This window comes from Streptomyces sp. SUK 48 (assembly GCF_009650765.1).
In the GTDB taxonomy this organism is placed as follows: Bacteria; Actinomycetota; Actinomycetes; order Streptomycetales; family Streptomycetaceae; genus Streptomyces.
This window is the reverse complement of sequence record NZ_CP045740.1, coordinates 5301089-5357685: the sequence shown is the minus strand read 5'-3', so window position 1 is coordinate 5357685 and position 56597 is coordinate 5301089. Positions and strand designations below refer to the sequence as shown.

The following is a 56597-nucleotide window of genomic DNA, read 5'->3' as shown; positions in this document are numbered from 1 at the left end:
TCTCTGTATCTCTCGGGCCCCGAAGACATTCGCGGCGGTTGCGACATGACTCGCCCCACTCTGGGAGCCCATCGGGTGGCCGGTCCATGGCAGATGCGGCTCATCTCCCTGCACTGCAGGGAGATGAGGGCCGCGGCGCTGGAGTTGTTGAACGGTGATCAGTGATGCTCGCAACCGGGCCGCCGAGCCTGTACTACCCGGAAATACCAGTTCCAACTGGGAGCACCAGAAAGCAGGAGGCCGAGATGTCCTCGCTCACGTGTGACATGTTCTCTCTCGAGCGTTGCGGGCAGAATCCCGACATTCGTTGGGACTGATTCCCGGCCTGCGTGCCGAATTCGGCTCACCTGACAGTGGATCCCACTGGTGGACAGCGGGTGTGCGGCGGTCGCGGGTCTCCTGGTGATCATTCCTGGAGCCGGCACGCTCGTCGTGGTGCGCAACATGCTGTGAGCCCACTTCAGGAGCGCGGTTCCGCACCGCCGTCGGTGTGTGCGGGGCTGGTCGCCCGAGCCCTGACGCGCCCATCGAGGGGGCGGTCCGGTCGGACCACGGCAAGCCCCGCGTCTTCTCCCTTTTCGGCCTTGGTCTCCGCGCGCCGGCAGAAGCGAACCACCTCTCCGACGACGCGAAGGACTGTCATGCCGCTCGGCGCCGAAGGTTTCTCCCTGATGGAACTTCCCTCCGTCTCGCCGGAATTGCTGGCGACGTACGACGAGTTGCCGATCGACCTCTACATGGGGCAAGGAAGCCGGTACAAGAAGTTCTCGCAGTACCGGCTGACGGCGTCGGCCGACGGCGGGTGGAGCTTTGGGCTGCTGCCGCACCGGGACTACACCGCGTTCAAGAAGTTCAACCCGGTCGGCGGCGGCATGCGCCGCATGTATCCGCCCCTCGACGCGGACTTCACCTCCCTCGTCGCCGCGGGTGCCCGGGAGATGGGGCTGGACCGCGACGAGGACTGGCAGATCAACGTGCACCAGAACCGCAGCCGTGCGGAGCGGGGCCGGCCAGGTCCGCTCACGTCGGAGGGTGTGCACCACGACGGGCACGAGTTCGTCATGATCGGCGTCCTGCGCCGGGAAGGGGGCACGGGCGGTGAGACGCGGCTGTGGCACTCCGGGGACGTGAAGCCCTTCTGGACCGGCACGTTGGAGCCCGGTCAGGCGGTTCTCCTCGACGATCGGCGGCTCGCCCACGACGTGACGGACCTCGTGTCCACCGGGGAGCGGTCCGGACACCGCGACATCTTCATCGCCGCCTTCTCGCGCTGGAGCGAGAAGTGGTACGGGGACGAGCATGATGCCGCAGCGCTCTCGGATGACGAGAACCGCCCGGACGAGAACTGACAGGACAGGGCGGCATTCCACATGTACACGGCATCGCACCACAGTTGTACCGACGGCAAGAACGTGCTCGCCGAGGGCGTGTCGGCGGTCCTGCGCGACCTGGAGCACCGCTCGGCCGACGAGCTGCTCCGGATGTCCGACGACTACGGCTTCCGTGGTGACCTCGCCGCGGCGTGCCGCGCGCTGGCGAGTCGCGCCTACGGCGACGGCGACCGGGCGGCTCTGGAGGAGATCCACGGCGCGCTGTCCCTGATCTACGACCGAGAATTCTCCGTCCGCCCCGCCCGGGAGCCGGACCATGAACGCGAGCCGGGGCGAGTGCGGGATCGACGGCCTGGACCCTGAGAAGGCGGCGCCGATCAGGGAGCGGGAGCAGCGCGAGAGCGCCGCGGTCGCCGGCGTGAAGCAGGTGGACTTCCTCGACCACCCCGACGGGCTGATCGAATACGGCCTCGCACTGCGCCGGGATCTCACGCACGCGGTGCGCCGGCACCGCCCGAAGCTGGTCTTGACGCTCAATCACCACGACCACTGGCGCGGTGTCTCATGGAACACCCCGGACCACCGCAACGTCGGCCGGGCCGCCCTCGACGCGGCGGCCGACGCCGCCAACCGGTACCTGTTTCCCGAGGAGGGCCTGGAGCCCTGGGAGGGGGTGCGCTGGCAGGCGGTGGCGGGGTCCCCGTACCCCACGCACGCCGTGGACGTCACCTGGGCGGTGGAGCGCGGCGTCCAGGCGGTGCTGGAGCACGCCACCTACCTGGAGACGCTGACCGACGAGGAGCCGGAGGCATACGTCCGGGGCTTCCTCGGCCGTAACCTCGCCGCCGCCGGAGCGCGATTCGGCGGCCGGCCGGCGGTGTCCTTCGAGGTCTTCCACCGCGACCCGTACCGGGTGCGCGCCGGCGAGGTCCACTACCGCTGAGCCCCGGCCGGCCCGCTGCCCACCCCTCCCGCCCCGCCATGGGACCGACCGTAGGGACACCGCTCGTGCACATCGCCATCGTCGACGTCAATCCGCCCGCGGTACAGGCCGTACGGCTCGCCAAGGAGGCGGGCCACCGCGTGACGTTCGTGCAGCCCGCGCTGACGCAGTACGCGCTCACCGGCGAGACCCTGAAGGCCGTCCGGGCGGTGGACCGGCTGATCGACGGGATCGACACGACGGACCCCGTCGCGGTGCTCGAAGCTCTGGAAAAACGCCACGCCGAGTCACCGATCGACGTGGCGGTGACGTTCCAGGAGCCGGCCGCCGAAGCGGTGGCCGTCGCCTGCCGGAGCCTCGGGCTGCGCGGTACGGCGCCCGACGCGGTGATCACCGCCCGGCGCAAGGACCGCTGCCGGGCGGCGCTCGAGGACGCGGGGCTGGCGTCCGCTCGCTGGGCCCGCGCGCTCGACATCGACGAGGCGCTGGCCGCTGCCGGGCGGATCGGCTACCCCGTCGTGATCAAGCCGCCGTCCGGCAGCGCCAGTCTGCTCTCGCATGTGGCCGACGGCCCGCAGCAGGCGGCGGCCGCCTGCCGGAACGTGCTGACCGGCACCGACGAGGTTCCGGCGCACTGGCGGGTTCAGTTCTCACGGGGCGTCCTGGTGGAGGAGAAGCTGACGGGCAGGCTGGTCTCGGTGGAGATCGGAGTCCGGCGGGGCGAGTTCTTCCCGTTCTGCGTCACCGGCCGGTTCCGCGCGCCGGAGAACGAGGTGGTCGAACTGGGCTCGTGCGTTCCCTCGGGACTCTCGCCGCGGGAGAGCGCCGACTGTGTCGCCTACGCCGAGGAGGTCTGCCGGGCCATCGGAGCCGACCAGGGGATCTTCCACCTGGAGGTGTTGGTGACCGAACGCGGGCCGGTGCTGGTGGAGTTCAACCCGCGGGTCATGGGGGGCGGCCTGCCGCACGCCTACCGGCACGCCACCGGGCAGGACATCTACCGATCCTGGTTGCAGCTCATGAGCGGAGAACCGGTCGACGTCCCCCTCGAGTTCACCGGCTGTACCGCCGTGTTCGCGGTCGTCCCCCGGGACGGCGGACGGCTGTCCGACACGGCCTGCCTCACGCCGCTCGACGGGCAGGCCGAGGTCCTGGAGGTCATCGGGTTCGACGCCTACCGGACCGGCCCGGGCGAGACGGTCGCCCCCGGCCAGGCCGTCGCCCGCTTCATCCTGCGTGCCGGGAATCGCCGGGCTGCGGTGGGCAGGGCCGAGGAGCTGCTGGGCCGGCTGGAGGAGACGCTCGGCGTCCGGCTGATGACCGGTGACCTGGATGCCTGAGCCGCCGGCCCTCGTCCGGCCGTCGGAGTTCAGAGCAGGCCGTGCGCGCGGAACTCGTGCTCCACCATCGGGTCGTCCAGCACGTCCAGCGCGACGAAGTAGGAGATCGTCCGCTTGGCCGTGGCCCGGGTGTACGCGGCGACGGTCTTCTTGTCGTACACCTCGGCGAGAACCTGTTCGGCGTCGTCGCGCGTGAGCCCGTAGCCCAGCAGCTCGGCGCGCACAGCGTCGGCGTCGGGTTGCAGGAAGGCCGCGATCAGCCGGGGCACCAGCAGCGCCGCCTCCCGTCGGGCCGCGGGGTCGAGGGCGGCCCACAGGTAGCGCAAGAAGGCGGCGAAGTAGACGTGGTGGCGCCCCTCGTCCGCGGCGTGGTCGCGGATCGTCTCCCGCACGGCCGGCACGATCTCGCTGTCGACCGGCAGTTCGGCGAGGCTGGCCGATATCAGCGTTTCCGAGACGGTCACGAAGAGCAGTTCGGCCAGGGCCCGGGTGTGCTGGGGCAACGCCTGCTGGATCTCCTCCAGCCGCCTCAGGAAGTAGGGCTGGGCCGGCAGAACCGGGACGATACCGGTGGTGTCGCGGACCTGGCGCATCAAGTCCACCGAGAAGAGGGCGTGGTATGCCTCGTCGCAGTAGATCTTGTAGGCGTCGAAGCGCATCTCCTCGGGGAGTTCGACGCCGACGCTGCCCTGGGCGATGCCGAGCGCGGTGCGGTTGACCACCAGCGTCTCCAGCTTGGCGGTGAAGTCCAGGTAGCGGTAGAGGTGCTGCACGAGCACGGTGTCGAACAGTTCGGGGCGCAACTCGGCGATGAGCGGGTGGCGCGCGACCGGCACCAGTTCGGGGGAGAAGTAGCGGGGGGTTTCGGCGGACGGCGCGCTCAGCTCACGCCGGGGCGCCCGGCGGACGGTCGCCCGCTCCGACCAGCGAGTGAAGGGGGAGCTGTACGAGAGCTCGGCCTGCTCCCCGTCCGTCCCGGCCCCGCGTGCGGGGCCGGACGCGGGATCTGCGCCGGCGAGTCGCCCGGATTCGGCACCAGCGACCGTCGCGGCGCCGGCCGGGGCGAGTGCCTTGCGGGGGCAGTAGGCCAGGGCGGAGCACCCCACGAAGAGCCCGACAATCCCGCACATCGCATGGTTCCCAATCGTTGGTGGAGGTGATGGAGAGGTCAGGCGTTCGGCAGGTCCAGGACCCTGCACTCGACGAGCTGGCCGATCAGGTCCGCGACATCCGCGACCGCCTCGTCGACATCGATGCCGTACTCCTCGGCGAGCATGGCCCCGATGCCGGCCACCGAGCGCTGCCCGTCGACGCAGGCCAGGATGAAGGCCGCGGAGTCGGACAGCTCCATGGCGTTCGGCCCGACGGCGATGAGCGTCTTGTCACGGAACCTGCGGAAGCGTGCCGCCAGACCGAGCTGGGGCACGGCGTCGGCCGCTGAGGCGGTCAGGGACATCAGATCTCCACCCTCATGGAAAGGAGCTTGCACAGGGACATCACGTCACGGACCCAGGTGGCCGGGTCGTCCGGATCGAAGTCGCGCATCGTCTCGACCGCCCAGTAGCGCTCGTACGAGAGGGCCTGCGGAGCGGCCGCCTTCATGCGCCGGGCCCGCCACTTCACCAGTCGGCCGCACTCCCCCTGTGCGGCGACAAGGGCGTCCACCGCGTGTCCGAACGCCTGGCGGACCGACAGCACGGCGCTCGCCTCGTCGCCCGTGGCCAGCTGCCCGAGGGCGTCCTCGGCGAAGTCGTCGGCGTTGGTCAGGCAGTGGGTCACCACGGCCGCCTGGAACGCCGACTCCTCGATCAGCCGCTGCTGCCGGCGCACCCACTCCGCGCCGTTCAGCGGGCGGCAGACCAGCAGCCGCTCCAGCAGCTGCTCCTCGTCTCGGGTGAGCATCTGGCCGACGGTCCGGCCCTGGTCGAACTCCGCCCAGGACACCTTCGCGAGGATCTCCTCCACCTGGGCGGAGGTCCAGTACTTGACCTCCCAGCGCCGTTCCTCGGTGTAGAAGTGCTCCGTGGGCACGTCGGGATGGCTCAGCGGGACGCGGATCGTGCCGGAGGAGGCGCCGGTCCACGGCTTCTCGCTCACCAGGTAGATGTCGAGGTCGCTCAGGTCGTTGCCCCAGCCGCGGGCGAGGGAGCCGACGACGAACGCGGAGTCGTGGCTGTCGGGCAGCAGGTCGCGCCCGGCCAGTTCGTTCAAACAGCGGGTGAAGTCGAAACTCATGCGGGCGTTGGCCTTCCGGGGCGAGGGCGAGAGAGGGCTGGACATGGCTGGTGGCCTGCCACCGCACGCGCCGGTGGCAGGCCGGTGGCCCGGCTATTCGCCCGTCGCCGGGCCGGAGAGGGTGAGCAGTCCGAACTCGGTGGACTGGAACAGCAGTTCCTCGACGTCGGAGAGTTCGCACTCGGCGGCCGCCAGGAGCTGTCCGAGGGTGCGCTGTCCGTCGATGCCGTCGAGCAGCCGCTGCCACTGCGGCATCTCCTCGCCGTCGATGACGAACTGGATCTCGCCGTCGGTGACCAGGTAGCGCAGGAACGGTTCCTTCTGGTCGGTGAGCAGCAGGATCGAGTCGTCGAGCGCGGGTACGAGCGCCTCGTGCAGCTCGGGCCGCTGTAGTACCCGTGCCTCGATGCCGGCGCGCTCCGCGTCCCACTCCTCGACGATCAGTTCGACCGGGACGGGAGCGGGCAGGGCCTCCACCGGTGGCGTGGGCGGCTGCTGGAGCATCACGTCCAGCAGCCCGAGGTTGACCGCGCGCAGCAGGAACTCCACATGCCCGGAAGAGGGGTCCTGTTGCAGGGCGCGAAGGGTGGCACGCGCGTTGTCGGCGTCGAGGTACTCCTTGGCGTGCGGGCCGGAGAGGGCCTCTTCGAGCAGGGCGTCGCCGTCCGCCGCGAGCATGCCCGCGAAGGCGCGGTAGGTGTGGCGGATGCCGTCGCCGTAGAAGAACCCGACCTTGGTCCGCTCGGCGAACTCGGACGGGAGCACCCCGTCGAGGCCGTCGCGCAGCAGACGCTTGTCCCAGGTGAGCCGGGAGCGCAGCGACGGCGGGACACAGGCGGAGAGTTCCACCAGGCGGTGGTCCAGGAAGGGGACCCGGGCCTCGATGCCGCTGCCGGCGGCCGTGCGGTCCTCGTGCCAGCAGTTGTACTGCTGGACGTCGCGGTACTTCCAGCGGAGGTAGCGCTCGTAGGGGTCCTCGCCGGGCGTCCCGCGGCGCAGCACCTCGGCCCGCACGAGCGGCTGCGGGGACTGCTCCCACCAGGCCGCCAGGCCGCGGTGGCGGTGGCGGTCGTCGCGCAGCGCCATGCCGTCGATGCCGGACGCGAACTGCTCCCAGTCGTCGCCGAAGCCGGCGGTGTAGCCGCCGTTGAACTCGTCGCTGCCTCCGCCCAGCAGCATGCCCTTGATCTCCGGGAACCGGGCCTTGACGAAGCGGTACAGCTCCCGTTTGTAGAAGACCTCGGGACCGCACTGGGGGCTCTCCAGCAGCCACAGGAGGTTCTTCCACTCCTGCGCGGCAGGCACCCGGGAGACGTCGAAGAGGACCTGGTGGTTGTCGAGTCCGTAGTGCCGGGCGACGCGATGCCCGTACATGGCGTCCTCGTTGGCGAGGGTGCTGCCGTTGAGGGCGGTGAAGGTGCGGGGGCGGATGGTGCTGAGGGCGGCGATCGACGCGGAGTCGACGCCACCGCTGAGGAAGAGGCCCACCTCGGTGTCCGAGGTCTCGCACTCGCGCACCGAGTCGGCGAGTGCCTGCGCGTACCGCTCGGTGAATTCGGCGGGAGAGAGCTCGCCATGCAGATCCCCGGGGCGGGGGAAAGACCAATAGCGGTGATTCTTGGTACTTCCGTCACTCAGGTCGATCGTGACGATGGTCGCGGCCGGCACCAGTTCGACACCGCGGAACCAGGTATTGGGCGCGCCTTCCACGAAATCCGGCGCTCCGGTGAGCGCCTGGTCGGAAAGGGCGCTGTCCCAGTCGAGTTCGCGCGGGCAGGCCGGGTCCTCGAAGAGCGTCTTTATTTCGGATCCGAAGACAATGCGCTCGCTGTTCCGGTGGTGGAACAGCGGCTTGATGCCGAACCGGTCGCGGGCGAAAAGGAGGCGGTTCTGCTTGCGGTCGTAGAGGACGATCGCGAACATGCCCCGGACGTCGTCCAGGAACCGGAGGCCCTTTTGCTGGTAGAGATGGACCAGCACTTCGCAGTCGCCGGAGGTGCGAAGGCGGACGCCGGAAGGCAGGGTCGCGGCCAGCTCGCGGTGGTTGTAGACCTCGCCGTTGGCGATGAGGATCACGTCGCCGTCGGGGCTGTGGATCGGCTGGCCGCCGTTGGCGGGGTCCACGAGGGACAGTCGCGTGAAGGCCAGGCCGACCGGCCCGGTACGCAACAGCTCCTGATCGTCGGGGCCTCGATGGGCCACGGCCCGCGCCATGCGACGCAGAAGGCCGTCAGTGGCCGGCGAGAGCACCTGCCCATCGGTGCGGGCCAGACCTGCAAGGCCGCACATATTCACCTCACTCGATCTCGGAGTACCGCAGAAAAAAGATTTGCGCCGGGGCGCCGTGATCCAGAGGAACTCGGCGCCCCGGCGCTTACATCACACGACCGTGATCAGGACGGTCCCGAAGGCAACCTTCTTGGTGGCCGGCTTGGTGTACTTCTGCATGTGGAATCACCTCCTTTTCCTGGGGAATAGGCGAGCCATCAGGTTCCGGTGACCAGAGCCCGTCGGCTTCGCTGGAACGACACTATGCCGCCGGAGTCGATCAGCGCACCTTCAGCATCCTGCAATGCATGATGCTGAGCTCGATGCGGACTGGTAGCAGCAGAGTACGGTGAACGACAATCACTTAGGTCAACTTATTGGATTGGGAGTTCTCTCGTGGAATCCACTGCAGCGAGCGGGTCTAGGTCGCCTATGGCGAATCCATGGAGTGGGCTGCCGCCCGTGGAGGTCCATTGCCATGGGTTCGGTGACGTCGATTTCTCGGACTTCACCAAGGTCGACCTTGCGCGCCTCGACGCCTGGTGCGCGAGCGAGGGCGTCCTGAGCCTGCCCACGATGTACCTCCACCGGGAGCAGCTCGCGGAGTTCGAGACCTTCGTGCACGAGTACCACCGCATGCGGGGCGAGGGACTGCTGCCGCACGTCGCCGGCATCGCCCTGGAGGGGCCGCTCCTGGCCAGCCACGGCGGCACGCCCGCGGCGACCGTCTGGGCCCCGAGCAGGCACGAGTGGGAGCGCCTCGCGGCCCTCGGACCGTACGGACTCGTGTACACCGTCCTGTCGCCCGACGCGTTCTCGCCCGCTTCCGAACTCCACGACGAGCCCACCGCCCGCGACACCGGCTTCGACTGGCTCATCCCGCTCCTGATGGCCCACGGAATCCGTCCCGCGCTCGGCCACTTCACCCGTGCCGACCCGCTGCGCAGCGCGGAACAGGTCGACGAGATCGTCGAGACGGCCTGGCGGAGCGAGTGGTCGGGCAACGGCGTCCGCGTCGTCACCGACCACCTGTTCAACGACATGCCGTTGCTGATCCGGCACGCCTTCCGCAGCACCCGGGCGCGCGCCGAGCGGGACGCCGTCATCGCCTCCTACGACCTGCCCGCCTGGACCCTCGACCAGATGGCACGGATCGTCGGACCGGTCCCGGCGGCCATCATGCGCCAGGCGGCGGCCGGCCGTATCGGCGCCTGCGTCAACTTCGACGGGGAGCACGTCGACCTGGCCATCGCGGCCCGTGCCGTCCAGCTGATGGGCGTGGAGAACTCGATGATGATGACCGACCGTTGCGACTCCGCACGGCTCGGCGGCCAGGACCTGCACCACCGCGTGGACAACGCGCTCTGGTACCAGCAGGACGGGATCGTGGCGGCCGGTTCGGTGCCGCTGGCCCGTCAGATGGCGAACGCGCAGTCGCAGGGCCTGTCTCCCGAGGACGTCCGCACCCTCGCCGCGGGCACGGCGCACCGGGTGTTCGGACTGCCCGTCCGGTCGGAAGCCCGTCTCCCCGTCGCGTAATCCGAAGAAGGAGCCCCACATGCTTGACGCACTCGACCGGCTGGTCGTCGACTGGTCCGATCTCCCCAAGGCCCGCGCGCAGACCAAGGAGATCCTCACCGCGCTCTCCGAGGACAAGGCAGCTCTGACGCAGCTGCTGGAGCGGGCGCGTGAGGAGGAGGACCTCTTCGACAAGTGCGAGCACCACCGGCTGCTCGACAAGCTCGTCATCTACGACGCCCTGGACCGCGGTTTCCGTATCCGTGTGCACGTCTCGACCGAGGACCACCGGGACCGGCCGCATGACCACAGGTTCACCTTCACCTCGCTGATCATGCGCGGCCAGTACAAGCACGTGCGGCACGAACTGACCGGGCGCCTCTCGGAGGAGGACATTCCGCGCAGCGCCCAGGACGACTTCGATGCCGTTCCGACCGATCTGCGCGTGGTGCCGCGGTTCGTCACCCACGAGCAGGCGGGCAACTGCTACACGCTCCACCACAGCGAGATCCACACCACGTACACCACCCCGGACACCGTCTCGCTCTTCCTGCGTGGCCCCGCCGAGAAGGAGCGCTCGATCATCACCGAACGCGAGACGGGCCGCGTCTGGTGGCGCTTCGGCGAAGAGAAGGAAAAGGCCGAGCGCCGCGGCAGCAAGCGCATCAGCAAGGACTACTTCGACGAACTCACCGGCCGGCTGCGGGCCATGGAGGTGCTGTGATGGTGACCCGCCCCGGCGACGACCTGCTGGATCTCACCCCCTCGATCCTGCTGACCGCGCCCTCCGAGCAGGACATCGCCAAGGCCGAGGCGCTCATGGCCTCGCTTCCCAGGGTGCGCTGGGACGACCTGGAGGCGGCGGCGGAGATCACCGAGGCGATCGCCCGCCGGCTCGGCGACGACCGGGCGCTGCTGCGCACCCTCGTGGGCCGCGCGCTGCGCACCCCGGAGCTGCGCGAGAAGTTCGAGTGCCACGCGCTCGACGACAAGATCGTGATCTGGGACGACCAGGACAAGGGCCTGCGCATCCGTCTCCGGCTCGCCAACACCGACCAGTACGAGCGGGTCCACAACCACCGCTACAGCTTCACCGCCTACATCCTGCACGGCGCGTACCAGCACACTCTGTACGCGACCGACCAGCCGCTCGACGAGAGCGCCGACGTCTCCCGCTTCTGGCCGTACTTCGTGCGTGAGGAGCCGGCCGGCCGGTGCATCACCCTCGACCACGAGCAGTTGCACACCACCATCACCGAGCCCGAGACGATCTCGCTGATGATCCAGAGCCCCGCTCGCAAGCAGCGCGCCTTCATGATCCGCCGCGACGACGGGACCGTCTGGTACCGCCTGGGCGCCGCCGAGGAGTCCGCCGAGCGCCGGGCCGAGGTGCGTATGTCCGACGAGCGCATGCACCACTGGGTGTCGCGTCTCGAAACGTTCGGTCTCCTGTGAGCACGGCCTTCGGCCACCTCCGGTACGGCCCCTCCGCGTGGCAGCGCATCGACCTGTACGGGCCGGCGGAACCGGAGGACGGCACCGCGCCCGTCGCCGAGCCTTCGCAGGCCGCACCGGTGGTGCTGGTGCACGGCGGTTTCTGGCGGCACGACCGCACGGCGCAGGATCTGGAACCGCTGGCGTTCGCCCTGACCGAACGCGGCCACCGGGTCGCCGTCCTGGAGTACCGGCCGAGCTGGGACGGCGGGGCGTGGCCGGGCGCCGCGGAGGATTGCCAGGCCGCACTGCGCCTGCTCGGGCAGAAGGACGGCGCCTGGGACGGCGCGGTGCTCGTGGGCCACTCCGCGGGCGCCCATCTGTTGCTCGCCGCCCTCCAGGGGCAGGCCGGAGGGGCCCGCGTCGTGCTGCTCGCCCCGGTGACCGACCTCGCCGAAGCGGCCCGGCTCGGGGTGGGCGAGGGAGCGGTGGACGTCTTCCTGGCCGAGCACCTCGCCGCAGGCGGCGCCCACCAGGAGGCGACGCCCGTACTCGCGCCGGCCGACGCGTCCTCCGTCACGGTGGTGAGCGCGCGGGAGGACCAGGCCGTACCGGAGGAACTCACCCGCCACCAGCTGGGCCGGTGGGCCAAGGACGGACTGCGGCTGACGACGGTGTCCGTGCCCGGCGCGCGCCACATGCATCTGGTGAACCCGCAGCGCCCCGCCTGCCGGACCGTGCTGGAGCTCATCGGCGGCGGTGCCGCCACCGCCAGGAAAGAGGACAGGTGACCACGACGACCACCGCCGACCCGGTGCCGGCGGACCTCCACGCGCCGGGCACGGCCCGCTCGGCCGTGCTGCCGCGGGCGTTCGACTCCCTGACCGCGGATCCGCGCAAGCGGGACCTGTACCGCCTGGACACCTACGCGCGGGAGGGGCTGGAGCTGTTCGGCTCCCCCAGCGAGCGGGCCTGGCTGCACGCGAACACCTTCGTGGTCCTCAAGCCGGACGCCCTGGCCGGCCGGCGCGGCACGAGGGTGCTGGAGATCCTCGAGGAAGAAGGCTGGAAGCCCTTGGCGGCCCGGCCCTTTCACTTCGACCCGGTCCTGACCAGGGAGATCTGGCGCTACCAGTTCAACGCCGCCTCGCAGCAGCGGATCGCGGTGGTCGACCACCTGCTGGACTCCGGCCCGTCCGCGCTCGTCCTGCTGCGGGACACGCGCAGAGCGGGATCCGGCCTCCCCGCGAGCGTCCGGCTGACCGCCGCCAAGGGCGCGGCCGATCCCGCCTCCGCCCACGGCCGTGACCTGCGTACCCGGTTCGGCCGGGTCAATGGGCTGTTCAACTTCGTCCACACCCCGGACGAACCGGCCGATCTGGTCCGGGAGCTGCGGCTGTTCACCTACCGTACGGGGACCGCGTGGCTGCGCGGCGCGCTCACGCAGAGCCCGCCCGTCGAGGGGCAGCCGTGCCCGGCCCGGAGCCTGGTCGCCGAACTGGAGCGGGACGTGCCGCTGCACGACCTGGCGGCGCAGCCGAGCCTCGGCCGGCTCGCCGGGCGTACGGACCGGTGGGGCGCGCTCGCCCGCGAACACCGCACACGCGACGCGGTCCGGCACTGGCTGACGGCCCTGAGCGATACGGAGCTGCCCCCGGGCGCTGCCCGCTGGGACGTCCTGTCGGTGCTGACAGAGTGGATCGACTGCAACGAACCGGGTGTCGCGCCGCTGCTCGCCACCGTCGCGGCCGCCGCTTGGAGGAACAAAGAGTGAGCGCCCTTCCCCCCGCCCCGCAGGCCGTGGTCTTCGACTGTGACGGACTGTTGGTCGACACCGAGGTCTGCTGGACCAGGGCCGAGACCAAGATCTTCGCCGCACATGGCCACGACTTCGGTTCGGAGCAGAAGGCCCTGGTCATCGGCCGTACGTTGCAGGGTGCGGGCGAGGCGATGGCCGAGTACTTCGGCCGGCCCGGAGCCGGTCGCGAGCTCGCCGCCGAACTGCTCGGCCTGGTGCGCGAGGAACTGGCGCAGGGGGCCGACGCCCTGCCCGGCGCCGCCGGACTCGTCGAGCGCTGCGCCGCGGCCCTTCCGGTGGCGGTGGCCAGCAACTCCCCCCGGGAACTGCTCGACACCGCGCTCATCTCGTCCGGTCTCGCCGAGTACTTCCCGGTGTCCTTCGCGGCCGACGAGGTGACCACGGCCAAGCCGGCCCCCGACCTCTATCTGGTGGCGTGCGAGACACTGGGCGCCCTCCCGGGCCGTTCGGTCGCCTTCGAGGACTCCGCCACCGGCATCGCGTCGGCCCGGGCGGCGGGCCTCTACGTCGTCACCGTGCCCTCCCTGCCGGGCGCCGTGCTGGACCACGACTGGCTGGTGTCCTCACTCGCCGACGCCGAACTCGTCCGCTGGGCGGAAGGTCTGGGCGACGGTGTCCGGCAGTGATGACCCGCTGATCTGCCTGTGCGCGCGGGTGCCCGAGAGCGAGATCATGGCGGCGATCGGGGCGGGCTACCGCGACGCGGCGGCGGTATGTGACGAGACGGGCGCCGGATCCGGCTGCGGGGGCTGCGTGGCGGAGGTCGAGGACCTCATCGCCTGGACGGATTCCGCCACGCGCGCCTGACCCGCCGGGCCGGTCCCACAGACCCTCACCGGCAGAATTCAGCCGCCCTGACCTGCACTGTGTCTCAAAACCGTACTGCCTACCGCCTGGTAGGAAACATACGCTTACTCCTCCTTGCTCAATTCGGCGGTGGCCGAATGCGGCAGGTGCGGCGACGACAATTCGCGGGGCAGAGCGCGGATTCTGTGATGTGGCCAGGTTCGTCGTCCGCAATATCCTCGTGTGGAAACAGGGATCAGACCGCCGAAGGCCACGACGGCTGATCTGCTTACGCGTGTCAGCGCGGAGGGGGCAGTGTGAGCAACACAACACTGAAGCAAATAGAAGTTGCTGACGTCAAACCAGAAGACGCGGACCCAGAGCGTGTGTACGCTCTGGCCGCCCGTCAAAGGCACGTTCAGCTGAGCGGCTTGAGCCAAACGCTCGGCTGGAACGGGGAACGCACAGCCGCCGCCGTCGAGAAGCTGTGCCGCTACAACCTGCTGGTGCCGGTCCATCAGGACGGAGAGACTTTCAGCGTCTCCACTCCGCGCCATGCGGCATCGAGACTTCTCGCACCGCTCGACCGGCAGATCGAGAACCTGGAACGCGAGGCGTTCCGGCTCCGCGCCGACCTCGGCAAGTACCAGGACGCCTACACCGAGGCGGTCGCCGGCTCCGACCGGAACCTGGAGTTCGTCACCCTGGTCGGCCACGACGCCATAAACGCCGAGCTGGAGCGGGCTGCCGCACGGTGCGAGGAGGAGGTCCTCACGGCCCAGCCGGGCGGAGGCCGGAGCGCGGAGAGCCTGAAATCGGCCTGGACGGCCACCAAAGACATGCTGGACCGCGGCATCCGCATGCGCACGGTCTATCAGCATTCCGCCCGTTTCAGTCCGGCCACCAGGCGCTACGTCAACCAGGTGACCGAGTACGGCGGTCAGGTCCGAAGCCTCGAGCAGATCACCGAGCGCCTCATCATCTTCGACCGCAAGGTCGCTTTCATCCCGGCCCGCAGCGATCGCAAGGCCGCCCTCGCCGTCTATCAGCCGGCCGTAGTGGAATTCCTGGTCGGCATCTTCGAGCGGGCCTGGATCCTGGGAACTCCCTTCCCCTCCCGAAACCGCGCCCCAGATGTACAGGTCCTGCTCTCGGATGTCCGCCTGTCCATCATCAAGCTGCTCGCCGACGGTGAGACGGACGAGACCATCGCCCGTCGCATGGGATTGAGCGTGCGGACCTGTCGCAGCCATATCTCCAAGATGTACGAGACATTCGGAGTGCGCAGCCGCTGCCAGTTGGGCGTCTTCATCGCCAACTCGGGTCTGCTCGACGCGGGGACCGTCGACATGGTCGGCGAAGACGCGAGCTGACAGTGACCATGCAATATCCGCAATTCCCGAAGCGTAAAAAGTCAGCGATATCGGCAAGCCGTGCAAGACCTGTGACTGCCGCGATCGCTGCCATTCTCATGGAGGTGGGGGACCGGTGACGGCCGACCAGACGATCAGACCTGATGACTCAGCGGCCATCAGCCGGGCGGCGAAAGGGGCATCCCTCTTCTGGCGGTTCTGGACCGCATCGACGATCAGCGGGGCCGGCGACGCGGTCACCACAGTCGCCCTGCCCCTCCTCGCCGTCAGTGTTCTGCACGCGTCGAATTTCGAGGTGAGTCTCCTCCCGGCGGCCCAGTACGCCGCCTGGATCGCGATCGGTCTGCCCGCAGGTGTCATCGTGCAGCGCCTGCCGCTGCGCGGCACTCAGGTGGCCATGGACGTCATCAGGGCCGTCGCCGTCCTGTCCGTGCCCGTCGCGGCTCTCCTTGGCGTCCTGCACCTGGCGCAACTCGTCGTCGTCGCCCTGGTCGTGGGCCTGGCGACGGTGGTGTTCGACGTCGGCAACTCCACCTTCCTTCCGTCGATCGTCAGCAAGGAGGAACTGACCGCGCGCAACAGCCTCACCTCCGGCTCCGCCGCCGCCACCCAGATGGGCGGCCCCGCGGTCGGCGGTGTGCTGGTCCAGCTGTGCGGCGCGGCCGTCAGCCTCGTCTTCGACGCCGTCAGCTACCTCGTCTCCGCAGTGCTCCTGCGCAGCCTGCCGAGACCCGCGCATCCCGCGTCGGCACAGACCAAGCGGGAGCCGACCCTGGCGCTCATCAAGGAGGGCTGGCACTTCGTCGTCCGCCACAAGGTCATCCGGCTCTGCGCGGCCGCGGCGACCCTGGTGAACTTCACCCTCGGTGCGCTCATGGCGCTCATCCCCGTCTTCCTCGTCAGAACGCTCGACGTCCCGGCGAGCCTCGTCGGCGTCCTGATCGCCACCGAGGGGCTGGGCAGCTTCATCGGGGCCGCCGTGACCACTACCCTGGCCAACCGTTTCGGCAGCGCCCGCGCGATCCTGTACTCCACCCTGGTCGGTGCCTGCGCCACCCTTCTGCTGCCCCTGGCCGGCAGCAGCTGGAGCCTCCTCCTGTTCGCCCTCGGCAACGTGGGCGTCGGCGCGGCGGCGGTGGTGCTCAGCGTTCTCGCCCGCACCCACCGCCAGACGGTCACCCCGCCCGAACTTCTGCCCCGTGTCATGGCCACCGTCCGCTTCGTCTCCTGGGGAGCGGTCCCCGTCGGCGCCCTGACCGCTGGTATCGCCGGCACACTCCTCGGCAGCCGCGGCGCCCTTTGGCTGATCGTCGCCATCGGCTTCCTGACCCCGCTGTCCCTGTGGACCAGCTCCGTCCGCGGGCGCAGGGACCTGGTCTGAGACCGGCGCCCGGGTGAGCGCCGCATCGTGTGCGGCGTATTCGCCTCATCTCCCCTCCGGACCAGCCCGACCGCAGGTGATCGCCGAGGCGCCACAGGTACCGGGCCCGACCTGGACGGCGAACGCGTCGCCCGCCTCAAGCTGCGAGCCCAGGGCACGGACGGGGCCCTGCGGTGAGCCCTTCCACCCTCCCCGGATACCGGTCCGACACAGGCATCGCCCTGCCACATCGCGCCCTGGGCTTACGCACTGACGCTTCTACCGTCTTCCCGCGCTTCGAACTCTTCGCGTGCGCGTTCGACGGCGGGCATGTTCCGCGAGGCCCACGCCAGCAGCACGTCAACGGGGTGGCGGAGGGTCTTGCCGAGGGGCGTGATCCGATACCGGACCGCCACGGGGCGGGTGGAGACGACCTCGCGCTCGATCACACCGTTCCGCTCAAGCCGGCGCAGTGTCGCGGTCAGCGACTTCTGCGTGACCTGAGGGATGGCCCGGCGCAGTTCGTTGAAGCGGCACGGGCGTTCGCAGAGCTCGTTGAGGACGCTGAGCGACCACTTGTCGAGGATCTGGTCGAGCAGTTCGCGGTGCGGGGTGTCGATGCGGAGTTCGTCGTCGGTATCCATGGTGAAACCTGGTCTCGTTGAAGTGTCCTTCTTCTACTAGGTAGCTTACGGATACCTGCCGAGGAGGAGAGAAACCCATGACCGTTCAGCACTTCACGCCGGAAGGCATGCCGCAGCCGGTCCCCTACCACCATGTCGCCGTGGGCACCGGGACGAAGCACATCCACGTCAGCGGCCAGGTCGCGCGCCAGGCCGACGGGACTCCGGTGGCACCCGGCGATCTGGCCGGGCAGGTCGCGCAGGCACTGCGCAACACCGCCGTCGGACTGGCGGGCGCGGGCGCGTCGTTCGTGGACGTGCTGCGCTTGACGTTCTACGTGACCCGGTGGAGCCCGGAGAAGATCGGCGACTTCATGGCCGGTGTGGAGGCCGTCGCCGAGGAGATCGGCCTCCGGCTTCCCATGCCCCCGGCCTCCCTCATCGGCGTCGAGTACCTCTTCGAACCGGACGTCCTCGTCGAGGTCGAGGCGACCGCGCTCCTGGACTGACCCCTTCGAGGGGGCTCACGTGGCACCGGCACGGCCACGCGAGGAAGGCCGCACCGGGACGCCTTCGCTTGGATGTCCTCGCCCGCCGAACCGAGTTGATCACCGAGGGCAGGCCCGTCAGCAGCCGCTGGCCCGGCTTGCTCTCGCGGTAGGACGGCGAATACCAGGCTCCGCGACCCTGGACTGAGCACTGACAACGGGCCTGCTGCCATGGGCCGTTGAGCGATGAGTGTCCGACTGTGCGACAACGTAGACGCGCAACCGCGACGGGCGGACCGACGAGGGGCGTCATCGGGGGCGATCCTGGCCCGTCGAACTCGGCGCCCCCGCCCCGCCGTCCGACATACTTCGAGACGCTCAAGACAGTCGAGACGCTCGAAGCGCTCGACGTGTCCGAAGCGCCTGAAGTGCTCGGTTCGTGAGGGGAGAACGGCGTGCGGCTTCGCTGTGCGGTGCTGGACGATTTCCAGGGTGTGGCCATCGAGTCGGCCGACTGGTCGGTGCTCGGGGACGCGGTGGAGGTCGTATCGATGCGGGAGCACCTGGCCGACGAGGACGCGCTCGCGGCGGCGCTCGCCGGGTACGACATCGTCGTCACCCTGCGCGAACGCGTCGCCTTCCCGGGCTCGTTGCTCGCCCGGCTGCCCCGGCTGCGGCTGATCGTGGCGACCGGGATGCGCAACACCGTGATCGACTACGCCGCGGCCGAGAAGCACGGCGTCACCGTGTGCGGGACGCAGAGCTCCGGGACTCCCCCGGTCGAGCTGACCTGGGCGCTGCTGCTGGGGCTCGCCCGGGGGATCGTCCAGGAGAACACCGCGCTGCGCACCGGCGGGCCCTGGCAGTCCACGGTCGGCGCCGATCTGCACGGCGCCCGTCTCGGTGTGCTCGGGCTAGGCCGGATCGGCACCGCGGTCGCGCGGGTCGGGCTCGCCTTCGGGATGCGGGTCGGCGCGTGGAGCCCGCGGCTGACCGAGGAGCGCGCGGCGGCCGCCGGCGTGGAACTGGCCGCTTCCAAGGAGGAGTTGCTGGCGAGCGGCGACTTCGTCTCCGTGCATGTGCCGGGCGGCGACCGCACCCGGGGGCTGATCGGCGCCGCCGAACTCGCCCTCCTGAAGCCGACCGCCTACCTGGTCAACACCTCCCGCGCCTCGGTCGTGGACCAGGACGCGCTGCTCGCCGCGCTGCACGAGGGCCGGATCGCGGGTGCCGGCATCGACGTCTTCGACATCGAACCCCTGCCCGCCGGCCACCCGATGCGCACCGCGCCCCGCCTGCTCGCCACCCCGCACCTCGGCTATGTCTCCGCGGCCAACTACCGGACGTACTTCTCCCAGGCAGTGGAGGACATTCGGTCCTATCTGGCGAAATCTCCGGTACGACAATTGCCGTGAATCCGCCGAGAACGGATACCTGTCTGTTGAAAGGGTGATCCCCCGCCGATCACCGTGACCCCTGTCGGACGGCCGCGTTGAACGGAAAGTGCGACGGCAGGACCAGCCGTCGCGTATCCCGAGCGACAGGAGGAACGTGATGTCTCGCATCGCGAAGGCAGCCGCCGTGGCCCTCGGCACCGGTGCCGTGGTGATCGGTGGGGCCGGGCTGGCTCTGGCCGACGCGGGCGCCCAGGGCGCGGCCGTCGGCTCGCCCGGTGTGCTGTCCGGCAACGTGATCCAGGTTCCGGTCAACATCCCGGTGAACGTGTGCGGTGACAGCATCGACGTCATCGGTCTGCTGAACCCGGCCTTCGGCAACACCTGCGTCAACCAGGGCGGCGCCCTCGCGCAGCCCAGCGCCGGCTACGGCGGCTGAGGCCCCGTACACGCACCGCGAAGAGCCCCGGCACCTCCGAGCGCCGGGGCTCTTCGCGCGCGTCACCGGATTCGAACTCCCCCGTGCGCGCGGGCGCGAGGTCACGCGTACCGGTAGACCCCGCTCATGTCCTCCAGCTGATCGGGTGTATCGCTCCACGGCGGCAGCTTCTCGTGCCGGGCGACGACCCGGCCGTGCTGAGCGTCGCCGGTGCCGGGCGGATCGGCCGGCAGATAGCGGTGGCTGCTGTGCGCCTTCTGCCAGCGCTCCCACTGCATGTCGAGGTAGGCGTGATGGAGCCAGAACACCGGGTCGTTGACCGACGCGGCGCCGAGCATCGCCCCGCCGACCCAGCGGTGCACCCGGTTGTGGTTGTGCCAGGAGGCGCTGCCGCTGCCGGTGCCCCAGCCCTCCAGCTTGTTCCGGAAGCCCTGGGTGACGGTCGAGTCCCAGGGCCGTACGTCGTAGACCGGGTCGTTCAGCGCCCAGTTCACGTCGTCCTTCGTGGGCAGCTGGAGGGGTGCGGCGGCGCGGCCGAGGTCGCGGGTGAGGTAGCGGCCGTCGGTGACGCCCTCCCGGATGGTCCAGTTGCCCGTCGAATAGGCGAACGGACCGGTCGTCACCTGCCGGTCGGAGCCGCGGCCGTTGCCGCCGAGCAGGTCCTTGGTCCAGGGCACCGAGGTCGCCGTGCGGTCCCGGGTCCAGTCCCAGTACGGCAGGGTCACCGCGGAGTCGACACGGCGCAGCGCGTTCTCCAGGTCCAGCAGGAACCGGCGGTGCCAGGGCAGGAAGGACGGCGCCATGTGGGCGGCCCGCAGTTGGGTCTCGCCGTCGGCGGCGAAGTACGCGATGTGGGTGCGCACGAACTCGTCGTACTGGCCGCGCCGCTTGACCTCCAGCAGGGCGTCCACGAATCGTTTCCGCTCGGCCGAGGTGAGGGCGCCGGCGTTCTTACGCACGTACGCCATACCGGCCCCCCGTCGCCGTGCCCGCACCCATGTCCATACCGCTCGTGTCCGCGCCGCCCACGCCGGTGCCGCCCATGTCCATGCCGCTCATGTCCATGGTCACGCCCATGCGGTCCATCATGTCCTTGACGCCGTCGGGCAGCGTGCCGTCCAGCGGGCCCGGGGCCATGTCGTTCAGCCGCTGGCCGGGGCCGAGTTCGTCCACCGCGGCCCGCGCCGCCTCCAGGGGCGTGCGGTACGACGTGTAGTGGTCGACCATGCTCAGCCAGGTGCCGTCGGCCCGCCGCATCAGATGCAGCGGACGGCCGTCGACGGTGATCCGCCAGGCGTCGTCGGACGTGCTGCGTCCGGCGCTCGGCAGCCGGACGCCCTGGATGCGCCGGCCCCGGTACGTCTCGTCGAAGGAGTCACCGCCGGCCACCGGGGGCACCGGCCGGGCGGCGGCGACGACCGGCGCGAGGGCGAGGGCGGCGACGCAGGACAGCAGCCCCCGCGTCACCCGCCTGCGCCCAAGCCCGGCCGTCGTATCCGCTCTGACCTGCTCTGTTGCGGCCGCCGCAGCTGCGTCGTCGCCGTCGACCATCGCACTCTCCTCGTCCGGGAACAGATGTCGTACCCGCTAACGGACAAGGAGGGGCCGGGTCACCGGCGTACGGCCGAACGGCGCTGGTGAGGGAGCCCTGCGGGTTACCTGGCCGGGCTCACGCCCAGGTCGCCGCCGGCCACGGTGCGCAGGGCCGGGGCGAGCAGGCCGGCCTCGGGGAGCCGGGGGGCGGGCAGGCCGAACAGGTGCGGGTCGGGCGCGGTCAGGGGGGCGCCCAGGTTCAGACCGGGTCCGGCGGTGTGCAGGGCGGCGGCGGGGGCGTCGAGGCCGAGCCGGTCGCCGAGCGGATGCGGCAGCGGCGCCCGCAGATCGGCGCCGGGCAGCGTCGCGCCGATCGGCAGCCGCGGCAGGATCGGCTGGGGCAGCAGCCGGCCGGTGACATAGCGCGGCCCGTCGGGCGCGCCCGGGGTCGGCACCGGCAGCTCCAGGGTGGCCTCGGGCATCCGTGTGCCGAGCGAGTGGGAGACACCCTGGAGCGGTACGGGCACGGGGATCGCGCCGGCCGCGGCGGCGGGGGCGGTCGCGCTCACGGCTGCCGCGACACCGGTCAGCGCGGCGGCGAGGGTTCCTCGGGTGGTCGGTTTCATCGCGGGTACGGCCCTTTCCGGATGCGGGAGTTCGGCGTCCGTATCGCGTAACGGGCTTCGCCGGGACGGAGAACGGGGCGGCGCGGCAATTCCCCCGGCTGCCGTAATAGTCGGCTGATCGTCAGCTGGTCGTCCTGGCGTGCGGTGGGCCGGCCGCACTCGCCACCAGCCCCACCGGTCCCGCCGACCGGCCGGTCACACGACCGACCGGCCACACCACCGGCCGGTCACACCCACCTGCCGGTCACACCGCGTACGGCCCCTTGCCCGCGTCGCCGTATGCCGGGGCCTCTGCCCTCGTCCACGCCGTCAGCCACGCAGGCTGGTGGCCGGGAGCACGACATGCGCGGCGGCGTGCAGGGTCTCCGGGGCGCCGGCGAACGCGGCCAGCACGTCCGGCTGTACGACCCTGCCGGGCGCGCCCTCGGGCCAGGCGCGGGTGGTGAACACCAGGTAGGCGAACCCGCGGGCCCGGACGGCGGCGAGCCACTCGGGCGGTGCGGGGGCCTGCGCGATCAGCCGCGGCATCCGTACGACGGCCTGCCCGGCCTCCACCAGCAGGGTGATGGGGAGGCTGGGCCGGTAGGTGCCGTCGACCAGGTCGCCGCCGACCGGCAGTCCGTTGCTCACCAGCAGCTGCTCGACCGCGGCCGCGGTGACCTGGGGGCCGCCCGCGGCGTCCCCCAGGGAGTAGGCCAGCAGGTAGGGCATGTCGGTGCCGTCGGGGGCCGCGCCGCTCCAGGGCAGCACGACCAGCGTGCCGAGGTCGGCGGGGCGCAGTTCCGTGGGGGTTGAGGTCACCGCGCGACCATACCGACGCGCCCGGGGGCGGCCCGGCGGCTTCTCACCCGTCCGGACCAGTGGACCGGGGGGCTCCACACGAACGAGGGAAGCGGCCGCGAAAGGGGCGGGGCCGGTACCGCGGATGCGGTACCGGCCCCGGGTGCGCGGGGGGTGTCAGCCCTGTAGAGGCAGGCCGCCGAGCAGCGGGTTGTGCTGGTTCAGCGCGGTGGTGGCGCCCTTGACCGTGTGCAGCACGGAGTCCTTGTCCTCGGTGTCGAGGGCGTTCGACTGGTGCTGGAGCGGCATCAGGTCCCGCAGGGTGTAGTCACCCTTGGCGAGCTGGTCGACGGCGCCGTTGAGGCTGGAGGGCGTCAGGTCGGAGGCGTTGTAGGCGAACGCGGGCGCGGCGACGCCGGCGAGGGCAACGGAACCGGCCAGGACGGCGGCAGCCTTCAGGGACTTCATCGTGTTCCTTTCTTCGGCAACGACGTGTCCAACGAGCGCCGGGGCGGGGCGGAAACCCCGTGGCCGAGAAGACATATGAACATGCCTCGGCCGGAAGGGAACACGATCCGGGCGGGCCCCGGGGCCGGGCCCCGGGGCCGCACCGGGGTCAGCCGGCCGCGGGCGCCGGGGTGCTCGGCAGGGCGGGCACGCTGGGGAGCGTCGTCGGCGTGGGGGTCGGGGTCGGCACGCCGATGCCGAGGGCGGAGAGGAGCTTGTCGACCAGGGCGTTGCCGGTGGCGACCACCTGGTCGACGTCGGAGACGGCCGCGTTCACCAGGGCGTCCACCGCGGCGAGGACATCGCCGACGAGGTCACGGGCGACGGGCACGCTGCGGGCCATCCCCTGCGGGGCCGGGTCGAGCGGCGCGGCGGGCGAGGCGGCCGGCTGGGGCGCCGCCGACTGGGACTCGGACCCCGAGGGGACGGCCGCGGGCGCCGAAGGAGCGGCGGGAGTGGCGGGGTTGGCCGCTGCGGCCGGGGTGGCCGCCTGGGCCGGAGCGGCGGCGGCCGTCGGCTCGCCCGGAGCCTGCGCCCCGCCGGGCCTCCCCTGCGCCATCGCCCGTACAACGGCCTGCTTCGCCGCGTCGCCGAGTCGCTCGGCCTCCGCCGCGGACAGCCGGCCCTTCGTCAGTGAGCGGTCGAGCAGTTGGACGACCGGCTTGGGCAGGGCGCCGGCGTGGTCGAGGGCTCTGACCTGAGCGAGGAGTTTCGCGGCACCGGGCAGGGCGGCCTGGGAGGCGGGGGCCTCGCCATGGCCGCGCGCCGCGTCGACGGCGACGGCGACCGGGCCGGTGATCGCGGCGATGACGGCGGCGCTCAGGACGGTGGACGCGAGGCGCCGTACGGGCAGAGCACGCATGCGGGTTCCTTTCGGCTGGGCTTCCGGGGCCTGAGCCCACCGTCAGTTCGCCCCACCCGCCCCGCAACCGCTCGCTGCGCCAGGTGCCCCGTCCGGGCCCGCCGCTGCCCCGTCCGGGGGAGGGGCGGACATGAGAACCGGCCGCCCACCACCGCGACGGATGCGCGGGGTGGACGGCCGGTCGAAGGGGTGTGCGCCCCGGACGTCAGCCGTTGACGCAGGTGTTGCCGAACGCCGGGTTCAGCAGACCGATGACGTCGATGCTGTCACCGCAGACGTTGACCGGGATGTGGACCGGGACCTGAATGACATTGCCGGAGATGACACCGGGCGAGTTGGCGGCAACGCCGTCCGCGCCCGAGGAGGCGGCGGCGGCACCGGCGGCGCCGGCGACGGCCGCGACGGCGGCGGAGGTCAGGACCAGACCCTTCGCGATACGCGACATGGAGAGGTGCTCCTTGGAATAGACACAAACATCCGGGCGGATGCCCGGCGTTGTGTCAACGCGTCCCGCTCCCCCGGGTTGTGCCGCCAAAGGAGTGATGTGCGACGGGAGCCGCCCGGAAGGAGGCCGGCCGCCCATGCCGAAAACCCCCGCACGCGGGTGCGCGGGGGTCCTGGGCGGCGGGTGCCGGACGCTCGGGGTCCGGCACCCGGCGGGTCACCGACGGGCGGTCGCCCGGCCGCGGCGGTACAGCACCGCACCTGCCATGATCAGCGCGGCGCTGGCGGCCGACGTCGCGATCATGGCCTGGGCGTTGCCGCCGGTGTGCGGCAGGGTGGGCGGCTCGTCGTGGCCGTACGAACCGGGCGGGGTCGGCTCGTCACTGCCGTAGGAGGTCGGGGTCGGCGTCGGCTCGTCGCTGCCGTACGACGTGGGGGTCGGCGTCGGCTCGTCGCTCCCGTAGGAGGTCGGGGTCGGCGTCGGCTCGTCGCTGCCGTAGGAGGTCGGGGTCGGCTCGTCGCTCCCGTAGGACGTGGGAGTCGGCGTCGGCTCCGGGCTGCCGTACGACGGCGGCGTGGGCTCGTCGTGGCCGTACGACGTGGGGGTCGGCGTCGGGTCCGGCTTGCCGTAGGAGGCCGGGGTCGGCTCGTCGTGGCCGTACGAGTCGTTGCCGTAACCGGTGGGGTGATGGGTGGCCGAATGGCCGACATTGGCACAGGAGTTGCCGAACGCGGGGTTCAGCAGCGCGGCCACGTCCACGGAGTTGCCGCAGACATTGACCGGCACGTGCACCGGGACCTGGATGCTGTTGCCGGACAGCACACCCGGTGAACCCTGGGCCACTGACTGCGCGTTGGAGTCGGCGAGCGCGGCCGTGCCGTACAACGAAAGCACGCCGGTCGCGGCAGCTGCGGCCACGACCATGCCCTTGCTGAGGGTCTGTCGCAATCTCGTAGTCTTCCTACTCGAACTGCTCGAAGATGTGGGAAGGCCGGCCCCGGGCCAAAAGATCTATGGATCGACGGTCCGAGGCCGGCCTGAACGCAGCCGGCCGGCTGGCGTGCGGTGGGTACCGAACGTCAGCCGTTGGCGCAGGTGTTGCCGAACGCGGGGTTCAGCAGACCGATGACGTCGACGGAGTCGCCGCACAGGTTGATCGGGACGTGCACAGGGATCTGGATCACGTTGCCGGACAGCACGCCAGGGGAGTTGGCGGCGACGGCACCGGCCCCGGCGTCGGCGAAGGCGGGGGCGGCCCCGCCCAGCGCCAGGAGGGCACCGGCGACGACTGCAGCGCTCTTCTTCATGGAATTTCCCTTCTCTGACGGTCATGCCCCTATGAGCGGTCGAAACCGAGCGAGCACAGCCTTGAACGGCTCGCACCATGACCGGCAGGTTGTAAAACGAGGCATAGACAGCCCGAGAAACCCTGGAACGTCCCCAGCCCCCTAATTCACTCGAACGCCCCCATAGAATTGACACCTTGGACGATTAACGGATAGGTGCTTCTTCGGGAAGACCGACAAAAACGTCCGGGCGCCGCACCGGAAAATCGGTGCGGCGCCCGGACGGCACTCGGGGTGAGACCTGTTCAGCTGCCGACGGCGCCGTTGCCCGCCAGGACGGAGATGTCGTCCGCGATGTGCGAGAGCGGCTCGTCGTCCTTGGCCTGCGTGGAGTTCTCGGCGCACTGCTGGATCTGCTGCGACGACAGCACGGGGATGTCCTGGACACCGACGTTGACCAGGGCGAGCACCGACTGGACGTCCGCCTTCACCGGCAGACCGACGCACAGGTCGTTGAGCGAGCCGCCCACCAGGGTGGCCTGCGGGCTCAGGTTGCCGCGGGTCACCGCGTTCCCGTACGACTCATGGGCGCCGTTGCCACTGGCCGACGTGGTGCCCGTGTCGTTGCCGATGGCAAGCGCCTGGGGGGCCGCCGCCGCAGACACACCAATGAAAGACGCGGCGACCGCCGCCGCGGCCATTGCCTTCTTCAGCATTTCGCATTCCTTTCCCGGCTTTCGCCAAGACGCATGTTCCTGCCCTGGCATCAACCGGGTCGCCGCCGTTTGGTTGCGGGACGTCACCCGATCGGATCGTCCGGAGGTATCCGGGACATTCGCCGGCCGATCGCGGACTCTCGGCTTTATGTGGGCCATTGGAGTGAACGAGGGCAACCCGTGCGGGTGCGGAACCGTTGAACCAGATCGCTCCGGTGGACGGGGTGTCTTCAGAAGGGAACAGCAAGTGATCAAGAAGGTTCTGGCCACCGCCGCGGTCGCCTCCGCCGTCGTCGGTGCCTCCGCCGCCGCCGCGGCCCCGGCCCTGGCCATCGGCAATGACACCGGTACGACGTCCTACAGCGGCAACGGCGCCGCGCAGACGTACGGCAACTCGGCCACCTACGGCAACATGAGCCCGCAGATGGCGCTCATCCAGGGCTCGTTCAACAAGCCCTGCATCGGTCTGCCCGCGAAGGCGGACCTCCAGTCGCTGGTGGGCCTGGTCAACGTCGGCGTGCAGGACATCCCGATCCTGTCCTCGCCGCAGACCCAGCAGTGCACGGAGAACTCCACGCAGGCCAAGGGCGACGAGGCCCTGTCGCACATCCTGGACGACATCTCCGCCCTGTCGGGCAACGGTGCCGCGGGCAGCTGACGGACGAAGCCCCGCGACGGCGGGCCACCGGTTCCCCCGGTGGCCCGCCGTTTCGTCGTCCCGGCGCCGGTTCGAGCCGGTTCGAGCCGGTTCGATGGGGGGACGTTCATCCATTCATCCGACCACGCTGCTCCGAACGGGGCAAACGCCGCAACCACGGCCGCACCGAGCCAGTTGACGGTCACGCAGCTCCTCCCCGGAGTCCGCCTTTCGAAAGGGAACGAACATGAAGAAGCTGTGGGCAACCGCGGCCGTTGCCGCCTCCGTCGCCGGTCTCGCCGGTGCTGCGGCTCCCCAGGCCCTCGCCATCGGCAACGACCACGGCACCACGTCGCTCAGCGGCAACGGCGCCACGTCGTCCTTCGGCAACTCGGCCACCGCCGGCAACATGAGCCCGCAGCTCTCGCTGGTCGAAGGCTCGCTCAACAAGCCCTGCATCGGCCTGCCGGCGAAGATCGACGCCCAGTCGCTGGTCGCCCTGGTCAACGTCGGTGTCCAGGACATCCCGATCCTGTCCTCGCCGCAGACCCAGCAGTGCACGGAGAACTCCACGCAGGCCAAGGGCGACGAGCCGCTCTCGCACATCCTGGACGACATCTCCGCCCTGTCGGGCAACGGCGCCGTCGGCAGCTGACGGACGAAGCCCCGCGACGGCGGGTCACCGGTTCCCCGGTGGCCCGCCGTTCCGCTGTGTCCGGCACCTCGGCGGGCCCGGGCGCCGCAGGGCCGGAGAACGGGCTAGGAGACGATGTCCTTGCGGGCGAAGCCCCGGAAGGCCAGCGCGAACAGCACGAGGGCGCAGGTGACCGAGAGCGCGGCGCCCTGGATCATCCCGGACCACTCGGCGTGCGGCTGCACGGCGTCGGCCCAGGCGAACTGCCAGTGCGCGGGCAGGAAGTCGCGCCAGTGGCCCAGCGCGGTGACGGCGTCCAGGACATTGCCGACGATGGTCAGCCCGACCGCGCCGCCGACCGCGCCGAGCGGGGCGTCCGTCCTGGTCGACAGCCAGAACGCGAGCCCCGCGGTCACCAGTTGGGACACGAAGATGTACGCCACCGCCACCACGAGCCGCTGTACGGCCGTGCCGGGGTCCAGCTCGCCGCCGGTGGGTATCCGGAGCGGCCCCCAGCCGTAGGCGGCGGTGCCGACGGCGAGGGCGACGAGCGGCAGCAGCACCATCGCGGCGAGGCTCAGCCCGAGCGCCACGACCAGCTTGGACCACAGCAGCCGGGCCCTGGGCACGGGCGCGGCCAGCAGATACCGCAGCGAGGACCAGTTGGCCTCCGCGGCCACGGTGTCCCCGCAGAACAGGGCGACCGGCACGACCAGCAGGAAGCCGGCCGAGACGAACAGGTTCACCGCGGCGAAGTTGGCCCCGGACGCGGTGGCCGTGTCCATCAGGGTGACCTGGCCGTCCCGCCCCGAGGGGTGGCCGACGGCGAAGGCGATCACCAGCACGAACGGCAGTACGGCGAGCAGCGCGCCCATCACCAGGGTGCGGCGCCGCGTGAGCTGGCGGACCAGCTCCACGCGCAGGGGCAGGGTGGAGCGGGTGCGGTAACCGGAGGCCACCTCGGTGAGCGTGCTCATGCGGAACCTCCGATCAGGGTGAGGAACGCGTCTTCCAGGCGGCGGTGCGGGCCGACCGAGGCGACGGGTACCGACAGCTTCACCAGCTCCACGACCAGCCGCTCGGCGGTGCCGCCCGTCGCCAGGCGGATCAGCAGCCCGTCGTCGGTGCGCACGGCGGAGGCGACGCCGGGCAGGGCGGCCACCTTCTCCACCACCGGCCCCTCCACGGGGCCCGCGGTGCCGACGAGCAGGGTGTCGCCGGAGCCGATGATGTCCCGCACCGGTCCGGCCTGGACGAGCCGGCCGCGGTCCATCACCACGAGGTGGGTGCAGGACTGCTCGACCTCGGAGAGGAGGTGGCTGGAGACGATCACGGTGCGTCCGGCGGCCGCGTAGCGGATCATCACCTCGCGCATCTCGCGTATCTGGGGCGGGTCGAGGCCGTTGGTGGGCTCGTCCAGGATGAGCAGATCGGGCAGGCCGAGCATGGCCTGGGCGATGGCCAGGCGCTGGCGCATGCCCTGGGAGTACGTGCGCACGGCGCGGGCGAGGGCGTCGCCGAGCCCGGCGATCTCCAGGGCTTCGTCCAGCCGGGCGTCCTCGGCGGGGCGGCCGGTGGCCCGCCAGTACAGCTCCAGGTTCTCCCGCCCGGACAGGTGCGGCAAAAAGCCCGCGCCCTCCACGAAGGCGCCGACCCGGGAGAGCACCGGGGCGCCCGGGCGGACGGCGTGCCCGAAGACGCGGATCTCGCCGCCGTCCGGGGTGATCAGGCCCATCAGCATGCGCAGGGTGGTGGTCTTGCCTGCGCCGTTGGGCCCGAGCAGCCCGAGCACCTGGCCGCGCTCGACGCGGAAGGACAGCTCGCGCACCGCGTACCGGTCGGCGGATCGGGCGTACCGCTTGCTCAGGTCCTGGATGACCAGCGGAACCTCGGCCAGTGCCGCATCGGGCGCCGGGGCGGCCGTACGGCGGCGGGCGGTCAGCAGCAGGGCGGCCGCGATGGCCGCGCCGGCCGGCGGCAGCCACCACACCCAGGAGGGCAGCGGGGCCGCGGCGGTGCGCACGGCGGGCGCGGTCGGCACGCTCAGCGCGCTCTTCAGGGCGACGGTGTACGTGGCCGGGGCGGCCGGTGAGGCGTAGCCCAGGTCGGTGGCGGCGAGGACCAGGCGGAGCCGGTGGCCCTTCTGCACCTCGTGGTCGATCGCCGGGAGGGTGACCGTGACGTCCTTGCCGCCCTTTGCGCCGGTCACCCGCAGGGGGGTGACGAGCTGGGCGGGCAGCACCTGGTGCGTGCCGTCCGGGCCGACGTCGTAGACCTTGCCGAACAGGACGGCGTCGCCGCTGGTGGAGGTCACCTGGACGCGGGCGGTCGGGGTGCCGGTGATCTGCAGGGTGCGGGTGAGCGGCGCGGAGTCGAAGCGGGCGTACTGGCCGGGGAAGTCGAGGGCGGTGCCGAGGCCGAGCGCGGACAACTGGCCGAGGCCGCCGGAACCGCCGAGGCCGGGCAGCGCGGAGACGGCGGGCGGGCTCGCGCCGGCCGGGTTGGCGAAGTGCTGGGTGCGGCCGGACAGGGCGATGGTGTGCCGGTCGGCGCGCAGACCCGGGTAGGCGTCCGCGCTCGCGCCGCGCAGCTGGGCGGTGCCGTCCGTGGAGTCGACGCCGCCGGTGCGGGTGACGCGGAAGGCGGGGCCGGTGTCGGCGGACCGGTCGCCCTTCAGGTACCGGTCGAACCAGGCGCGCACCCGGTGCTGGACGCGGCCGGTCTCCAGGTCGCCGCCGTCATGGCCGCCCGCGATCCAGTCGACGTCGACGGGGGCGCCGTTGGCCTCGATGGCGTGCGCGGCGGCGTCGGCCTGGCCGAGCGGGAAGAGCGAGTCGGTCTGGCCCTGCACCAGCAGGGTGGGCACCTTGATCCGGGAGCCGACGGCGGACGGCGAGCGCTCCTGGAGCAGGGCGCGGGCGGCCGGGTCGGGGGTGCCGGAGGTGGCGACCCGTTCGTACATCCGGCACAGGGCGGGCTCGAAGCGGGCGCAGCCGCCGCCCTCGCCGAAGAAGACCCCGGCCCACAGCTTCTTGTAGACGCCGTCCGGGAACAGGGCGTCGGCGAGGTTCCAGTAGGTCAGGGCCGGGGCGATGGCGTCCACCCGCGGGTCGTGGCCCGCGGCGAGCAGGGAGACGGCGCCGCCGTACGAACCGCCGGCCACGCCCACACGGGGGTCGCCGGGCTTGTCGAGCCGTACCTGGGGCTGCTTCGCGAGCCAGTCGATGAGCCGGGAGACGTCGGCGACCTCGGTCTTCGGGTCGTTCAGCCCGATCTTTCCGGTGGATCGGCCGAAGCCGCGCGCGGACCAGGTCAGGACCGCGTATCCGTCGCGGGCGAGGTCCTCGGCCTGTTCGCGCATGTCGTCCTTGCTGCCGCCGAAGCCGTGCGCGAGCAGGACGGCGGGCCGGCGTCCCGCGGGGCCCGCGGTGAAGTACGAGGTGTCCAGGCGCACGCCGCCCGGCATGGCCATCGTCCGGTCGGCGCGGTGCACGGGTTCGGGTCCGCCGGAGGCGGCCGCCGTCCAGGTCCCGGCGCCCGCGAGCACCACGACGGCGGCCGCGGCGGCCACCAGCCGCCGCGGTCCCCTGAGCAGCCCTCGCAGCCGGGCCACACGAAGATCCATGCCTCAACGGTACGGGCCGCCACTGACATCCGCCGGACCCCCCAGGGCGGAACCGGGGCCCCTCCCCGGGGAGTAGGGCCGGCGGTCTCGTACTTCATCCGTGGTAGCGCGGCGCGGCCCCCCGGTACCGGAGGTGAGGGGGTTCCGGGGGCCGCGCGCGCCGGGGAGGGCTCAGACCTCCTGGGTGTCCTCGGGGACGGACACCAGCCAGCGGGTCTCCTGGCGGGGGCGGAGGTAGAGCGCCCAGTAGAGGGTCGCGACGAGGGTGATGCCGCCGGTCCAGATCAGGTACGAGACCTCCTGCTCGACCAGGATGTAGAGCAGGACGGCGATCAGCAGGACCGGCATGGCGGGCCACAGCGGCATCCGCCAGGCCCTGCGGGTGCCGTGGTGGCCGCGGCGGGCGAGCAGGGCGGCGACGGCCACCAGCAGGTAGAGGGCGGTGACGGCGACGCCGGTCACGCCGTAGAGCGTGTCCAGGTTGACGAAGCAGAGGAAGGCGCCGGGGACGCCCACGACCAGGGTGGCGACCCAGGGGGAGCCGAAGCGGCCGAGCTTGGACAGGGCGTTGTTGACCGGCGAGGGCCATGCCTTGTCGCGGGCGGAGGCGAACAGGACGCGGGAGTTCTGGATGACCATCACGATGCCCGCGTTGATGATCGCGAGGGCGACGCAGAGGCTGACGAAGGTGCCGACGGCCGAGTTGCTCCAGGCGATGACCATGCTGGAGATGTTGCCGCCGGTCAGGGAGGTGAGGTCACCGGCGCCCAGGGTGATCGCGGTGACCGGGACCAGGATGACCACGCTGGAGATGGCCAGCGTCGCGAGGACGGTGCGGGCGACGTTGCGGCGCGGGTTCTCCAGCTCCTCGGAGAGGTAGACGGCGGTGGAGAAGCCCTGGGTGGCGAAGAGCGCGATGGCGAGCCCCGAGAGGACCATCATGCCCGTCACCGGGTTGACGTGGGCGTGCTCGCCGGCGATCTGGAAGGAGGTGAGGGCGCCCAGGCCGCGGTGGGAGTGGGCGAAGCCCAGGACGGCGACGACGCCGGCCGCGATGACCTCGAGGACCAGGAAGATGCCGGTGATCCAGGCGTTGGCGCGCAGGTCGAGCAGGCCCGCGAGGGTGGCCGCGATCATCACGCCGGCGCCCGTCCAGGACGGGTCGAGGTGGACGAGCGGGGCGAGGTAGTCGGCGGTGCCCATCGCGATGACCGGGGGGACGATCATCACGACGAGGAGCGACATCACGAAGGCCAGCCAGCCGGAGAGCCGGCCCGCCAGGGTGGAGACCATGGCGTACTCGCCGCCCGCGCTGGGGATCAGGGTGCCCAGCTCGGAGTAGCAGAAGGCGACCGGGATACAGAGCAGCGCGCCGATGGCGAGGCAGAGCGCGGTCGCGGTGCCCAGGCTGGAGAAGAGGTCCGGCACGATCACGAAGAGCGTGGAGGCCGGTGTGACGCACGAGAGGGTCAGGAGGGTGCCGCCGACCACGCCGATGGAGCGCTTGAGCTTCTGAGGGCTGTCCGTGGCCTCGGGGAGGCTCGTCTCGACAGGGCGGAGCGTGTCGGTCATGCGGCGGAATCCGATCGACTCGTGTCGTGCGTGAGGGTGAGGGGTCGGGAGCGCTATCAGCCTCCGGCGGATCGTCGTCGTACGGTCGTCTTCGTCCGCTCCCGGCGCCCATAGAGAACCCCGACGAAAACCGCCACGTCAATGGGTGTTTACCTTCGGAATCCGCACCGAGGACACGCACCGCTGTGGATCAGATTCGCAGGCAACAAGGGCCTACAGGTGCATCCATCAAGCCTGTATGTGTTCTGACCTTGCTTTCGAAGGTCATCTCCCGGCAACCCCTTCGTCACCCGTTTCCTCCACATGAACGGGAACCGCAGCCGACGTTTCAAAAAAATGTCAGGCCGTCCGGTATCCGGACGGCCTGACGGAGGGAGAGCGGCGGGGTTACCTCACGCTCAGTGGTTGCGCGGGAACCCGAGGTCCACGCCGGCGGGGGCGTCGGCCGGGTCGGGCCAGCGGGTGGTGACGACCTTGCCGCGGGTGTAGAAGTGCGTGCCGTCGTTGCCGTAGATGTGGTGGTCGCCGAAGAGCGAGTCCTTCCAGCCACCGAAGGAGTGATAGCCCACCGGCACCGGGATCGGCACGTTGACGCCGACCATGCCGGCCTCGATCTCCATCTGGAAGCGGCGGGCGGCGCCGCCGTCCCGGGTGAAGATCGCGGTGCCGTTGCCGAACGGCGAGGCGTTCATGAGGGCCACGCCCTCCTCGTAGGTGTCCACGCGCAGCACGCACAGCACCGGGCCGAAGATCTCGTCCCGGTACGCCTTGGCGGTCGTCGGCACCTTGTCCAGCAGCGAGATGCCGATCCAGTGGCCGTTCTCGTACCCCTCGACCGTGTAGCCGGTGCCGTCCAGGACCACCTCGGCGCCCTCGGCGGCCGCGCCGGTGACGTAGGAGGCCACCTTGTCGCGGTGGACGGCGGTGATCAGCGGGCCCATCTCGGAGGCCGGGTCGTCGCCCGGACCGATCTTGATCTTCTCGGCGCGCTCGCGGATCTTCGCCACCAGCTCGTCGCCGATGGCGCCGACCGCGACGACCGCCGAGATCGCCATGCAGCGCTCGCCGGCCGAGCCGTAGGCCGCGGAGACGGCCGCGTCGGCCGCCGCGTCCAGGTCGGCGTCCGGCAGCACCAGCATGTGGTTCTTGGCACCGCCCAGGGCCTGCACGCGCTTGCCGTTGGCGGAGGCGGTGGTGTGGATGTAGCGGGCGATCGGGGTGGAGCCGACGAAGGAGACGGCCTTCACGTCCGGGTGCTCCAGGAGCCGGTCCACGGCCACCTTGTCGCCGTGCACCACGTTGAACACGCCGTCCGGGAGCCCGGCCTCGGCCAGCAGCTCGGCGATGCGCAGGGAGGCGGACGGGTCCTTCTCGCTCGGCTTGAGCACGAAGGTGTTGCCGGTCGCGATGGCCATCGGGAACATCCACATCGGGACCATCGCCGGGAAGTTGAACGGCGTGATGCCCGCGACCACGCCGAGCGGCTGGCGGATCGAGGCCACGTCCACGCGGCTCGCGACCTGCGTGGACAGCTCGCCCTTGAGCTGCACGTTGATGCCGCAGGCCAGGTCCACGATCTCCAGGCCGCGGGCGACCTCGCCGAGCGCGTCGGAGTGCACCTTGCCGTGCTCGGCGGTGATCAGCTCCGCGATCTCGTCGCGGTGCGCGTCCAGCAGCGCCCGGAACCTGAAGAGGATCGTGGTGCGCTGCGCGAGCGAGGACTGGCCCCAGGTCGCGAAGGCGTCCTTGGCGGCGGCGACCGCGGCGTCCACCTCCTCGACGGAGGCGAACGCGACCTTGGTGGTGACCGCGCCGGTCGCCGGGTCGGTGACCGGCCCGTACGTGCCCGACGCGCCTTCGACGGTCTTCCCGCCGATCCAGTGGTTGACGATCTTCGTCATGCCCAGAGACTCCTTGTTCACAGATGGCGGCGTCGGGTCGAGACGTGCCGTTCGTACTGCTCACGTGCCGTGACCGCGGGTGTTCGGGTCGCGCTCGCGGCCACGGGAACATCCCACCAGGACTGCGCCCCGGGCGCGCCCGACACAGTGTCGGACGTTTTGGTCTCGACGTAGACACATGTGGGAGTGTCGGCGGCCCGCGCCTCGGCGAGCGCCGCGCGCAGTTCCCGCACGTTCCCCGCCCGCAGGACCCGCATCCCCAGGCTGGCCGCGTTGGCCGCGAGATCGACGGGCAGCGGGGCGCCCGTGTAGGTGCCCTCCTCCGTCCTGAACCGGTACGCGGTGCCGAACCGCTCGCCGCCCACCGTCTCCGAGAGCCCTCCGATGGACGCGTACCCGTGGTTCTGCACCAGCAGCACCTTGATCGCGACGCCCTCCTGCACGGCGGTCACGATCTCGGTCGGCATCATCAGATACGTGCCGTCCCCGACCAGCGCCCAGACGTTCCGCTCGGGCGCCGCCAGCTTCACGCCGAGCGCGGCCGGCATCTCGTAGCCCATGCAGGAGTAGCCGTACTCCAGGTGGTACTGGTCGCGCGAGCGCGCCCGCCACAGCTGGTGCAGATCACCGGGGAGCGAACCGGCCGCGTTGATCACGATGTCCGACTCGTCCACCAGGGCGTCGAGCGCGCCGAGGACCTGGTGCTGGGTCGGCCGCGCCTCGGGGTCGGGGCTCGCGAAGCAGGCGTCGACGCGCCGCTCCCAGCGCTCCTTGGCCGCCGTGTACGCGTCCGCGTACGCGCCGTCCGTCGTGTAGGACGCCAGCGCCCCGGTCAGCGCCTCCAGGCCGGTGCGGGCGTCCGCGACCAGGGGCAGCGCGGCCAGCTTGTGGGCGTCGTGGGGCGCGATGTTGAGGTGCAGGAAGCGGACGTCCGGGTGCTGGAAGAGGGTGCCGGAGGCGGTGGTGAAGTCGGTGAAGCGGGTGCCGACGCCGATCACCAGGTCCGCGGTGCGCGCCAGGTCGTCGGCGGTCGCGGTGCCGGTGTGGCCGATCCCGCCGACGTCCCGCGGATGGTCGTACCGCAGCGCGCCCTTGCCCGCCTGGGTGGAGGCGACGGGGATGCCGGTCGCCTCGGCGAACGCGGCGAGGGCCGCCTCGGCGCGGCTGTGGCGGACCCCGCCGCCCGCGACGAGCAGGGGCCGGCGGGCGGCCCGGACGGCCGCCGCCGCGCGGGCCAGTTCGGCGGGGTCGGGCCCCGGGCGGCGTACGGTCCACACCCGCTCGGCGAAGAACTCCTCGGGCCAGTCGTACGCCTCCGCCTGCACGTCCTGCGGCAGGGCGAGGGTGACGGCGCCGGTGTCCACGGGGTCGGTGAGCACCCGCATGGCCGCGAGCGCGCTCGGGATCAGCTGTTCGGGGCGGGTGATCCGGTCGAAGTAGCGGGAGACCGGGCGCAGGGTGTCGTTGACCGAGACGTCGCCCGCGTACGGCACCTCCAGCTGCTGGAGGACCGGGTCGGCGGGGCGGGTGGCGAAGACGTCGCCGGGGAGCAGCAGGACGGGCAGGTGGTTGACGGTGGCGAGGGCGGCACCGGTGACGAGGTTGGTGGCGCCGGGGCCGATGGAGGTCGTCACCGCGTGGGTGGCGAGGCGGCCGCACTGGCGGGCGTAGCCGACGGCCGCGTGCACCATGGACTGCTCGTTGCGGCCCTGGTGGTACGGCATCACGCCCGCGTACTCGACCAGTGCCTGCCCGATGCCCGCGACGTTTCCGTGGCCGAAGATGCCCCAGGTGGCGCCGATCAGCCGGCGCCGCTCGCCGTCGCGTTCGGTGTGCTGGGCGGTGAGGAAGCGGACGAGCGCCTGGGCGACGGTGAGCCGGGTCGTCATCGGTAGCCCCCGGTGGTCTCGGTGTGGTCGGGGTGGAAGCGGATCCGCCACTCCCTGTTCCCGCCGGGTCCCGCCATGACGTTCAGGTAGTACATGGCGTGTCCCGGCTGGGCGATGGAGGGGCCGTGCCAGCCGTCGGGGACGAGGACGGCGTCGCCGGAGCGGACCTCGGCGAGGACGTCGGCGCCGCCGGGGCGGGAGGGGAACACCCGCTGGTAGCCGAGGCCGTTTGGGCCCTCGATCTCGAAGTAGTAGATCTCCTCCAGCTCGCACTCCTCGCCCGGCCGGTGCTCGTCGTGCTTGTGCGGCGGGTACGAGGACCAGTTGCCGCCGGGGGTGAGGACCTCGACGGCGATCAGCCGGTCGCAGTCGAAGGCGTCGGCGGCGGCGAAGTTGCGCACCTGGCGGGCGCAGGTGCCGCTGCCGCGCCGCTCGACGGGGACCTCCGGCGCGGGGCCGTAGCGGGCGGGGAGTCGTCGCTCGCACTTCGCTCCTGCCAGGGCGAAGCGGCCTCCCGCGCCGGAGGCGATCTGGACCCGGGCGTCACGGGGCGCGTACGCGAAGTCCGAGGCCCCCGCGAACACGCTGTCCCGACCCAGGAGTTGGAACTCGCTTTCCTCGATTCGAACGGTACATCCGCCTTCCAGCGGAAGCACGATCCACTCACTGTTCCCGGTGATGAACGTATGGCTACCACCCGGGGTCAACTCGACGATACGCAGGGCGCTGTACGTCCATCCGGCGCGCTCGGGGCGGATGTCGAGGGCGTACTCGGCGCTCGTGGCGGTGCCCCGGGGCAGATACAGGTCGTCGCTGGTCATACGGCCTCTCGCAGCAGTGCGGTGGCGGTGTCCACGGCGGCGGCCACATCGCCGTCCGCCGGGTACAGCAGCGCACGGCCGGCCACCAGGCCGCGCACGGTGGGCAGGTGGAGCGCGGCGCGCCACTTCTCGTGGGCCGTGCGCCGGGCGGCGGGTGCGTCACCTGTGTCACCGCCGAGCAGTACGGCGGGGAGGGTCGAGGCGGCCATGACCCGGGGCATGTCCCGCGGGTCCTCGGTCACCGGCACCTTCAGCCAGGTGTAGGCCGAACTGCCGCCGAGGCCCGAGGCGATGGCGAGGGAGCGGGTGACGGCCTCGGCCGAGAGGTCGTTGACCAGGACGCCCTCGGGGGTGCGGCGGCTGATGAAGGGCTCCACGAAGACCGGGAGCCGGCGTTCGGCCATCGCGTCGACGGCGCGGGCGGCGGACTCCAGGGTGGTCAGGGAGCCGGGGTCGGTGTAGTCGAGGCGCAACAGCAGCTTGCCCGCGTCGAAGCCGAGGCGGGCGATGTCCTCGGGACGGTATCCGGTGAACCGGTCGTCGAGTTCGAAGCGCGCGCCGCGCAGCCCGCCGCGGTTCATCGAGCCCATCACCACCTTGTCCTCCAGGGCCCCGAGCAGCAGCAGGTCGTCCAGGATGTCGGCGGTGGCGAGGACGCCGTCGACGCCGGGCCGCGACAGCGCGAGGCAGAGGCGGCCGAGCAGATCGGCCCGGTCGGCCATGGCGAGTTCGCGGTCGCCGACGCGGAGGGCGCCGCGGGCGGGGTGGTCGGCGGCGACGATCAGCAGCCGGCCGGAGCCGTCCAACAGCGGGCGGCGCCTGCGCCGGGCGGCGGCCTCGGCGATCGCCCCGGGGTCATGGACCCGGATACGGACCAACTCGGCGATGTCGACGGGGAGTCGGGGGACGGGGACACGCACGCCGGACCCGGCGGACCCTGAGCCACCGGCGCGGCCCGCGCCGCCCGCCCGGTCCGGCGCCTCGCCCATGCTCACCGCACGGCTCCCGCGGCGAGTACGGCGGCCACCTCGGCCGGGGTGGGCATCGCGGAGGAGCACTCCAGGCGGGAGGCGACGATGGCGCCGGCCGCGTTGGCGCCCCGCAGGGTGGCCTCCAGGTCCCAGCCGGCCAGCAGTCCGTGGCACAGGGAGCCGCCGAACGCGTCTCCGGCGCCGAGGCCGTTGAGGACGGTGACGGGGAGCGGGGGCACCTCCACCGCCGCTCCGTCCGCGCCGACGGCGAGGACCCCCTTGGGGCCCTGTTTCACCACGGCGAGCCGGACCCCCGCGTCCAGCAACGCCCGTGCGGCGGCGTGCGGTTCGCGGGTGCCGGTGGCGATCTCCACCTCGTCCAGGTTGCCGACGGCGACGGTGGTGTGGCGCAGGGCCTCGGCGTAGAAGGGGCGGGCCGCCTCGGGGTCGCGCCAGAACATCGGCCGCCAGTCGAGGTCGAAGACGGTGAGGCCGGCCCGGTTCCGGTGGGCGAGGGCCGCGAGGGTGGCCGTACGGCTGGGCTCCTCGCTGAGGCCGGTGCCGGTCACCCAGAAGACGCGGGCGGCGGCGATGGCGTCGAGGTTCAGCTCGCCCGCCTCGATCTCCAGGTCGGGGGCCTTGGGCTGCCGGTAGAAGTACAGCGGGAAGTCGTCCGGCGGGAAGATCTCGCAGAAGGTGACGGGGGTGGGGAGCCCGGGCACCGGGGTGACCCAGCGGTCGTCGACGCCGAAGTCGCGCAACGCGTCGTGCAGATAGGCGCCGAAGGGATCGTCGCCGGTCCGGGTGATCACGGCGGTGGTCCGCCCCATCCGCGCCGCCGCCACCGCGACGTTGGCCGCCGAGCCGCCGAGGAACTTGCCGAAGGACGTCACCCGCGCGAGCGGCACCCCGGCCTGGAGCGGATACAGGTCCACCCCGATCCGGCCCATGGTGATCAGGTCGTACCCCATCGGCTCCCCTTCGTCCCGGCTCTCCCGTTCGTCCCGGCTCCCCCGGCTTTCTAGTCCTGCCCGCGGAACACTGTCAATGCTTTGTCCGGACATTCGGACGATGGGGATATCGGGCGCGTTCCCGGGCCGGGGGCCGGTCATGCGCGGGCCCGCGCTCCACTTTGCGTCAGCCGTGTCACAAATACCCCTCTTCTGTCACACATGTCGCGCATACGCGGTCGCTGCGTCACACCCGGTCGACAGGGGCTGACCGTTGGTGACGGTGTGTCGTTGTCCGGGCGCAGGCTTGATGATCGCCAGCGCAGCGCCCGGTTCCCCCGACGGCCGTCCCCGGCCGCCGCCGCGGTGCGCGCGGGGAGGTGCGGCTCATGACCGACCGCCGGCTCTGGTCCTACAAGGAGATCGCGGCGCACATCAAGGTGCAGCCGGACACCGTGCGGTCGTACCGCAAACACGGGCTGCTGCCCCCGCCGGACCATGTGGAGGGCGGCAAGCCCTACTGGTACGCCGACACGGTCCGCGCCTGGGTGGCCTCCCGGCCGAGCAACCGCGGCCGCCGCCCCGAGTGAGCGCCGCGCCCCACGTCCCGCTGACGGAGGAGGGTCACGACCACGGCTCGACGACCGTCACCCCGGCACCCGGCGCCCGCCCCGTCCGGGCGAGGGCCGCCGGGGCCGCGTCGAGCGGGACGACGGAGGTCACCAGGAGGTCCGGGCGCAGCGTGCCGGAGCGGACCAGTTCCAGCATGCCGGGGTAGGCGTGGGCGGCCATGCCGTGGCTGCCCAGGAGTTCCAGTTCCAGGGCGATCGCGCGGGCCATCGGCACCGGGGTCGTGCCGTCGGCCGAGGGCAGCAGGCCGACCTGGACATGCCGGCCGCGGCGGCGCAGGGAGCCGACCGAGGCGGCACAGGTGGCGGGCGAGCCGAGGGCGTCCAGCGAGAGATGGGCACCGCCGCCGGTCACCTCCCGCACCGCGGCGGCCGTATCGGGCACCGTGCTCGCGTCCAGGCAGTGCGCCGCGCCGAACCTCCGCGCCATCTCCAGCGCCCCGGGCGCGATGTCGACGGCGACCACCCGCGCCCCGGCCGCCGCCGCGATCATCACCGCGGACAGGCCGACCCCGCCGCAGCCGTGCACCGCGACCCACTGCCCGGCTGCGGCCCGCCCCTGCCGCACCACGGCGCGGAAGGCGGTGGCGAAGCGGCAGCCGAGGCCCGCGGCGGTGCCGTACGCCATGCCGTCCGGGATCGCCACGAGGTTGACGTCGGCGTGGTCGAGGGCGACGTACTCGGCGAAGGAGCCCCAGTGGCTGAAGCCGGGCTGGGTCTGCCGCTCGCACACCTGCTGGTCGCCCGCCGCGCAGGCCGGGCAGGTGCCGCAGGCGCAGACGAAGGGCACGGTGACCCGGTCGCCGGGCCGCCAGCCGGTCACCCGGGAGCCCACCGCCTCGATGACGCCCGCCAGTTCGTGTCCGGGCACGTGCGGCAGCGCGATGTCCGGGTCGTGCCCCATCCAGCCGTGCCAGTCGCTGCGGCACAGCCCGGTCGCCTCGACCCGCACCACGACCCCGTGCTCCGCGGGCACCGGATCGGGCACCTCCCGCACCTCGGCGGGCCGCCCGAACTCCTCGAACACCACCGCTCTCACCCGGCCCACCCTTTCACGCCGCCGCCTTCGGCCATCACGCGTACGGCGCAGGCGAACGGCGACGGACCGGCACATCTGCCTAAGGTGCGGAGGAATCACCCAGCACCCCATCGCACCCCTCCGCACCCCTCGGCACTCCCCCGCACCACCATCGCCCCCCTTCGCGCACCGCCCGGTGACCCGCCCCAGCCCGACGGGACGACCCACGTGAGCCACCCCCCGCCGCCCGGCACGCCCAAGGCCCGCATCCCCCATCCGCAGCAGCCCCCGCCCCCGTACCCCCGCATCGGCGCGGGCCTGTGGCGGCGCTGCCTGACCGGCGGCCTCGCGGTGTGGCTGCCGGCCACGGGACTGGCCCTGGCCACGCGAAGCTCGGCGGCGCTCGTGGTGCCCGTCCTGCTGGGCGCGTTCCTGGCGCCGGTGGCCTTCGTGCTGTGGGCGTACGAACGGGGCGCCCGCGACCTCGGCGTCAGCGCGGTGCTCGGCTGCTTCCTGGCGGGCGGCGCGCTCGGCGTGCTCGGCGCCTCGCTCGCGGCCGCCTCCGTGCCCCACCCCACCCTGGACCGGTATCTGACCGTCGCCCTGGCCGAGGAGGCGGCCAAGCTGGGGGCGCTGGTGTTCGCGCTGCGCCGGCAGCCGGCCGTCCGCGGCACCAGGGCCGGGCTGGTGCTGGGCGCCGCCGTGGGCGTCGGCTTCGCGGCCCTGGAGAGCACCGGGCACGCCCTGGACGCGGCCCTGTGGGCCCCGGACCCCTGGGGGCAACTGGAGACGGAGCTGGTGCGCGGGCTGCTCGCACCCCTCGGACAGGGCGCCTGGACCGCGGTCGCGGGCGGTGTGCTGCTGGCGCTGCGCCGCCCGGACGGCCGCTTCCGGTACGCCCCGCCGGTGGCCGCCGCCTGCATGGGCGCCGCCCTGCTGCACGCGCTGGCGGACACGGCGCGCGGACTCGCGCCCTGGCTCGTCGTGCGGCTCACCGGCCGGGGCGTGGAGAGCGGGCTGTTCGCGCCGGGGTACCCGCCGCAGCCGAGCGCCGCCCAGCAGCATCTGCTGACCCTGGTCTCCGCCCTCGGACCGGCCCTGGCCGCGCTGGCCGGACTCTGCTGGGCGCTGTCACTCGCCCGCCGCAATCCTCCGTATCCTCCTTGGAGAAATACCCCCTAGGGGTATACTCTGGCGAGGGTGGGGAAACCATCGGGAACAGCACCGGCGAACACCACCGGCCCCACGTGCCACGACGAGGAGAACGACATGAGCGCCCAGACCGACACCCCGGCCTCCGTCACCACCGTCTACCAGGTGACCGGCATGAGCTGCGGGCACTGCGAGGGAGCCGTCTCCGGCGAGATCTCCCAGCTCCCCGGCGTCCTCTCGGTGAAGGCCGTCGCGTCGAGCGGCGAGGTCACCGTCGTCTCCGCGGCCCCGCTGGACGAGGAGACCGTCCGCGCCGCCGTGGACGAGGCCGGCTTCGAGCTGGCCGGCCTGGCCTGAGCACCGCCCTTCCACAGTCCCGACCGGCCGTGCCGACCAGCTGATACTGGCTCCGTGCGGACCGGTCCGATGTCTGGAGTCCGGACATGACCAGCACCACCGCAGAGCAAGAGCAAGCGGACACCGCCATAGCCTCCGCCGCGGCCTCCCCCGGTACGGCACCCTCCGGGGCGCCGTCCGAGGTCGAGCTGCTCATCGGCGGGATGACCTGCGCCTCCTGCGCCGCGCGCGTGGAGAAGAAGCTCAACCGGCTGGACGGCGTCAGCGCCACCGTCAACTTCGCCACCGAGAAGGCGAAGGTCAGCTACGGCGCGGGCGTCGAGGTCGCCGACCTGATCGCCACCGTCGTCAAGACCGGGTACACCGCCGAGGAACCCGCCCCGCCGCGGCCCGAACCCGAGGCCGCGGCCCCGGATGCCGCCGGGCCGGACACCGAACTCGGCGCGCTGCGCCACCGGCTGCTCGTCTCCGCGCTGCTCGCGCTGCCGGTCGTGCTGCTCGCGATGATCCCGCCCCTCCAGTTCGACAACTGGCAGTGGCTCTCCCTCACCCTCGCCGCGCCCGTCGTCGTCTGGGGCGGCGCGCCCTTCCACCGCGCCGCGTGGACCAACGCCCGGCACGGCGCGGCCACCATGGACACCCTGGTCTCGGTCGGCACGCTGGCCGCGTTCGGCTGGTCGCTGTGGGCGCTGTTCCTCGGCCGCGCCGGGATGACCGGCATGCACGACGAGTTCCGGTTCACCGTCTCCCGGATGGACGGCGCCGCCACCATCTACCTGGAGGTCGCCTCCGGTGTCGTCGCGCTGATCCTGCTCGGCCGCTATCTGGAGGCCCGCTCCAAGCGCCGCGCCGGCGCCGCCCTGAAGGCCCTGCTGGAGCTGGGCGCCAAGGACGTGACGGTGCTGCGGTACGAGGAGGGCGAGCGCGAAGCGCTCCCGGCCGAGGGCGGGACCGGGAGGCGGGCGGGCGGCCGTGAGGTACGGGTCCCGGTCTCGGCGCTGGCGGTCGGCGACCGGTTCGTCGTCCGGCCCGGCGAGAAGATCGCCACCGACGGCACCGTGATCGAGGGCGTCTCCGCGGTCGACGCCGCCATGCTGACCGGCGAGTCGGTGCCGGTGGACGTCGGCCCCGGCGACCAGGTCACCGGCGCCACGGTCAACGCGGGCGGGCGGCTCGTCGTGACGGCCACCCGGGTCGGCGCCGACACCCAGCTCGCGCGCATGGCCAGGCTGGTGGAGGACGCGCAGAACGGCAAGGCCGAGGTGCAGCGGCTCGCCGACCGGGTCTCCGCGGTGTTCGTGCCCGTGGTCATCCTGATCGCGCTGGCCACCTTCGGAGTGTGGCTCGGCGTCACCGGGGACGCGGTCTCCGCGTTCACCGCCGCCGTCGCCGTACTGATCATCGCCTGCCCCTGCGCCCTGGGCCTCGCCACGCCGACCGCGCTGATGGTCGGCACCGGGCGCGGCGCCCAGCTCGGCATCCTGATCAAGGGTCCCGAGGTCCTGGAGTCCACGCGCCGCGTCGACACCGTCGTCCTGGACAAGACCGGCACCGTCACCACGGGCCGGATGACCCTCCAGACGGTGTACGCCGCCGACGGCGAGGACGAGAAGGAGCTGCTGCGCCTCGCGGGCGCCCTGGAGCACGCCTCCGAGCACCCGGTGGCCCGCGCCATCGCGGCCGGCGCCGAGGAGCGCGCCGGCACCCTCCCCGCGGTGGAGCACTTCGAGAACGTTCCCGGGCGGGGCGTGCGCGGGCGCGTGGACGGTCGTGAGGTGGCCGTGGGGCGCCTGTACGACGACGTTCCCGAGGACCTGGCCCGCGCGGCCGCCGAGGCCGAGCGGGAGGGCCGTACGGCCGTCCTGGCGGGCTGGGACGGCCGGGCCCGCGGGGTCCTCGCGGTCGCCGACGCGGTCAAGGAGACCAGCGCCGAGGCGATCCGCGCACTGCGCGCCCTCGGACTGACGCCGGTGCTGCTCACCGGGGACAACCGGACGGTCGCCGAGTCGGTCGCCCGGGCCGTCGGTATCGACGCGGCCCACGTGTACGCCGAGGTGCTGCCCGAGGACAAGGTGGACGTCGTACGGCGCCTCCAGGCCGAGGGCCGGGCGGTGGCCATGGTCGGCGACGGGGTCAACGACGCGGCCGCCCTCGCCACCGCCGACCTGGGCCTCGCGATGGGCACCGGCACGGACGCGGCGATCGAGGCGGGCGATCTGACGCTGGTCCGCGGTGACCTGCGGACGGCCGCCGACGCGATCCGGCTGTCCCGGCGGACGCTGGCCACGATCAAGGGCAACCTCGTCTGGGCGTTCGGCTACAACGTGGCGGCGCTGCCGCTGGCCGCCGCGGGGCTGCTGAACCCGATGATCGCGGGCGCCGCGATGGCCTTCTCCTCGGTCTTCGTGGTGACCAACAGCCTGCGGTTGCGCCGGTTCCGGTGAGATTCCGCTCGAAGTCGAAACCGGAGTCCCTCTAGAGACCGACGCGCGCCTCACATAAGCTCTTCACAAGGCTCGCGCATCTTCCTTACGCGCAGGCCCCGATCAACAGATCGGGGCTCTTGCGCATCAAAGGGACATATGCAAGAGACGCAGATCACAGTGCTGTGAACGTAACCATCGAAGGGGTTCGAAGGTCTAAGTTGGCGATGTCGGATCGGCGTCTTGGGGGGCGCTGTTCCGACGTCTGGAGATGTCTTGGGGGACGTCTCCGGAGATGCGTTGCCGGGGCATGTACGACCGGGAAGCTTTGAGCGGCCCTCCCGGCGTACTTGTCCCGGCAGACCGCAATCAGACAGCGATTCAGGCGCTGTCCTCCTTGAGCGCCCGGCCCGGATCCCGTGGGGGGAATCCGCACCGGGACATGGGAAGGCGCCCTGGTCGTCGGCCCGTGGGGGGACCGGCGTCTCAGGGCGCCTTCTTCTTTGCCTGTGTCCCAGGCGGTGCCGTCAGGCTCAGCGGGCCTCGACCGGCACGAAGTCGCGCTCGACCACGCCCGTGTAGATCTGGCGCGGGCGGCCGATGCGGGACCCGGGCTCCTTGATCATCTCGGTCCACTGGGCGATCCAGCCCGGGAGGCGGCCGAGGGAGAACAGCACGGTGAACATCTCGGCCGGGAAGCCCATGGCCCGGTAGATGAGACCGGTGTAGAAGTCCACGTTCGGGTAGAGGCTGCGCGAGACGAAGTAGTCGTCGGAGAGCGCGTGCTCCTCCAGCTTGAGCGCGATGTCCAGCAGCTCGTCGGACTTGCCGAGGGCCGAGAGGACGTCGTGCGCGGCGGCCTTGATGATCTTGGCGCGCGGGTCGAAGTTCTTGTAGACCCGGTGGCCGAAGCCCATCAGGCGGACGCCGTCCTCCTTGTTCTTCACCTTGCGGATGAAGGTGTCGACGTCGGAGCCCGAGTCGCGGATGCCTTCCAGCATCTCCAGGACGGACTGGTTGGCGCCGCCGTGCAGCGGGCCCCACAGCGCGTTGATGCCGGCCGAGATCGACGCGAACATGTTGGCCTGCGAGGAGCCGACGAGGCGGACCGTGGAGGTCGAACAGTTCTGCTCGTGGTCGGCGTGCAGGATCAGCAGCTTGTCCAGCGCGGAGACGACGACCGGGTCCAGCTCGTACTCGTCGGCGGGGACCGAGAAGGTCATGCGCAGGAAGTTCTCGACGTAGCCGAGGTCGTTGCGCGGGTAGACGAACGGGTGGCCGATCGACTTCTTGTACGCGTACGCCGCGATCGTCGGGAGCTTGGCGAGCAGCCGGATCGTGGAGAGGTTGCGCTGCTTCTCGTCGAACGGGTTGTGGCTGTCCTGGTAGAAGGTGGACAGCGCCGAGACGACCGAGGACAGCATGGCCATCGGGTGGGCGTCGCGCGGGAAGCCCTTGTAGAAGTTCTTGACGTCCTCGTGCAGCAGCGTGTGCCGCGTGATCTCGCCCTTGAACGTCGTCAGCTCGTCGACGGTGGGCAGCTCACCGTTGATCAGCAGGTAGGCCACCTCCAGGAAGGTGGAGCGCTCGGCCAGCTGCTCGATGGGGTAGCCGCGGTAGCGGAGGATGCCCGCCTCGCCGTCGAGGTAGGTGACCGCGGATTTATAGGCGGCCGTGTTGCCGTACCCGCTGTCGAGGGTCACCAGCCCGGTCTGGGCGCGCAGCTTCCCGATGTCGAAGCCCTTGTCGCCGACGGTGCTGTCGACCACCGGGTAGGTGTACTCGCCGTCGCCGTACCGCAGTACTACAGAGTTGTCGCTCACGTCTTCCCTCACCGACGTAGTGCCTCATCTTCGAGGTGCCCTGACTGTCTCTACCATCCCCCATTTGGCTCAGGAGAGTGCACTCGGGGTCGACCATTGGGCCTATTGACGGCACTCAGTGCCGCCAACCTGCTCATCCTGCCCCCTCGGAGGGGCATCTGGAAGTGCTCTGTGACCTTCACGACTCATTTGATCGATCATTTTTCCCGGCGAGCCTGAAGTCCAGGGCCGTACACCGCCGTCCGGCCGACACCGTGCGTACGGCCTGGCCGATCGCCCGGCGCGACCCGACCAGCACGACCAGCCTCTTGGCCCGGGTGACGGCCGTGTAGAGCAGGTTCCGTTGCAGCATCATCCATGCTCCCGTGGTGACGGGAATCACCACGGCGGGATATTCACTTCCCTGTGAACGGTGGATGGTCACCGCGTACGCGTGCGCGAGTTCGTCCAGTTCGTCGTATTCATACGGAACCTCCTCGTCCTCGTCCGTCAGCACCGTGAGCCGCTGTTCGACGGGATCGAGCGCGGTGACGACGCCCACGGTGCCGTTGAAGACCCCGTTCTTCCCCTTCTCGTAATTGTTGCGAATCTGGGTCACCTTGTCGCCGACCCGGAAGACCCGGCCGCCGAACCGCTTCTCCGGTACGTCGGGCCGGGCGGGCGTGATGGCCTGCTGGAGCAGACCGTTGAGCGCCCCCGCGCCGGCCGGGCCCCGGTGCATCGGCGCGAGCACCTGCACATCGCGCCGCGGATCGAGCCCGAACCGGGCGGGGAGGCGCCGCGCCGCCACGTCCACGGTGAGCCGCCCGGCCTCCTCCGTGTCGTCCTCCACGAAGAGGAAGAAGTCCTTGAGCCCGTCGGTGAGGGGGTGCCGACCGGCGTTGATCCGGTGCGCGTTGGTGACGACGCCGGACTGCTGGGCCTGGCGGAAGACACGGGTCAGGCGGACGGCGGGGATCGGGCCGCCGGGCGCGAGGAGGTCGCGCAGGACCTCTCCGGCGCCGACGCTGGGCAGCTGGTCGACGTCCCCGACGAAGAGCAGATGCGCTCCGGGCGGTACGGCCTTCACCAGCTTGTTGGCGAGGAGGAGGTCCAGCATGGACGCCTCGTCCACGACGACGAGGTCGGCGTCGAGGGGCCGTTCCCGGTCGTAGGCGGCGTCTCCGCCGGGCTTCAGCTCCAGCAGCCGGTGCACGGTGGAGGCGTCGGCCCCGGTCAGCTCGGCCAGCCGTTTGGCGGCGCGGCCGGTCGGGGCGGCGAGCACCACCTTGGCCCGCCGGGCGCGGGCCAGCTCCACGACCGAGCGGACGGTGAAGGACTTGCCGCAGCCGGGGCCGCCGGTGAGCACGGCGACCTTCCGCGTGAGCGCGAGCCGGACGGCGGCCTCCTGCTCGGGCGCGAGGTCGGTGCCGGTGCGCCGGTGGAGCCAGCCGAGGGCCTTGCCCCAGTCGACGTCCTGGAAGCCGGGCATGCGGTCCTCGTCGGTGCGCAGCAGGCGCAGGAGCTGGGCGGAGAGGGAGAGTTCGGCGCGGTGGAAGGGGACGAGGTAGACGGCGGTGACGGGTTCGCCGCCGTCGGGCCCGGGCACCTTCTCCCGTACGACGCCCGGCTCTTCACCGTCGTCCCCCTCCCGCGCGAGTTCGCCGAGGCACTCGATGACGAGGCCGGTGTCGACCTGGAGGAGTTTGACCGCGTCGGCGATGAGGCGTTCCTCGGGCAGGTAGCAGTTGCCCTGGTCGGCGGACTGGGAGAGGGCGTACTGGAGGCCGGCCTTGACGCGCTCGGGGCTGTCGTGGGGGATGCCGACGGACTGGGCGATCTTGTCGGCGGTGAGGAACCCGATGCCCCAGACATCGGCGGCGAGCCGGTACGGGTTCTTCTTGACGACGTCGATCGACCGGTCGCCGTACTTCTTGTAGATCCGCACGGCGATGGAGGTGGAGACCTCGACGGTCTGGAGGAAGAGCATGACCTCCTTGATCGCCTTCTGCTCCTCCCAGGCCGCGGCGATCTTCTTGGTCCGCTTGGGCCCGAGTCCCGGCACCTCGATCAGCCGCCCGGGCTCCTCCTCGATGACGCGGAGGGTGTCGACGCCGAAGTGCCGGGTGATCCGGTCGGCGAAGACGGGCCCGATCCCTTTGACGAGCCCGGAGCCGAGGTAGCGCCGCATGCCCTGGACGGTGGCCGGGAGGACGGTCGAGTAGTTCTCGACCTGGAACTGCCGGCCGTGCTGGGGATGGCTCCCCCACCGCCCCTCCATCCGCAGGGACTCCCCGACCTGGGCCCCGAGCAACGCCCCGACGACGGTGAGCAGTTCCCCGCCGCCCCTCCCGGTGTCCACCCGGGCCACGGTGTACCCGTTCTCCTCATTGGCGTACGTGATCCTCTCCAGCACCCCTTCGAGCACGGCCATCCGCCGCTCACCGGTGTGCGTCCCCGCCTCTTGCGCCATGGGACGACGGTAGCGGTGGGGGTGACAGGGGGCGGTGACGGGGGTGGGGGCGGTGGGATGGGGGCGATGGTCCGCCGGTCATATTCCTGAGGCATATGCAACCTCTTGCGGCTCGGCTCGTTGGTCACGTCGTACGACAGGAGGGAGTGCCGATGGTCGGCTCGCCGCACGAGGCGTTGCACCGGATCTTCCAGAAGGATCCGACGTTGTTGACACAGGCGTTGCAGCGAGTGCTGCACGTGCCGTTTCCCGAGCCGCGGGAGATCGCGGCCATGAACGTGGACCTCACCGAGCTCGAACCGATCGAGCGGCGGGTGGACACGCTGATGCGGGCGGAGACGGACGAGGGCACGTACCTGCTGGTGGTGGAGTCGCAGGGAAAGGTGGACGACCGGAAACGGGGCAGTTGGCCGTACTACTTGTCCTACCTCTACGAGAAGTACCGCTGCGAGCCGGTGCTGATCGTGATCACCCAGAGCAGTACGACCGCCAGGTGGGCCTCACGGCCGATCCGGTTCGGCTTCCGGGGCTGGCACTCGATGACGGTGCGTCCGCTGGTGCTGGGGCCGGACAACGTGCCGGTGATCACCGATGAGCGGTGGGCCGAACGGGACCTGCCCCTCGCGGTGCTCTCGGCCATGACACACGGACGTGGGCCACAGTCTCCGGCCATACTGGAATCCCTGGCATGCGCCCTGCGGACCACCGACGCCGACACCGCCGCGGCCTTCGCGCAGTTTGTCGACTCCTGCCTGACCGACGCCCAAGCGAAGCAGATGTGGAGGGACTTGATGGAGACCGTCCAGTACTTCTGGCGCCACCCGCTGGCCGAACAGGTGCGTGAGGAGGGGCGCGAGGAGGGCCGTGAGGAGGGGCGCATCGAAACCAGCCGGGCGATGCTCCTCCGCCTCCTCGAGTGGCGCCGCGTCCCCGTTCCCGCCGTGGTCCGCGAGCGCATCCAGGCGTGCACCGACCTCGGTCGGCTGGAGGCATGGGCCGAGCGGGCCGTGCGCGCGGCGAACGCCGACGAGCTGTTCACCGACGAGTGAACCGGCGTCCGGGCTCACGCTCCTAGTCGGGCGGCGGCCTCGGTGAGGCGGGATTCCAGGCCCTCCAGGACGTGCAGGACGTCGGCCTGTTCGGCCGGGGAGAGGGTGCCCAGGGTGGCGTCCTCCAGTCGGCGCCAGAGGGATTCGACCTGCTCGCGCAGCGCCTGGCTCGCGGTGGTGGCCTCGATCAGGTAGGCCCGTTTGTCGTCCGCGCAGGGGTAGCGGCGCACGAAGCCGGCCTGTTCCAGGCGGCGGACCGTGCGGGCCATGGTCGCCGCGTCCGAGTCGAGCAGGCGTACGAGGTCGGCCTGCCGCTGCGGGCCGAGTTCCCACAGCTGCATCATGACCAGCTCCTGGCCGGGGTGGAGCCCCACGCGGCGCAGCAGCTGCCCGGCGATCATGCGGTGCGTACGGGCCACACGGAAGATCGCGTGGCTGACCGGGCCGCCCGTCGCGGCCGAGGGCACCGCCACCGCCACGTCCGCCGGGGACGTGGTGCCTTCCTCGCCCGCGCCCCTCGCTGCGGATGCCTTCATCGTCCCTAGCTCCTCTCGGCCGGCCACCAGATCCTGCTCGGACAGGATAACGCGGCCGAGCCCCGACCCTCCGCCCCCGTGGCCGCCGTCACGCCTGGTTGCGAAATATCTGCGGGCAGTTTTACTGTTCGAACAGGTAAATCGCCGAACCACCTCCTGAAGGGCTTGACCATGACCACTGCTTTCGACCCGATCGACCTGGGCGGCAAGCGCCTCGCCAACCGCATCGTCATGGCGCCGATGACCCGCAGCCGCGCCTACGGACCCGGCGCGAGCGCGACCGAGGCGATGGCGACGTACTACGCGCAGCGCGCCGGTGCCGGCCTGATCGTCACCGAGGGCGTGCAGCCCTCGGTGGTCGGCCAGGGATACCCGGACACCCCCGGCCTGCACTCCGCGGCGCAGGTCGCGGCCTGGCGGCAGGTCACCGACGCCGTGCACCGCGCGGGCGGCGTGATCTTCGCGCAGCTCATGCACACCGGCCGGATCGGGCACCCCGCGCTGCTGCCCGACGGGCTCGTCCCCGTCGGCCCCTCGCCCGTCGCCGCGGCCGGACAGGTGTTCACCCACGAGGGGATGAAGGACTTCGTCGTCCCGGCCGAGCTGACCGAGGCCGAGATCGAAGGGACCATCGACGACTTCGCCCGGGCGGCCCGCAACGCCGTCGAGGCCGGTTTCGACGGGGTCGAACTGCACGGCGCCAACGGCTACTTGCCGCACCAGTTCCTCTCCACCAACGCCAACCTGCGCACCGACGACTGGGGCGGCTCGGTGGCGGGCAGGATCCGCTTCACCGTCGAGCTCGCCCGCGCGGTCACCGACGCCATCGGCGCGCACCGGGTGGGCCTGCGGATCTCCCCCGCCGTCCCGTTCAACGACATCGCCGAGGACGGCCACCGCGACACCTACCGCGCCCTCGTCACCGCGCTCGAACCGCTCGGCCTCGCCTACCTGCACGTCCTGGAGGGCCCGGACCGTGACCTGACCCTGGAGCTGCGGAAGCTGTTCGGCGGCGTCCTCGTCCTCAACCCCCAGACCGGGGGCACCCCGACCGGTCCCGGCGAGCTGGCGCTGATCGAGGACGGCACCGCCGATGTCCTCAGCTTCGGCGGCCTGTTCCTCGCCAACCCCGACCTGCCCGCCCGGCTGGCCGCCGGCGGCCCGTTCAACGAGCCCGACCGCGCCACCTTCTACGGCGGCGACGAGCACGGCTACACCGATTACCCGACCCTCGCCGGCTGACCACGCAGACCGGGCGGGGCGGCGCGCCGGGTCCGGCCGCATCCCTTCCGGCCGGCCGCCGTATCGCTTCCGGCGCCGGGTGCCTTCTGGCCGCATACCTTCCGGCAGGGCGCCGTCCGGACCCCCGGCCCCGGATCACCTCGGCCCACCCGGATCACCCGGTGTCCCGCACGCCCCCGCCCCCGCCCCGCCGTCACTCTGGTGACACGGACCCTCGTACCCCCCACCCCTCTTCCCACCGACGCCACTCCCCTCCCTCCCCCTCCCCCTGGAGCCCCCGATGTCCCGCACCATCACCTACACGCGCTTCGGCGACCCCGACGTACTGACCCTCTCCGAGACCGACGCGCCCGAGCCGGGTCCGGGCCAGGTGCGGATCAAGGTCCGGGCGGCCGCGGTCAACCCGATCGACCTGAAGATCCGCTCCGGCGCGATGGCCAAGGCGTTCCCCGCCGAGTTCCCGGTGCGGCCGGGCCTCGACGTGGCCGGCGTCGTCGACAAGGCGGGCGAGGGCGCCACCGCGCGGGTCGGCGACGAGGTCCTCGGCGCCACCCCGAACGGCGGCTACAGCGAGTACGCGCTGCTGGAGCGGCCCGTTCCCAAGCCGGCAGAGCTCTCCTTCGAGACCGCCGCGGCGCTGGTGACGGTGGGCGAGACCGCCTACCGCGCGCTGCATCAGCTGGACCCCCGGGCGGGCGAGACCCTGCTGGTCCACGGCGCGGGCGGCAGCGTCGGCATCCTCGCCGTCCAGCTCGCCACGGTCCGGGGCATCACCGTCATCGCCACCGCCGGTGAGCACGACATCGACGGGCTCACCGCACTCGGCGCCACCGCCGTGCCGTACGGGGAGGGCTGGGCGGAGCGGGTGCGGGCCGCCGCGCCCGGGGGTGTGGACCGGGTCCTCGACTGCTCCGGCGCGGGCGTACTCGCCGACTCGGTCGCGCTGACCGGGGACGCCGGACGGGTGCTCACCATCGCCGACATGTCCGCCGCGCGGCACGGCGTGCGCTTCAGCGCCGGCGGCCCCGCCGACCGGCTCCCGGGGCCCTGCCGGAACTGGTCGCGGCGGCGGCCGCGGGCCGGCTCGTCCTCCCGGTGGGCGGCACCTACCCGCTGGCGGAGGCCGCCCGCGCCCATGCCGACATCGAGGCCCGCCGCGTCCGGGGCAAGGTCGTCCTCCTGCCCTGACCCGAGGACCGATGCCCTCCGCCCGCCCCCGGAACCTCGGGGCGGGCGGAGGGCATCGGCCGTTCACGCCCACTTTCCCGCCAGGTCACGATTGAGTTTCGGCCATCCCGACCCCCTTGTCACCACCCATGTAATCGATTCCAATCGTTTCTCGTCTCGATGTAATCGATTCCAAGCGTCATCGGTTCCAAGCGTCCCGAGTTCACAAGGAGGTGGGCCGGAGGTGGCGAGCATCAAGGACGTCGCCGCCGCGGCGGGCGTGTCCGTCGCGACGGTTTCGCGGGTGCTGAACGCGCATCCGTCCGTCAGCGCGGCTGCCCGGACCCGGGTGCTGGCCGCCGTGGAGTCGCTGGGGTACCGCCCGAACGCCGTGGCGCGTTCGCTGCGCACCGACCAGACCCACACCCTCGGCCTCGTCATCAGCGATGTGCTGAACCCCTACTTCACCGAGCTGGCCCGCTCCGTGGAGGAGGAGGCCCGTTCGCTCGGGTACAGCGTCATCATCGGCAACGCCGACGAGCGGCCCGACCTCCAGGACCACCACGTACGGAACCTGCTCGACCGGCGGATCGACGGGCTCCTCGTCTCCCCCACCGACGGCGGCTCCCCGCTGATGCTGGACGCCGCCCGCGCCGGTACCCCCATGGTGTTCGTGGACCGCTGGATTCCCGGCGTCGACGTCCCCGTCGTACGCGCCGACGGACGGGCCGCCGTACAGGACCTCGTCGCGCACCTGTACGCCCTCGGGCACCGGCGGGTCGCGATCATCGCGGGGCCAGCGGCCACCACCACCGGCAGCGAGCGCGTCGAGGCGTTCCGCGCCGCGCTGGCCGCGTACGGGCTCCCCCTGCCCGATGTCCACATCGGCCAGGGCGACTTCCAGGCCGCCAGCGGGCGCCGGGTCACCGAGGGGTTCCTCGATCTTCCCGAGCCGCCGGACGCCGTCTTCGCCGCGGACAACCTGATGGCGCTCGGCGCCCTGGACGCCGTCCGGGCGCGCGGGCTGCGGGTGCCGGACGACATCGCGCTCGCCGCGTTCGACGACATCCCGTGGTTCGTGCACACCGATCCCCCGGTCACCGCGATCGCCCAGCCCACCGGCGAGCTGGGCCGGGCCGCCGTGCGCGCCCTGGTCGACCGGATCGAGGGGCGCCCGGCCGCGTCCGTCACCCTCGCCGCCCGGCTGGTCGTGCGCCGCTCCTGCGGTGAGACCCCGGAGAAGGACCGCATCATCCCCACCCCGTCCCTCCCCCCAGTGCAAAGGAGCACGACGTGAGCAACCCGGACGAGTTGCTGCGCATCGAGGGCATACGCAAGACCTTTCCCGGCGTGGTCGCGCTCGACGGTGTCGACTTCGACCTGCGCCGGGGCGAGGTGCATGTGCTGCTCGGTGAGAACGGCGCCGGCAAGAGCACGCTCATCAAGATGCTCTCCGGTGCCTATACGCCCGACGCCGGGCGGATTCTCGTCGGCGGTCAGGAGACCCGCATCCATGGTGCGCAGGACTCCGAGCGGCTCGGGATCGCCACCATCTACCAGGAGTTCAACCTGGTTCCGGACCTGACCGTCGCCGAGAACATCTTCCTCGGCCGGCAGCCGCGCCGCCTCGGGATGATCGACCGCAAGCGGATGGAGGCCGAGGCCGCGAAGCTCCTGGAGCGGGTCGGCGTGCGGGTCTCGCCCCGGGCCCGGGTGCGTGAACTGGGCATCGCCCGGCTCCAGATGGTGGAGATCGCCAAGGCGCTCAGCCTGGACGCGCGGGTGCTCATCATGGACGAGCCGACCGCCGTGCTGACCTCGGAGGAGGTCGACCGGCTCTTCGCCATCGTGCGGCAGCTGCGGGCGGAGGGGGTGGGGATCGTCTTCATCACGCACCACCTCGACGAGATCGCCGCGCTCGGGGACCGCGTCACCGTCATCCGGGACGGCAAGAGCGTGGGCCAGGTGCCCGCCGCCACCCCCGAGGACGAGCTGGTACGGCTCATGGTCGGGCGCTCCATCGAGCAGCAGTATCCGCGTCGGCGCCCCGACCAGGGCGCCGCGTTGCTCAGTGTCGAGGGGCTGACCCGGGACGGTGTCTTCCACGATGTGAGCTTCGAGGTGCACGCCGGTGAGGTCGTCGGCGTCGCCGGGCTCGTGGGTGCCGGGCGGACCGAGGTCGTCCGGGCCGTGTTCGGCGCGGACCCGTACGACGACGGGACCGTGAAGGTCGGCGGCACCGCGCTGCGGCGCTCCGACGTGAACGCCGCGATGGCGGCCGGGATCGGGCTCGTGCCCGAGGACCGCAAGGGGCAGGGCCTGGTGCTGGACGCCTCGGTCGAGGAGAACCTGGGCCTGGTGACCCTGCGGGCCGCGACCCGCGCCGGGCTGGTCGACCGCAAGGCGCAGCACGTGGCGGCGGAGCGGATCGCCGGTCAGCTGGGCGTGCGGATGGCCGGGCTCGGCCAGCATGTGCGCACGCTGTCCGGTGGCAATCAGCAGAAGGTCGTCATCGGCAAGTGGCTGCTGGCCGACACCAAGGTGCTGATCCTCGACGAGCCGACGCGCGGTATCGACGTCGGCGCCAAGGTCGAGATCTACCAGCTGATCAACGAGCTGACGGCCGCCGGCGCCGCCGTGCTGATGATCTCCAGCGATCTGCCCGAGGTGCTCGGCATGAGCGACCGGGTGCTGGTGATGGCCCAGGGCCGGATCGCCGGTGAACTCGCGGCCGACGAGGCCACCCAGGACGCCGTGATGGCGCTCGCCGTATCCACCCCCACGCATCAGAACACCGACACCGCGAAGGAGGCCACCCGTGGCCACTGACACGCTCAAGAGCACGACGGGAGCGAGTGGCGCCCCGGGCGGCCTGCGCCGGCTGCTGCTCGACAACGGCGCGCTGACCGCGCTGATCGTCCTGGTCATCGCCCTGTCGGTGCTGTCCGGTGACTTCCTGACGACGGACAACCTGCTCAACATCGGTGTCCAGGCGGCCGTGACGGCGATCCTGGCCTTCGGTGTCACCTTCGTGATCGTGGCGGCGGGCATCGACCTGTCGGTCGGCTCGGTGGCCGCGCTGTCGGCGACGGTGCTGGCGTGGAGCGCCACCCAGCACGGGGTGCCGGTCGCGCTGGCCGTCGTCCTGGCGGTCGCCACGGGTGTCGCGGCCGGTCTGGTGAACGGCTTCCTCATCGCCTACGGCAAGCTGCCGCCGTTCATCGCGACGCTCGCGATGCTGTCGGTGGGGCGCGGTCTGTCGCTGGTGATCTCCGGTGGTGTGCCGATCCCGTTCCCGGACTCGGTCTCGCACCTCGGTGACACGCTCGGCGACTGGCTGCCGGTGCCGGTCCTGGTGATGATCGTGATGGGTCTGCTGGCCGCGTTCGTGCTCGGCCGCACCTACATCGGCCGTTCGATGTACGCGATCGGCGGCAACGAGGAGGCCGCGCGCCTGTCGGGCCTGCGGGTCAAGAAGCAGAAGCTCGCGATCTACGCCCTGTCCGGTGTGTTCGCGGCGGTGGCGGGCGTCGTGCTGGCCTCCCGGCTGTCCTCGGCGCAGCCGCAGGCCGCCGACGGCTACGAGCTGGACGCGATCGCGGCGGTCGTCATCGGCGGTGCCTCGCTCGCGGGCGGCACCGGC

The 56597-nt window shown here is 71.6% G+C and carries 53 protein-coding genes and 2 pseudogenes (1 of these 55 cut by a window edge); 28 read left to right on the top strand and 27 right to left on the bottom strand.

Translation table 11 applies throughout. The annotated features are described in order from the left end of the window. The first annotated feature begins 671 nt into the window (after positions 1 to 671). From GHR20_RS23555 to GHR20_RS23540, 4 genes are all read left to right on the top strand, one after another. Positions 672 to 1349, top strand: a complete 678-nt coding sequence (locus GHR20_RS23555) for a 2OG-Fe dioxygenase family protein (RefSeq protein ID WP_243878117.1) — start codon at positions 672 to 674, stop codon at positions 1347 to 1349. A 21-nt stretch (positions 1350 to 1370) separates the two neighbouring features. Continuing rightward, positions 1371 to 1694 (top strand): hypothetical protein, encoded by a 324-nt coding sequence (locus GHR20_RS23550; RefSeq protein WP_153814308.1) that lies wholly within the window; start codon positions 1371 to 1373, stop codon positions 1692 to 1694. After that, positions 1648 to 2274, top strand: coding sequence for a PIG-L family deacetylase (locus tag GHR20_RS23545; protein ID WP_153814307.1), 627 nt, complete (start codon positions 1648 to 1650; stop codon positions 2272 to 2274). Before GHR20_RS23550 ends, GHR20_RS23545 begins: the two co-directional genes overlap by 47 nt. 65 nt (positions 2275 to 2339) lie before the next feature. Further along, entirely contained in the window at positions 2340 to 3614 is a 1275-nt protein-coding gene (locus GHR20_RS23540; protein ID WP_153814306.1) for an ATP-grasp domain-containing protein, read from the top strand. Between the two features lie 29 nt (positions 3615 to 3643). Here GHR20_RS23540 and GHR20_RS23535 read toward each other — a convergent pair whose 3' ends face one another. The 4 genes from GHR20_RS23535 to asnB are packed head-to-tail and all read right to left on the bottom strand — an operon-like array spanning position 3644 to position 8138. Continuing rightward, a complete protein-coding gene (locus tag GHR20_RS23535) occupies positions 3644 to 4744 on the bottom strand; it encodes a diiron oxygenase (protein WP_153814305.1) in 1101 nt (366 codons plus the stop codon). A 38-nt stretch (positions 4745 to 4782) separates the two neighbouring features. Beyond that, on the bottom strand, positions 4783 to 5070 hold the full coding sequence (locus GHR20_RS23530; RefSeq protein ID WP_111584551.1) for a PqqD family protein: 288 nt from the start codon (positions 5068 to 5070) through the stop codon (positions 4783 to 4785). Continuing rightward, positions 5070 to 5894, bottom strand: a complete 825-nt coding sequence (locus GHR20_RS23525; protein WP_153814304.1) for a hypothetical protein — start codon at positions 5892 to 5894, stop codon at positions 5070 to 5072. The genes GHR20_RS23530 and GHR20_RS23525 overlap by 1 nt, the downstream gene beginning before the upstream one ends. Before the next feature lie 48 nt (positions 5895 to 5942). Next, entirely contained in the window at positions 5943 to 8138 is a 2196-nt protein-coding gene (gene asnB / locus GHR20_RS23520) for an asparagine synthase (glutamine-hydrolyzing) (protein WP_153814303.1), read from the bottom strand. Positions 8139 to 8579: 441 nt separating this feature from the next. Between asnB and GHR20_RS23515 the strand changes: the two genes are divergently transcribed. The 9 genes from GHR20_RS23515 to GHR20_RS23475 all read left to right on the top strand — a co-directional run bounded on the left by GHR20_RS23515 (position 8580) and on the right by GHR20_RS23475 (position 16428). Beyond that, a complete protein-coding gene (locus GHR20_RS23515; RefSeq protein ID WP_208446853.1) occupies positions 8580 to 9656 on the top strand; it encodes a hypothetical protein in 1077 nt (358 codons plus the stop codon). A gap of 19 nt (positions 9657 to 9675) precedes the next feature. Further along, on the top strand, positions 9676 to 10359 hold the full coding sequence (locus tag GHR20_RS23510; protein WP_148023697.1) for a hypothetical protein: 684 nt from the start codon (positions 9676 to 9678) through the stop codon (positions 10357 to 10359). Further along, positions 10359 to 11090 carry a hypothetical protein gene (locus tag GHR20_RS23505; RefSeq protein WP_153814301.1) on the top strand — a complete coding sequence of 244 codons (732 nt, stop codon included), beginning with the start codon at positions 10359 to 10361 and terminating at the stop codon, positions 11088 to 11090. Before GHR20_RS23510 ends, GHR20_RS23505 begins: the two co-directional genes overlap by 1 nt. Beyond that, positions 11087 to 11860, top strand: coding sequence for an alpha/beta hydrolase (locus GHR20_RS23500; RefSeq protein ID WP_194858969.1), 774 nt, complete (start codon positions 11087 to 11089; stop codon positions 11858 to 11860). Before GHR20_RS23505 ends, GHR20_RS23500 begins: the two co-directional genes overlap by 4 nt. Beyond that, positions 11857 to 12843, top strand: coding sequence for a nucleoside-diphosphate kinase (locus GHR20_RS23495; RefSeq protein WP_153814299.1), 987 nt, complete (start codon positions 11857 to 11859; stop codon positions 12841 to 12843). Before GHR20_RS23500 ends, GHR20_RS23495 begins: the two co-directional genes overlap by 4 nt. After that, a complete protein-coding gene (locus tag GHR20_RS23490) occupies positions 12840 to 13514 on the top strand; it encodes an HAD family phosphatase (RefSeq protein WP_153814298.1) in 675 nt (224 codons plus the stop codon). Before GHR20_RS23495 ends, GHR20_RS23490 begins: the two co-directional genes overlap by 4 nt. Continuing rightward, positions 13501 to 13695 carry a (2Fe-2S)-binding protein gene (locus tag GHR20_RS23485; RefSeq protein WP_153814297.1) on the top strand — a complete coding sequence of 65 codons (195 nt, stop codon included), beginning with the start codon at positions 13501 to 13503 and terminating at the stop codon, positions 13693 to 13695. The genes GHR20_RS23490 and GHR20_RS23485 overlap by 14 nt, the downstream gene beginning before the upstream one ends. A 296-nt stretch (positions 13696 to 13991) precedes the next feature. After that, positions 13992 to 15047: a LuxR C-terminal-related transcriptional regulator gene (locus tag GHR20_RS23480; RefSeq protein ID WP_153814296.1), complete on the top strand. Its 1056-nt coding sequence runs from the start codon at positions 13992 to 13994 to the stop codon at positions 15045 to 15047. Positions 15048 to 15162: 115 nt separating this feature from the next. Further along, positions 15163 to 16428 (top strand): MFS transporter, encoded by a 1266-nt coding sequence (locus GHR20_RS23475; protein WP_243878116.1) that lies wholly within the window; start codon positions 15163 to 15165, stop codon positions 16426 to 16428. A gap of 242 nt (positions 16429 to 16670) precedes the next feature. On the opposite strand, the gene GHR20_RS23470 is transcribed toward GHR20_RS23475, so the two are convergent. Further along, positions 16671 to 17051 carry a helix-turn-helix domain-containing protein gene (locus tag GHR20_RS23470; protein ID WP_111584540.1) on the bottom strand — a complete coding sequence of 127 codons (381 nt, stop codon included), beginning with the start codon at positions 17049 to 17051 and terminating at the stop codon, positions 16671 to 16673. Between the two features lie 77 nt (positions 17052 to 17128). Here GHR20_RS23470 and GHR20_RS23465 point away from each other — a divergent pair, with 77 nt between their 5' ends. The 3 genes from GHR20_RS23465 to GHR20_RS23455 all read left to right on the top strand — a co-directional run bounded on the left by GHR20_RS23465 (position 17129) and on the right by GHR20_RS23455 (position 19351). After that, the gene (locus tag GHR20_RS23465) at positions 17129 to 17539 is read left to right on the top strand and encodes a RidA family protein (protein ID WP_153814295.1); all 411 of its coding nucleotides are present in this window, start codon (positions 17129 to 17131) and stop codon (positions 17537 to 17539) included. A 434-nt stretch (positions 17540 to 17973) separates the two neighbouring features. Continuing rightward, a complete protein-coding gene (locus GHR20_RS23460; protein WP_153814294.1) occupies positions 17974 to 18933 on the top strand; it encodes a D-2-hydroxyacid dehydrogenase family protein in 960 nt (319 codons plus the stop codon). Between the two features lie 139 nt (positions 18934 to 19072). Then, positions 19073 to 19351, top strand: coding sequence for a chaplin (locus GHR20_RS23455; RefSeq protein ID WP_111584537.1), 279 nt, complete (start codon positions 19073 to 19075; stop codon positions 19349 to 19351). A 101-nt stretch (positions 19352 to 19452) separates the two neighbouring features. Here GHR20_RS23455 and GHR20_RS23450 read toward each other — a convergent pair whose 3' ends face one another. The 10 genes and pseudogenes from GHR20_RS23450 to GHR20_RS23405 form a co-directional block, all read right to left on the bottom strand. Next, positions 19453 to 20319 carry a tyrosinase family protein gene (locus tag GHR20_RS23450; protein WP_181516425.1) on the bottom strand — a complete coding sequence of 289 codons (867 nt, stop codon included), beginning with the start codon at positions 20317 to 20319 and terminating at the stop codon, positions 19453 to 19455. A 157-nt stretch (positions 20320 to 20476) separates the two neighbouring features. Further along, positions 20477 to 20818: pseudogene (locus GHR20_RS37665) on the bottom strand (tyrosinase cofactor); the annotation flags it as partial. 188 nt (positions 20819 to 21006) lie between these two features. Next, positions 21007 to 21510 carry a hypothetical protein gene (locus tag GHR20_RS23440; RefSeq protein WP_111584536.1) on the bottom strand — a complete coding sequence of 168 codons (504 nt, stop codon included), beginning with the start codon at positions 21508 to 21510 and terminating at the stop codon, positions 21007 to 21009. A gap of 309 nt (positions 21511 to 21819) precedes the next feature. Next, a complete protein-coding gene (locus GHR20_RS23435) occupies positions 21820 to 22311 on the bottom strand; it encodes a DUF5949 family protein (RefSeq protein WP_111584535.1) in 492 nt (163 codons plus the stop codon). 156 nt (positions 22312 to 22467) lie between these two features. Beyond that, positions 22468 to 22758 carry a hypothetical protein gene (locus GHR20_RS23430; RefSeq protein WP_111584534.1) on the bottom strand — a complete coding sequence of 97 codons (291 nt, stop codon included), beginning with the start codon at positions 22756 to 22758 and terminating at the stop codon, positions 22468 to 22470. Positions 22759 to 22906: 148 nt separating this feature from the next. Next, positions 22907 to 23659: a hypothetical protein gene (locus tag GHR20_RS23425; RefSeq protein ID WP_153814292.1), complete on the bottom strand. Its 753-nt coding sequence runs from the start codon at positions 23657 to 23659 to the stop codon at positions 22907 to 22909. 205 nt (positions 23660 to 23864) lie between these two features. Continuing rightward, entirely contained in the window at positions 23865 to 24104 is a 240-nt protein-coding gene (locus tag GHR20_RS23420) for a chaplin (protein ID WP_111584533.1), read from the bottom strand. A gap of 216 nt (positions 24105 to 24320) precedes the next feature. Continuing rightward, positions 24321 to 25052 carry a chaplin family protein gene (locus GHR20_RS23415; RefSeq protein ID WP_153814291.1) on the bottom strand — a complete coding sequence of 244 codons (732 nt, stop codon included), beginning with the start codon at positions 25050 to 25052 and terminating at the stop codon, positions 24321 to 24323. Between the two features lie 131 nt (positions 25053 to 25183). Continuing rightward, positions 25184 to 25411, bottom strand: a complete 228-nt coding sequence (locus GHR20_RS23410; RefSeq protein ID WP_111584531.1) for a chaplin — start codon at positions 25409 to 25411, stop codon at positions 25184 to 25186. A 284-nt stretch (positions 25412 to 25695) separates the two neighbouring features. Next, positions 25696 to 26106: a rodlin gene (locus tag GHR20_RS23405; protein WP_111584530.1), complete on the bottom strand. Its 411-nt coding sequence runs from the start codon at positions 26104 to 26106 to the stop codon at positions 25696 to 25698. Between the two features lie 247 nt (positions 26107 to 26353). Between GHR20_RS23405 and GHR20_RS23400 the strand changes: the two genes are divergently transcribed. Both GHR20_RS23400 and GHR20_RS23395 read left to right on the top strand, forming a co-directional pair. Then, positions 26354 to 26764 carry a rodlin gene (locus GHR20_RS23400; protein ID WP_093677378.1) on the top strand — a complete coding sequence of 137 codons (411 nt, stop codon included), beginning with the start codon at positions 26354 to 26356 and terminating at the stop codon, positions 26762 to 26764. 226 nt (positions 26765 to 26990) lie between these two features. Continuing rightward, on the top strand, positions 26991 to 27398 hold the full coding sequence (locus GHR20_RS23395; protein ID WP_145485417.1) for a rodlin: 408 nt from the start codon (positions 26991 to 26993) through the stop codon (positions 27396 to 27398). Positions 27399 to 27502: 104 nt separating this feature from the next. On the opposite strand, the gene GHR20_RS23390 is transcribed toward GHR20_RS23395, so the two are convergent. From GHR20_RS23390 to iolC, 8 genes are all read right to left on the bottom strand, one after another. Then, positions 27503 to 28354, bottom strand: a complete 852-nt coding sequence (locus GHR20_RS23390; protein ID WP_148023683.1) for an ABC transporter permease — start codon at positions 28352 to 28354, stop codon at positions 27503 to 27505. After that, a complete protein-coding gene (locus GHR20_RS23385) occupies positions 28351 to 31002 on the bottom strand; it encodes an alpha/beta fold hydrolase (RefSeq protein ID WP_194858968.1) in 2652 nt (883 codons plus the stop codon). Before GHR20_RS23385 ends, GHR20_RS23390 begins: the two co-directional genes overlap by 4 nt. 171 nt (positions 31003 to 31173) lie before the next feature. Further along, complete coding sequence (locus GHR20_RS23380; protein WP_111584527.1) at positions 31174 to 32574, bottom strand: APC family permease; 1401 nt, start codon at positions 32572 to 32574, stop codon at positions 31174 to 31176. Between the two features lie 398 nt (positions 32575 to 32972). Further along, positions 32973 to 34475 (bottom strand): CoA-acylating methylmalonate-semialdehyde dehydrogenase, encoded by a 1503-nt coding sequence (gene mmsA, locus GHR20_RS23375; RefSeq protein ID WP_153814290.1) that lies wholly within the window; start codon positions 34473 to 34475, stop codon positions 32973 to 32975. Between the two features lie 17 nt (positions 34476 to 34492). Then, entirely contained in the window at positions 34493 to 36364 is a 1872-nt protein-coding gene (iolD, locus tag GHR20_RS23370; RefSeq protein WP_153814289.1) for a 3D-(3,5/4)-trihydroxycyclohexane-1,2-dione acylhydrolase (decyclizing), read from the bottom strand. Further along, the gene (gene iolB / locus GHR20_RS23365; protein ID WP_153814288.1) at positions 36361 to 37185 is read right to left on the bottom strand and encodes a 5-deoxy-glucuronate isomerase; all 825 of its coding nucleotides are present in this window, start codon (positions 37183 to 37185) and stop codon (positions 36361 to 36363) included. The genes iolD and iolB overlap by 4 nt, the downstream gene beginning before the upstream one ends. Next, positions 37182 to 38174 (bottom strand): deoxyribose-phosphate aldolase, encoded by a 993-nt coding sequence (locus tag GHR20_RS23360; RefSeq protein WP_243878394.1) that lies wholly within the window; start codon positions 38172 to 38174, stop codon positions 37182 to 37184. Before GHR20_RS23360 ends, iolB begins: the two co-directional genes overlap by 4 nt. Positions 38175 to 38176: 2 nt before the next feature. Next, positions 38177 to 39127, bottom strand: a complete 951-nt coding sequence (iolC, locus tag GHR20_RS23355) for a 5-dehydro-2-deoxygluconokinase (protein WP_153814287.1) — start codon at positions 39125 to 39127, stop codon at positions 38177 to 38179. 368 nt (positions 39128 to 39495) lie between these two features. On the opposite strand from iolC, the gene GHR20_RS23350 reads away from it, so the two are divergent. Beyond that, on the top strand, positions 39496 to 39696 hold the full coding sequence (locus GHR20_RS23350; protein ID WP_111584522.1) for a MerR family transcriptional regulator: 201 nt from the start codon (positions 39496 to 39498) through the stop codon (positions 39694 to 39696). A 34-nt stretch (positions 39697 to 39730) separates the two neighbouring features. Here the strand turns inward: GHR20_RS23350 and GHR20_RS23345 are convergent, their stop codons facing one another. Then, complete coding sequence (locus GHR20_RS23345) at positions 39731 to 40774, bottom strand: zinc-dependent alcohol dehydrogenase family protein (protein ID WP_153814286.1); 1044 nt, start codon at positions 40772 to 40774, stop codon at positions 39731 to 39733. Positions 40775 to 40981: 207 nt separating this feature from the next. On the opposite strand from GHR20_RS23345, the gene GHR20_RS23340 reads away from it, so the two are divergent. The 3 genes from GHR20_RS23340 (at position 40982) to GHR20_RS23330 (ending at position 44706) form a co-directional block, all read left to right on the top strand. After that, positions 40982 to 41935: a PrsW family glutamic-type intramembrane protease gene (locus GHR20_RS23340; protein WP_153814285.1), complete on the top strand. Its 954-nt coding sequence runs from the start codon at positions 40982 to 40984 to the stop codon at positions 41933 to 41935. A gap of 87 nt (positions 41936 to 42022) precedes the next feature. Then, complete coding sequence (locus tag GHR20_RS23335) at positions 42023 to 42262, top strand: heavy-metal-associated domain-containing protein (RefSeq protein WP_153814284.1); 240 nt, start codon at positions 42023 to 42025, stop codon at positions 42260 to 42262. A gap of 86 nt (positions 42263 to 42348) precedes the next feature. After that, positions 42349 to 44706, top strand: coding sequence for a heavy metal translocating P-type ATPase (locus GHR20_RS23330; RefSeq protein ID WP_153814283.1), 2358 nt, complete (start codon positions 42349 to 42351; stop codon positions 44704 to 44706). A 512-nt stretch (positions 44707 to 45218) separates the two neighbouring features. On the opposite strand, the gene GHR20_RS23325 is transcribed toward GHR20_RS23330, so the two are convergent. Next, complete coding sequence (locus GHR20_RS23325; protein ID WP_037651658.1) at positions 45219 to 46508, bottom strand: citrate synthase; 1290 nt, start codon at positions 46506 to 46508, stop codon at positions 45219 to 45221. Positions 46509 to 46686: 178 nt separating this feature from the next. Further along, positions 46687 to 48960 (bottom strand): ATP-dependent RecD-like DNA helicase, encoded by a 2274-nt coding sequence (locus GHR20_RS23320; protein WP_153814282.1) that lies wholly within the window; start codon positions 48958 to 48960, stop codon positions 46687 to 46689. Positions 48961 to 49112: 152 nt separating this feature from the next. On the opposite strand from GHR20_RS23320, the gene GHR20_RS23315 reads away from it, so the two are divergent. Then, complete coding sequence (locus tag GHR20_RS23315) at positions 49113 to 50009, top strand: hypothetical protein (protein ID WP_153814281.1); 897 nt, start codon at positions 49113 to 49115, stop codon at positions 50007 to 50009. 14 nt (positions 50010 to 50023) lie between these two features. Here the strand turns inward: GHR20_RS23315 and GHR20_RS23310 are convergent, their stop codons facing one another. Further along, positions 50024 to 50545, bottom strand: a complete 522-nt coding sequence (locus GHR20_RS23310; protein WP_148023674.1) for a MarR family transcriptional regulator — start codon at positions 50543 to 50545, stop codon at positions 50024 to 50026. Positions 50546 to 50716: 171 nt separating this feature from the next. On the opposite strand from GHR20_RS23310, the gene GHR20_RS23305 reads away from it, so the two are divergent. The 5 genes and pseudogenes from GHR20_RS23305 to GHR20_RS23285 form a co-directional block, all read left to right on the top strand. Further along, the gene (locus GHR20_RS23305) at positions 50717 to 51787 is read left to right on the top strand and encodes an alkene reductase (RefSeq protein WP_153814280.1); all 1071 of its coding nucleotides are present in this window, start codon (positions 50717 to 50719) and stop codon (positions 51785 to 51787) included. Positions 51788 to 52067: 280 nt separating this feature from the next. Continuing rightward, positions 52068 to 52975 (top strand): annotated as a pseudogene (locus GHR20_RS37660) (NADP-dependent oxidoreductase). A 223-nt stretch (positions 52976 to 53198) separates the two neighbouring features. Then, a complete protein-coding gene (locus tag GHR20_RS23295; protein ID WP_153814279.1) occupies positions 53199 to 54251 on the top strand; it encodes a LacI family DNA-binding transcriptional regulator in 1053 nt (350 codons plus the stop codon). Then, complete coding sequence (locus tag GHR20_RS23290; protein ID WP_153814278.1) at positions 54248 to 55783, top strand: sugar ABC transporter ATP-binding protein; 1536 nt, start codon at positions 54248 to 54250, stop codon at positions 55781 to 55783. Before GHR20_RS23295 ends, GHR20_RS23290 begins: the two co-directional genes overlap by 4 nt. After that, positions 55773 to 56597 carry the start of a substrate-binding domain-containing protein gene (locus tag GHR20_RS23285; RefSeq protein WP_153814277.1) on the top strand. Its footprint extends 1125 nt past the window's final position, so the window shows 825 of its 1950 coding nt (coding positions 1-825); it begins with the start codon at positions 55773 to 55775; the stop codon falls past the right edge of the window. The genes GHR20_RS23290 and GHR20_RS23285 overlap by 11 nt, the downstream gene beginning before the upstream one ends.

Bases quoted from the DNA above. Each gene is read 5' to 3' on its own strand.
- GHR20_RS23380 (WP_111584527.1), bottom strand. From the start codon at position 32,574: ATGACCGACACGCTCCGCCCTGTCGAGACGAGCCTCCCCGAGGCCACG.
- GHR20_RS23330 (WP_153814283.1), top strand. From the start codon at position 42,349: ATGACCAGCACCACCGCAGAGCAAGAGCAAGCGGACACCGCCATAGCC.
- GHR20_RS23455 (WP_111584537.1), top strand. From the start codon at position 19,073: ATGTCTCGCATCGCGAAGGCAGCCGCCGTGGCCCTCGGCACCGGTGCC.
- GHR20_RS23390 (WP_148023683.1), bottom strand. From the start codon at position 28,354: ATGAGCACGCTCACCGAGGTGGCCTCCGGTTACCGCACCCGCTCCACC.
- asnB (WP_153814303.1), bottom strand. From the start codon at position 8,138: ATGTGCGGCCTTGCAGGTCTGGCCCGCACCGATGGGCAGGTGCTCTCG.
- GHR20_RS23385 (WP_194858968.1), bottom strand. From the start codon at position 31,002: ATGGATCTTCGTGTGGCCCGGCTGCGAGGGCTGCTCAGGGGACCGCGG.
- GHR20_RS23310 (WP_148023674.1), bottom strand. From the start codon at position 50,545: ATGAAGGCATCCGCAGCGAGGGGCGCGGGCGAGGAAGGCACCACGTCC.
- GHR20_RS23405 (WP_111584530.1), bottom strand. From the start codon at position 26,106: ATGCTGAAGAAGGCAATGGCCGCGGCGGCGGTCGCCGCGTCTTTCATT.
- GHR20_RS23530 (WP_111584551.1), bottom strand. From the start codon at position 5,070: ATGTCCCTGACCGCCTCAGCGGCCGACGCCGTGCCCCAGCTCGGTCTG.
- GHR20_RS23535 (WP_153814305.1), bottom strand. From the start codon at position 4,744: ATGTGCGGGATTGTCGGGCTCTTCGTGGGGTGCTCCGCCCTGGCCTAC.
- mmsA (WP_153814290.1), bottom strand. From the start codon at position 34,475: ATGACGAAGATCGTCAACCACTGGATCGGCGGGAAGACCGTCGAAGGC.
- GHR20_RS23440 (WP_111584536.1), bottom strand. From the start codon at position 21,510: ATGAAACCGACCACCCGAGGAACCCTCGCCGCCGCGCTGACCGGTGTC.
- GHR20_RS23360 (WP_243878394.1), bottom strand. From the start codon at position 38,174: ATGGGCGAGGCGCCGGACCGGGCGGGCGGCGCGGGCCGCGCCGGTGGC.
- iolC (WP_153814287.1), bottom strand. From the start codon at position 39,127: ATGGGGTACGACCTGATCACCATGGGCCGGATCGGGGTGGACCTGTAT.
- GHR20_RS23555 (WP_243878117.1), top strand. From the start codon at position 672: ATGGAACTTCCCTCCGTCTCGCCGGAATTGCTGGCGACGTACGACGAG.
- iolD (WP_153814289.1), bottom strand. From the start codon at position 36,364: ATGACGACCCGGCTCACCGTCGCCCAGGCGCTCGTCCGCTTCCTCACC.
- GHR20_RS23315 (WP_153814281.1), top strand. From the start codon at position 49,113: ATGGTCGGCTCGCCGCACGAGGCGTTGCACCGGATCTTCCAGAAGGAT.
- GHR20_RS23395 (WP_145485417.1), top strand. From the start codon at position 26,991: ATGAAGAAGCTGTGGGCAACCGCGGCCGTTGCCGCCTCCGTCGCCGGT.
- GHR20_RS23425 (WP_153814292.1), bottom strand. From the start codon at position 23,659: ATGCGTGCTCTGCCCGTACGGCGCCTCGCGTCCACCGTCCTGAGCGCC.
- GHR20_RS23410 (WP_111584531.1), bottom strand. From the start codon at position 25,411: ATGAAGAAGAGCGCTGCAGTCGTCGCCGGTGCCCTCCTGGCGCTGGGC.
- GHR20_RS23320 (WP_153814282.1), bottom strand. From the start codon at position 48,960: ATGGCGCAAGAGGCGGGGACGCACACCGGTGAGCGGCGGATGGCCGTG.
- GHR20_RS23305 (WP_153814280.1), top strand. From the start codon at position 50,717: ATGACCACTGCTTTCGACCCGATCGACCTGGGCGGCAAGCGCCTCGCC.
- GHR20_RS23420 (WP_111584533.1), bottom strand. From the start codon at position 24,104: ATGTCGCGTATCGCGAAGGGTCTGGTCCTGACCTCCGCCGCCGTCGCG.
- GHR20_RS23335 (WP_153814284.1), top strand. From the start codon at position 42,023: ATGAGCGCCCAGACCGACACCCCGGCCTCCGTCACCACCGTCTACCAG.
- GHR20_RS23505 (WP_153814301.1), top strand. From the start codon at position 10,359: ATGGTGACCCGCCCCGGCGACGACCTGCTGGATCTCACCCCCTCGATC.
- GHR20_RS23350 (WP_111584522.1), top strand. From the start codon at position 39,496: ATGACCGACCGCCGGCTCTGGTCCTACAAGGAGATCGCGGCGCACATC.
- GHR20_RS23430 (WP_111584534.1), bottom strand. From the start codon at position 22,758: ATGAAGTCCCTGAAGGCTGCCGCCGTCCTGGCCGGTTCCGTTGCCCTC.
- iolB (WP_153814288.1), bottom strand. From the start codon at position 37,185: ATGACCAGCGACGACCTGTATCTGCCCCGGGGCACCGCCACGAGCGCC.
- GHR20_RS23470 (WP_111584540.1), bottom strand. From the start codon at position 17,051: ATGGATACCGACGACGAACTCCGCATCGACACCCCGCACCGCGAACTG.
- GHR20_RS23545 (WP_153814307.1), top strand. From the start codon at position 1,648: ATGAACGCGAGCCGGGGCGAGTGCGGGATCGACGGCCTGGACCCTGAG.
- GHR20_RS23510 (WP_148023697.1), top strand. From the start codon at position 9,676: ATGCTTGACGCACTCGACCGGCTGGTCGTCGACTGGTCCGATCTCCCC.
- GHR20_RS23525 (WP_153814304.1), bottom strand. From the start codon at position 5,894: ATGTCCAGCCCTCTCTCGCCCTCGCCCCGGAAGGCCAACGCCCGCATG.
- GHR20_RS23465 (WP_153814295.1), top strand. From the start codon at position 17,129: ATGACCGTTCAGCACTTCACGCCGGAAGGCATGCCGCAGCCGGTCCCC.
- GHR20_RS23550 (WP_153814308.1), top strand. From the start codon at position 1,371: ATGTACACGGCATCGCACCACAGTTGTACCGACGGCAAGAACGTGCTC.
- GHR20_RS23450 (WP_181516425.1), bottom strand. From the start codon at position 20,319: ATGGCGTACGTGCGTAAGAACGCCGGCGCCCTCACCTCGGCCGAGCGG.